A 54,821-nucleotide genomic window follows, 5' to 3' on the forward strand; every position below is an offset into this window, starting at 1 on the left:
AGGATCTGGAACGTCGAGGCGTCGGGGTGGGCGAGCATGTCGGACTCGTAGACGCGGGCGAAGCCCTCGATGGCCGACCCGTCGAAGCCGATGCCCTCGTCGAAGGCGTTCTCGAGCTCGGCGGGCGCCACGCTCACGCTCTTGAGGAAGCCCAGCACGTCGGTGAACCACAGCCGCACGAACCGGACGTCGCGCTCCTCGAGCGCCCGGAGCACGAAGTCCTCTTGCTTGCCCATGGCACCACCCTAGGGGGCGCCGGCGGCCGTTCCGTCCGGTGGCTGAGGTGTGGTCGGTGCTAGCGTCGCGAGACCAGTCGCCCGCTCGGGCCCGCCCCCCACGGGAAGGGACACTGCACGATGAGCCACCACGACGAGTCCTCCGGCACCTCCGCCCCCACACCACCGGACAGCTTCCTGCTCCGCCACCTCGGCGAGGAGGCACGGCGCCTGGCCCGGACGGCCCGGGCCCCGGAGGCGACCACCGCCGGCGCCGACCCGGACGTCCTCGCGGCGCTGGGTGCGGCCGTCGACGAGCTCGCGCCGACGCTGCTCGCCGCCAGCCACGACCTGTCGGAGCATCCCGAGGTCTCCTTCGAGGAGCACCGGTCGGCGGCCGTGCTCGCCGACCTCGTCGAGGGGCGCGGGATCGACGTGGTCCGCCAGGCGCACGGGCTTCCCACCGCGCTGCGCGCCGAGGTCGGCGACCCCGACGGCCCCACCATCGCGGTGCTCTCGGAGTACGACGCCCTGCCGGGCATCGGGCACGGCTGCGGCCACAACGTCATCGCCACCGCCGGGCTGGGGGCGTTCCTGGCACTGGCTGCCGTCGCCGACCGCCTGGCGGGTCGCGTCGTGTGGCTCGGCACCCCCGCGGAGGAGGGCGGCGGTGGCAAGGAGCTCATGGCGGCCGACGGGGCGTTCGAGGGCGTGGACGCGGCGCTCATGGTGCATCCGTTCACCTACGACATCGCCGACCCGCTCTTCCTCGGCCGCCGGCAGCTCCGCGCCACCTTCACCGGCATCACCTCGCACGCCTCGGCGCAGCCGTTCATGGGCCGCAACGCCCTCGACGCGGTCAACCTCATGTACACCGGCGTCGGGCTCCACCGTCAGCAGATGCCGCCGACGGACCGCGTGCACGGCGTCGTCACCGCCGGCGGGGAGCGACCCAACGTCATCCCCGAGCACGCCGAGATGCTGTTCTACCTGCGCAGCGAGCACCCCGAGGGGCTCGCCGTCCTCAGCGACCGGCTCGCCGACATCGCCCGCGGCGCGGCCCTCATGACCGGGTGCGGCGTGGAGCTGTCCTGGGACGAGGCACCGGCCTACCTGCCCGTCCGCGGCAACGGCCCCCTCGCCGCGGCGTGGACGACCCGCTACGGCGAGCGGGGGCGCACCGTGCTGCCGCCGGACGTGGTGCCGCGCATGTTCGCCGGCTCGACCGACTTCGGCAACGTCTCCTACCGGCTGCCGGGGGTCCACGCGATGGTCCGGATCACCGACGCCGACCTGTCGCTCCACACCCGGGAGTTCGCCGACGCCGCGGTGAGCGAGGAGGCCGACCGGGTGGTGCTCGACTCGGCCTGGTCGCTGGCGGCGGTCTGCGCCGACTGGCTCAGCGACGCCGAGCTGCGGCAGGCGGCCGCCGACGACTTCGCGGCCGCCGGCGGCGCCGTCGACGTCGCGTCCTACTTCGGGGAGGGCTGAGCGATGACCGCCACCGACGCGACGCCGTCGCGCACCGACCGGGCCCTGGCCGCCGTCGAGCGCGTCGGCAACCGGCTCCCCGACCCGTTCCTGCTGTTCCTCGGCCTGTTCCTCGTCGTCGGCGTGATCTCCACGGTGCTGCAGCTGCTCGGCACCGCGGTGACCATCCCCGGGTCGGACGAGGAGACGGCCGTCCGCGGCCTCTTCACCGGCGAGGGGCTGTCCTGGCTGACGGTCAACCTCGGCGCCAACTTCATCGGCTTCCCGCCGCTGGTGACCGTCGTGACGATCCTGCTCGCCGTCACCGTCGCCGAGCGCACCGGCCTGCTCGGCGCGGCGATCCGTGCCAGCCTCGGATCGGCGCCGCGCTGGCTGCTGCCGTACGCCGTCGGGTTCGTCGGGGTGAACGCGTCGGTGATGGCCGACGCCGCCTTCATCGTGGTGCCGCCCCTGGCGGCGATGGTCTTCAAGGCAGCCGGGCGGCATCCGCTCGCGGGCCTGGTCGGAGGCTTCGCCGCCGTCGGTGCCGGCTACTCCACCTCGATGCTGGTCACCAGCCTGGACGCGCTGTTCGCCGGGATCACCAGCTCCGTGACCACCGGCCTGCCCGAGGCCGGGGCGGCGGTCACCCCGGTCTCCAACCTCTGGTTCAACATGGCGTCGTCGGTCGTGCTGGCGCTGGTCGCGGGCCTGGTGATCGACCGCCTCGTCGAGCCGCGCCTGGTCCGCGAGGACGCGCCGGTCGACATGGTCGAGCAGGACGACGCCGCCGCCACCCTCGACGGCGGCGCCGGTGACGACGAGCACGTCGCCCCCGCGCTGCGGGCGGCGCCCGTGGACCTCTCCCCCGACCTGGAGCCGGCGGAGCGTCGCGGGCTGCGCGTGGCGGGCCTGGTGTTCCTCGCGCTCGCCGTCGTGATCCTGGCGGCGGTGCTGCCGGGCGGGTCGCCGTGGCGCAACGAGGACGGGGCGTTCCTCCCGGAGTCCCCGCTGCTGGACTCCACGGTGTTCGTCGTGTTCGTGATGTTCCTCGGGCCCGCCCTGGCGTACGGCTTCGTGAGCGGGTCGCTGCGCGAGGCCGCCGACGTGCCGAAGGTGATGGGCCTGGGCATCAAGGACATGGCCGCCTTCATCGTGCTGGCGTTCATGCTCGGGCAGTTCATCGCGCTCTTCAACTGGAGCAACGTCGGCTCCGCGCTGGCCGTCGCGGGCGCCGACGGCCTCGAGTCGATCGGCCTCACCGGCTACCCCGCCATCATCGGGTTCATCCTGCTCGCGTCGTTGCTCAACCTGTTCATCGTCAGCGGCTCATCGATGTGGACGCTGATGGGCGCGGTCTTCGTGCCGCTGTTCGCGCTCCTGGGCTACGAGCCGGGGTTCGTGCAGGCGGCGTTCCGGGTGGGCGACTCGGCCACCCAGGTGATCACGCCGATGAACCCCTACATCTGGATCTTCCTCGTCATGCTCAAGCGCTACGAGCCCGACGCGGGGCTCGGCACCGTCATCTCGCGGATGATCCCGTTCGTGGTGCCCTTCTGGATCTCCTGGGTGGCCGTGCTCACCGTCTTCTACCTGACGGGCGCCGACGTCGGGCCGGGGGTCGGGATCCGGATCTGAACGCCCCGGTCGCGGCCCCCAGCGTCCCGCCGCCGATCCCCGGCCCGGTCAGGCGCGGCGTCAGCGGCAGATGTTGACGTCCTGGGAGCCGAGGACGCCGTCCCAGACCTCGCGCATCGGCCCGAGCCAGCTCTCGGTCGTCGGCACGAACGCGATGCTGCCGTTGACCTTCTTCCTCACGCCGTCCACGCGCACCTTCTCGACGACGAGGGGGACGGTGACCTCGCGGCGGCGCACCCCCTCCCAGCAGGCCGAGGCACGCTTCTTCGTCACCGCCTCCTCGAGCGTGACCGGGTCACCGACCCGCTCGCCGTTGTAGCGCCACGCGACGGTGGTGAGGTAGCCGGTGTGGCCCTCCCACGGCGCCACGACGGTCACCGACATGCCCCACGTGCGCCTGGTGGCCACGTCGAAGGTGACCGTGCCGCCCCGCACCTCCTTGGTCCTGGACTGCCAGACGTGGACCACGTCGGCATCGAGCGTGCCGCGTGCGTTGACGAGCTGGACCTCGCAGCCCTCGCAGTCCTCGACCGCGAAGGTCAGCGCCGTGCGGGACTGGGCGCCGCGCTCGTCGGGCTGGGCCCCGACGGGGGTGGCCTGGGCCACCGCGGCGGGGGCGGCGAGCGAGCCGGCGAGCAGCGCGGCGCCGAAGGCGGTGCCGAGGGTGGTGCCGAGGGTGGTCATGCGGTTGGTCATCTGTCTCTCCCGTGAAGTGGTCGTCGAGGGTGGACGCGCCGCGACAGCGGGAGGTTGCATCTTCCTCAGTCGTCGGCGAGCGTGTTGCGCTCGAGCTCGGCGAGGGTGGGTCGGCCCCGGTTGCAGAAGACCTCGAGGTCCACGGAGTTGCGGCCGTCGCTGAAGACCGCGTCCACGTCGTCGTCCGGGCCCTTCTCCCAGCTCACGACCCGCCACCCGGCCGCCTCGTCGGGTCGTACACCGACGCCGTACGCCCACGTGTCCCGGCACTGCACCACGAATGCGCCCCACTCACCGGAGATCTCCTCGCGCACCCGTGGCCCGTCGGGTGACGGGACCGAGGCGGGGTCGACGGCGGTGTCGCGCACCACCTCGTCGCCGACGGGGCCGCGGTCGCGGATCGTCGCCCCGACGGTGGACACGGCGAAGACGCCGACCAGCACGGCCACGGCCGTGGTGGCGGCCCACAGCCCGACGAGCAGCATCCGACGCCTCACCGGACCATCGTGCCGCCTGCCGGGTGAGGACGAGGCCAGGCGGTGGTTAAGGCGCGGCTAAGGCCGGGGGCGGCCGGCGTCCGGGACGGTACGGTCTCGGCGTGGCCGAGGTGCTGATTATCGAGGACGACGACCGGATCAGGCCGTTGCTGGTGCGCGGCCTGCGCGAGTGCGGCCACACCGTGACCTCGGCACCGAACGGGATGGGCGGCCTCCAGCTCGCCGTCGACTCCTCGCCCGACCTGGTCGTCCTCGACCTGGGCCTCCCCGACGTCGACGGCACGCAGGTCCTCTCGATGCTGCGGGCCGTGAGCCAGGTGCCGGTCATCATCGCCAGCGCCCGCGCGGACGACCCGTCGCTCGTGGGCGCGCTCGACGCCGGCGCCGACGACTACGTCGTCAAGCCCTTCACGAGCGCCCAGCTCGACGCGCGCATCCGGGCGGTGCTGCGGCGCGTCGACGCCGGCCGCCAGCGGCCCAGCACGGTGACCGTCGGCGGGCTGGCGGTCGACCTCGCCGGCCGGCGGGTCCACCTCGACGGTCGCGAGGTCGAGCTCACCCCGCGGGAGTTCGACCTCCTCGCCCATCTCGCCGAGCGACCGGGCGAGGTGGTCACCAAGCGCGACCTGCTGGTCGAGGTCTGGCGGCAGCCGTGGGGCGGCTCCGACAAGACGGTGGACGTCCACCTCTCCTGGCTGCGCCGCAAGCTCGGCGAGACCGCCGCCGCGCCCCGCTACCTGACCACGGTCCGCGGCGTCGGCGTACGCCTCGCGGCTCCCGAGCCGACCCCGGAGCCGGCACCCGAGCCGGCCCACGGGCCGGCCCACGGGCCGGCCGCCGAGGACGGCTGAGGTGCGCCGCAGCCTCCTGCTCACCGCGGCGGCGGCGGTCTCGATGGTCCTGCTCGCCATGCTGGTGCCGATGGCCATCCTGGTCCGCAGCTACGCCCTGGAGGACCGGCTGGCGCGGGCCGCGCTCGAGGTGCAGGCGGTCGAGACCGTGGTGTCCGGGCAGGACAAGGGCGTCGTCGGGCAGTACGTCGACCGGCTCAACGACGCCGCCGAGCACACCCGGGTCACCGTGCTCTACCCCGACGGGACCGGGGTCGGGCCCGACCCCGGCGAGGACGAGCGGGTCCTCGACGCGCGCAACACCGGACGCGCCCGCGTCGACGACGTGGCCGGCGGTTCGCAGGTCCTCGTGCCGGTCTCCCGTGGCGGCAACTCGGCCCTCCCGTCGCTGACGCCGGTGATCCGGGTCGTCGTGGACGAGCCGGGGATCACCTCTGCGGTGGGCGTCGCGTGGGGCCTGCTCGGGCTGCTCGCGCTGACCCTGCTCGCCGGCTCCCTGGTCGTCGTCGACCGCTTGGGCCGGTCGTTCGTCCAGCCCATCCGCCGGCTCGCCGAGCACACCCAGACGCTCGGGCGCACCGGCACGGTCGCGCCGGTGGCGGCGGTGTCCGGACCGCGCGAGGTGCAGGAGCTCGCCGGCGCCGTCGACCGCCTCGTCGGCCGGATCCAGCTCCTGCTCGCGCGCGAGCGGGAGCACGTCGCCGACCTCTCCCACCGCCTCCGCACCCCGGTGACCGCGCTGCGGCTGCGGGTGGAGGCCGTGACCGACCCCGACCTGCGCGAGCGGCTCGGCGGCGACCTCGACGCCCTCCAGGCGACGGTCGACGAGATCGTGCGCGAGGCACGGCGCTCGGAGCGCGAGGGCCTCGACCCGCGCACCGACGCGGTCGCGGTCATCGCCGAGCGCGTCCGTCACTGGGAGCCGCTCGCCGAGGACCAGGGCCGGCCCTACGAGCTCGCCCTGGCCACGCACGGTCCGCTGCTGCGCACCAGCCGTGCCGACCTCGAGGCCCTGGTCGACGTGCTGCTGGACAACGTCTTCTCGCACACCTCCGACGACGCCGCCGTACGCGTGAGCCTGACCGCCACCGACGACCGCGTCGAGCTGGTCGTCGACGACGCCGGGCCCGGCCTGCCCGACGGCCTGGACCCCACCGGCCGGGGTGAGAGCGGAGCCGGGTCCACCGGCCTCGGCCTCGCGATCGCGGCGCGAACGGCCGCGGACTCGGGCGGGAGCCTCACGACGGGCACCTCCGAGATGGGGGGAGCCCGGGTCGCCGTCACGTTGAGGACGGCCTGACCCGGGCTCCAGCCGGTCGGCGGGCCGCCGACCGGGCGTGCGTCAGCGCACAGCGACCTTCGTGGAGCAGGTCCTGCCGCCCGCCGGCGTCACGGACAGCCGGAAGGTGTCGGAGCCCGCGGTGTCGCGACGGAACGTGTCGAGGTCGAGCTCGCCCTCGCCGTCGGCGCGCAGCACCCGCGACGTCGCGACCCTGCCGTCGTGCCGGATGGTCACCCGCCACTCGCTGCCGACCCGGGCGCCGTCGACGTCGGCGTCGACCTCGAAGCCGCCTCGCTCACGGTCGACGCCGAGCTCGTACGTCGCCCCGGCGCAGGTGCCCCGCCGCTCGGCGTCGGCACTCGCCGGTCCGGCGGCCAGGACGGTGGTGCCCGCCGCGGCGGTGGCGACGAGGGCGGTGGTGGCGATCAGCTTCTTCATGGGTGTCTCCTCTGTTCGGTCGGGTGCGGGTCAGGAGCCGAGGGTGGCCGTGCACGGCTTGCCCCCGGCGGGGCCGAAGGTGACGGTGTACGTCGCGTCGCCGGGGTTGCCGGAGCTGTAGGCGTCGACGTCGATCTCGCCGTCCTCGTCGGTGGTGCGGCTGCCGTCGAGCAGCGACGCCTCGCCGCGGAGCAGCTCCACCTGCCACTCCTCGCCCGGACCGGAGGACTGCAGCTCCGCACTCACCTCGGTGCCGTCGTCCTCCGCCTCGGCGCTGAGCTCCCAGGTCGCGCCGCCGCACGTGCCGCGCTCGCTGGTCTGGTCCTCGACGACGTTGCCGACGGCCCACCAGGCTCCGGCTCCGACGATGACCGCCGCGGCGACGCCCCCTCCGATGACTGCCTTGTGCACGATTCCTCCTCCTCGTCCGACGCCGTGGTGGCGTCACGACAGGAAGGCTCGTCGAGGCGCGGCTAACCGCGCTCCAGCCCGCCGCTAAGGGCAGGCAAAGTCGTCCGGAGCGGTGCGTGAGGCAGGTTCTGCGCCTCGAAAAGGTGCCTCACGCACCGCCCCGCCCCCAACCACCCGAGCAGCGGTGAGTCACGCAGGTTCCGCGCCCCGAAAAGCTGCCTCACGCACCGCCCCGCCCCCAACCACCCGAGCAGCGGTGAGTCACGCAGGTTCCGCGCCCCGAGAAGCTGCCTCACGCACCGCCCCGCGCCCGCCCACCCGAGCAGCGGTGCGTCACGCAGGTTCTGCGCCCCGAAAAGCTGCCTCACGCACCGCCCCGCACCCGCCCGCACCCGCCCGCGCCCCGAAGAGCTGCCTCACGCACCGCCCCGCCCCGCCCCCCCGACGAGCGGTGACTGACGCAGGTTCCGCGCCCCGAGAAGCTGCCTCACGCACCGCCCCGGCGGGTCAGGACGCCGGGACGTCCCGCTCGATCTCGGCCAGCCACGCCGTGCCCTTGGCGTCGCTGGGCATCCGCCAGTCGCCACGCGGGCTCATCGTGCCGCTCGGGCTGACCTTGGGCCCGTTGGGCAGGGCCGAGCGCTTGAACTGGTTGGCGAAGAAGCGGCGGACGAACACCTGCAGCCAGGTGCGCACCTCCTCGAGCGTGTACGCCACGCGCGCGTCCTCGGGGAAGCCGGGCGGCCACTCCCCCGACTCGACGTCCTTCCACGCGTGCCAGGCCAGGAACGCGATCTTGCGCGGCCGGAAGCCGTGCCGCACCACCAGCGCCAGCGTGAAGTCCTGCAGGTTGTAGGGACCCACTGTGTCCTGGGTCGCCTGCGGCTTCTTGCCCTCCTCGATGGGCACCAGCTCGGGGGTGATCTCCTGCTGCAGGATCTCCCTGAGGAGGTCGTTGGCCTCCTCGAGCTCGCCGTGGCTGATGACCCAGCGGATCAGGTGCTGCACAAGCGTCTTGGGGACCCCGGCGTTGACGGTGTAGTGCGACATCTGGTCGCCGACGCCGTACGTGCACCACCCGAGCGCCAGCTCCGACAGGTCACCGGTGCCGACGACGATGCCGCCGCGCTGGTTGGCCAGCCGGAAGAGGTAGTCGTAGCGCAGCCCGGCCTGCACGTTCTCGAAGGTGACGTCGTAGACCTTCTCCCCGCGCGAGTAGGGGTGCCCCATGTCCGCGAGCATCTGCTCGGCCGCCGGGCGGATGTCGATCTCCTCGAAGGTGACGCCGAGCGCCTGCGACAGCCGGGTGGCGTACGACTTGGTGGTCGACCCGGTCGCGAAGCCGGGCATCGTGAACGCCAGCACGTCGCTGCGCGGACGGCCCAGCCGGTCCATCGCCTTGCACGCCACGATCAGCGCGTGGGTGGAGTCGAGGCCGCCGCTGACGCCTATCACGGCCTTCGGCGTGCCGATCGACGACAGGCGTCGCTCGAGGCCGGAGACCTGGATGTTGTAGGCCTCGTAGCAGTCGAGCTCGAGCCGCTCGGCGTCGTCGGGGACGAACGGGTAGCGGTCCACCTTGCGCAGCAGGCCGATGTCGCCGGCGGGCGGCTCGAGCTCCCACTCCACCGTGCGGAACCGCTGGACGCGCTCGGCGTGGGTGCGGCGGTTGTCGTCGAAGGTGACCTGCCGCATCCGCTCCTGGCGGATCAGGTCGAGGTCGACGTCGACCACGGTGCGCCGCGGCCCGTCGGGGAACCGCTCGCTCTCCCCCAGCAGCGACCCGCACTCGTAGACCATGGTCTGGCCGTCCCAGCTCAGGTCGGTCGTCGACTCCCCCTGGCCGGCCGCGGCATAGACGTACGCCGCCGCGCACCGCGAGCTCGCACTGCGGACCAGCAGCCGACGGTCCTCCGCGCGGGCGATCGTGATCGGCGACCCGCTGAGGTTGACGAGCAGGGTCGCGCCCGCGAGCGCGGCCTCCGCGCTCGGCGGCACCGGCACCCACAGGTCCTCGCAGACCTCGACGTGCATGTCGAGCCCCGGGACGTCGAGGCACCGGAAGATCAGGTCCGGTCCGAACCGGACGTCCTGCCCGGCGAGGGTCACCCACTCGAGCTCGCGGTCGTCGCCCGGTGCGAACCACCGGCGCTCGTAGAACTCGCGGTAGTTGGGCAGGTAGGACTTCGGGGCGACGCCCAGGATCGACCCGCGGTGCACGACGACCGCGCAGTTGAAGACCCGGTTGTCCTGTACCACCGGCGCGCCGACGACCAGCATCGTCATCAGGTCGGCGCTCGCTGCGACGATCTCGGCGATCGCGTCCTCCACGCCCGCGAGCAGGGTGTCCTGGAGGAACAGGTCGTCGGCCGAGTAGCCCGTCAGGCCCAGCTCGGGGAACACCGCGACAGCGACGTGGTCGTCGTGGCAGGCCCGCGCCTGCTCGATGACGGCCGCCGCGTTCGCGGCCGGGTCGGCGAGGTGCACCGGCAGCGTGCAGGCCGCGATGCGGGCGAATCCCTGGGCATAGGCGGAGTAGAAGTCCACGGCGTCACTCTAGGGACCGCGGCACCGCCACGTGTGCCTCCCTCCGGGCGGTCGGTCGGGCACGGGGCCGGGCTCGACCGCGAGCTCGCGCATCCTCGGGTCGCCCACGACGACCGGTCCGCGAGCGGCGGAAAAGGTGGGGACGAGCTGCCGTGGCGCGTCCTACGGTGCGGTCATGGCCCTCGACATCAGCCCCTGCTCCACCGACGAGGACCTCGAGGCCTGGCGCCGGGTGCGGATCGCGGTGGTCCCCTACGAGCGCACGCAGTCCGTCGCGGAGCTGCGGGCCGCCGACACCCCCGAGCGACTGCTGGTCCTCGCTCGCGAGGACGGCGTGGTCGTCGGATCGGGGATGGCCAACCGGTCCGACCTGTCCGGATCGGGCAGCGTCGCCCCGCGCGTCCTGCCCGAGCACCGGCGCCGCGGCGTCGGCACCGCGATCCTGCAGCGCCTGGTCCAGCACGTGGAGGGCCTCGGCTACCCGATGCTGCGTGCCGGCGCGGACGACGAGGGATCCCTGGCGTTCGGGCGGCGTGCCGGTTTCGCCGAGGTCAACCGGGAGGTGGAGCAGACGTTCCGCATCGAGGGGCCGGTCGAGGTGTCCCCGGTGCCGGACGGCATCGAGGTGGTCACGGCCGAGGAACGCCCCGGCCTGTGGGAGGCGGCCTACGAGCGCTTCGGGCGCGAGGCGCTGGCCGGCTTCGCCGTCGACACGCCGCTCGACGTCACGCCGCAGGGCTGGGTGCAGTCGTGGCGCGTCGACCCGACGTTCCTCGCCCTCCACGACGGCGAGGTCGTCGGGTGCGCCGGCCTCGGGCTCGACCCCGACCAGCCGGACCGCGCGGAGAACGGTCTCACCGCCGTGCGCGGCGACTGGCGTGGCCGCGGCCTCGCCGTGCACCTCAAGCAGGTCGCCCTCGCCTGGGCCGCCGACCACGGGGTCCACGAGGTCTACACGTGGACCCAGGACGGCAACGCCGCCATGCGCGCCCTCAACACCCGGCTGGGCTACGCGACGACGAGGGTCGGTGTCCAGCTGGCCCGCTCCGTCCACCCGGGCTGAGGCACCCTTTCGGGCACTGTCACCCGACGTCCGACGCGCCGTAGCGTCAAAGGGTGCGCCCCACCCCTCGCACCACCCCGCGCCCCCTGTCCACCGCTCCTGCCCCTCGGCGCGCCGCGCTCGCCGTGTCCCTCGCCGCGCTGGCCGGGAGCCTGCTCGCCGGCCTGCCGACCTCGGCGGCCCAACCCGAGCCGGCGACCAGCGCCGCTCCCGGCGCGACGGCCGCGCCGGCCGACCGGTCGGCCGCGCAGGCGCCCGTCCTGCGGGTGCGCACGGTCGCCCGCCGCCTCGCGCACCCGTGGGACGTCCAGCAGGCGCCGGGCGGGCGGCTCGTCGTCTCCGAGCGCGACCGCGCCCGCCTCAGCGTCGTACGCAAGGGGAAGCGGCGCACGCTCGCCGACCTGAGCCGGTCGGTCTGGGTGTCCGGCGAGACCGGCCTGCTGTCCCTCGCGGTCGACCCGGGGTCGCGCACGCTGTGGGCCTGCTACGGCGCCACCCGCAGAGGTCGCCACGAGGTGCGGGTGACGCGCTGGCGGGTCGACCCCGCCTGGCGCCGCCTGTCCCACCGCGCCGTGGTGCTCGGCGGGATCCCCGCGACCTCCGGCCGCCACGGCGGCTGCCGCCTGCTGCTCGACCGCGACAGCGACGCGCTGCTCATCGGCACCGGTGACGCCGCCGTCGGGACCCATCCGCGCGACCTCGACTCGCTCGGCGGCAAGGTGCTGCGCGTGCACCGCCGCACCGGCGCGGCGATGCCCGACAACCCCTTCGCCGGCGCCAGTGGCAAGCGGCGGTTCGTGTGGACCTACGGCCACCGCAACGTGCAGGGGCTCGCCCAGCGCGCCGACGGGTCGGTGTGGTCGGTCGAGCACGGCAGCTACCGCGACGACGAGGTCAACCGTCTCGTGCCGGGCGGCGACTACGGCTGGAACCCGGTGCCCGGCTACGACGAGTCCGTCCCGATGACCGACCACTCCCTGCCCGGCGAGCAGCAGGCGGCCGCCTGGTCCTCCGGGAGGCCGACGATCGCGACGTCCGGCGCCGCGTGGGTGAGCGGCGCGCAGTGGGGCAGCCTCGACGGCACCCTCGCCGTGGCGGCGCTCAAGGGCTCGCGCGTGGTCTTCATGCGCTTCGACCGCGACGGTGTGCTCCGGGACGTGGTCCGGCCGCGGCGGCTCACCGGCCTGGGCCGGCTGCGCTCGGTCACCAGCGCACGCAACGGCGACCTGCTCGTGACGACTGACAACGGCGCCCGCGACCGGGTCCTGCGGGTGTCCCCGCGCTGACGCCATCCGTGCAAGGACACCCCCGAATCTGGGGTTGCCCGGTGGGCGCCGTGCGCCGCTAGCGTCGATGACGTGCGCCTCCACCTTCGGACGACCCTGCTGCCCGTTGCCCTCGGCACCTCGCTCGCGCTGGCCCTGCCCGCGTGCAACGCCTCGGCCGGTCCCGATCCCCAGGCACGGACAGCGAGCTCGTCCCCGAAGGTCGGAGAACCGGCGGACGGGCGGTCCTCCGGGCGGTCCTCCGAGCGGTCTTCTGCGGCTCGAGGGCTGCGCGTGCGCGTCGTCGCGCGCGGCCTGGAGCACCCGTGGGACGTCCAGCAGGCGCCCGGCGGACGGCTCGTCGTCTCCGAGCGCGACCGCGCCCGCATCAGCGTGGTCCGCAAGGGAAAGCGTCGCACCCTCGTGGACCTGTCCGGGCAGGTCCGGGTGGAGGGCGAGACCGGCCTGATGTCGCTCGCGGTGGACCGCAGGCGTCGGGTGGTATGGGCCTGCCACGGCGCTGCGGCGGGCAACGCGTACGACGTTCGGGTGACCCGCCTGCGGGTCGACTCCCGGTGGCGCCGGGTCACGGGATCGCGGACGCTCATCGCCGGGTTCCCCGCCACCAGCGGCCGGCACGGCGGCTGCCGACTCCTCCTCGACCGCGTCGGGCCGGCGCTGCTCATCGGCACGGGCGACGCCGCCGTCGGCACCGTCCCGCAGGACCTCGACTCCCTGGGTGGCAAGGTGCTGCGGATACACCGGGACTCCGGTGCTGCCCTGCCGGGCAACCCATGGGCCTCCGCGGCGACTGCCCGCCGGTTCGTCCTGACCTACGGCCACCGCAACGTCCAGGGCCTGGCGCAGCGCCGGGACGGGTCGTTGTGGTCGGTGGAGCACGGCCCGTCGGAGGACGACGAGGTCAACCGTCTCGTGGCCGGCGGCAACTACGGCTGGAACCCCGTGCCGGGATATGAGTCCTCAGTGCCGATGACCGACCACTCGCTGCCCGGGACCCAGGTCGACGCCCGGTGGTCCACCGGCTCCCCGACCAAGGCGATCGCCGGGGCGGCATGGGTGCGCGGCCGGCAGTGGGGCGCCCTCGACGGCACGCTCGCCGTCGCTGCCCTCAAGGACGAAGAGCTGCTCTTCCTGCGCTTCGACGCGGATGGTCGCTTCATCTCCGTCCGGATTCCGGAGGAGCTGACGGGGTTCGGGCGGCTCCGCTCGGTCACGTCCGCACGCAACGGCGACCTGCTTCTCACGACCGACGAGGGCGACGACGACGAGGTGCTCCGCGTCTCCCCGCGCTGACGTCGCGCTGGCCGACCCGCTCCCGACCGCGCGCGGTGAGCCCCGCACGGACCGTCCGCGCACGGCGCGTGACCGGCGACACACGGTCCTACCGGCGGGTTCGCCACTAGCCTGAGACGCGGTCCGTGGACTCCACCGGGGAGCCGCGAGATGACGAGGAGCACCGCATGTCCCACGAGTCCGCCCCGCCCGAGGAGACCGCCCCCTACGGCACCGGCGCCGCACCCACCACGCCGGCCGCCACGCCGGCCGCCGCGCCTGTGAAGCGGGTGCGCACCCACCACCTGCGCGAGATGAAGGAGCGCGGCGAGCGCATCACCATGCTCACGGCGTACGACATGTACACCGCCGCCACCTTCGACGAGGCAGGCATCGACCTCCTGCTCGTCGGCGACTCCGCCTCGAACAACGTCTTCGGCAACGAGACCTCGTTGCCGGTGACGGTCGACGAGCTGCTCCCCCTGACCCGCGCGGTGGCGCGCTCGGTGACGCGGGCGATGGTCGTGGGCGACCTGCCCTTCGGCAGCTACCAGGCCTCCCCGGAGCAGGGCTACCTGACCGCCGTCCGCTTCATGAAGGAGGCCGGCGCGCACTGCGTGAAGCTCGAGGGCGGCGCCGAGATGGCCCCCGTGATCCGCAGGTGCACCCAGGGCGGCATCCCCGTCATGGCGCACATCGGCTTCACCCCGCAGTCCGAGCACACCCTCGGCGGCTACCGCGTGCAGGGCCGCGGCGACGCGAGCGACCGGGTCCTCGCCGACGCCCACGCGGTGCAGGAGGCCGGCGCGTTCGCCGTCGTGATGGAGATGGTCCCCGGCGACGTGGCCGCGCGGATCAGCAAGGAGCTCACGATCCCCACCATCGGCATCGGCGCCGGGGCCGGCTGCGACGGCCAGGTGCTCGTGTGGCAGGACGCCTTCGGCCTGCGCACGGGCAGGATGGCGCGCTTCGTCAAGCAGTACGCCGACGTGCACGGCGTGCTCCTCGAGGCCGCGAAGGCCTACGCCGACGACGTGCGCGGCGGCACCTTCCCCGGTCCAGAGCACACGTTCTGAGGGCCTGCGGCTGCGGTCACGACCAGCCGAGGTAGCGGGCGCCGCCCACCACCGTCGCGAACCAGACCACCGCCACGACCACCGGCAGCAACGCCACCGTGCGGGGACGGCGTACGAACCAGGCGACCGCCAGGGCCAGGGCGACCAGCCACACGAGCGCGAGCCCGGCGAACGCCCACCGCGGAGCGGCGACCGCGACGCTGGTCGCGCCGATCAGGAAGGCGACGCACGCCAGGCCGACGAGCCCGGCGACGGGCCACGGCGAGATCGGGGTGCGCCGGGCCGGCGGTCGAGCGGGGGCGCTCAGCGGCCCGGGGTCCCGTCCGCGCCGTCCGAGCCGTCGTCGTTCCACCTCGGGTCGTTGTCCCAGGCCTCGTTGCGCTCGGCGACCTTGTCGAGCGCGCGGGACGCCTCCGCCGGGCTGGCGTAGGGGCCGAGGCGGTCGGCGTTCTTGCAGCCGTCGCGTCCCTCGACCGTGTGGTGGGTCAGGCAGAACCAGTATTCGTCCTCGCTCATGCCGCGAAACTACACTCGCGCACGTGCCCGCCGTAGCCCCTGCCGTGATCTCCCCCCGGCGGGCCGTCCCGTCGCACATCGCCCGTCCCGAGTACGTCGACCGGCCCGCCCCGCAGCGCTTCACCGGCGAGGAGGTCAAGGACGCCGAGACCATCGAGCGGATGCGGGTCGCCGGCCGGCTCGCCGCCCAGGCGCGCGAGCTCGTCGGGTCGCACGTGGCGCCCGGGGTGACCACCGACGAGCTCGACCGCATCGGCCACGAGTTCCTCTGCGACCACGGCGCCTACCCATCCACCCTCGGCTACCGGGGCTTCCCGAAGTCGCTGTGCTCCAGCGTCAACGAGGTCGTCTGCCACGGCATCCCGGACTCGCGCGTCGTCGAGGACGGCGACATCGTCAACATCGACATCACGGCCTACATCGGCGGGGTGCACGGCGACACCAACGCCACCTTCCTCGCCGGCGACGTCGACGAGGAGTCGCGCCTGCTCGTCGAGCGGACCCGTGAGTCGCTCGACCGCGCGATCAGGGCCGTGAAGCCGGGGCGCCGCGTCAACGTGATCGGCCGGGTCATCGAGGCCTACGCCAAGCGCTTCGGCTACGGCGTGGTCCGCGACTTCACCGGTCACGGCATCGGCACCGCGTTCCACTCCGGGTTGATCATCCCCCACTACGACGACCCGCGGTACGACGACGAGATCCGCGTCGGGATGACCTTCACCATCGAGCCGATGCTCAACCTCGGCACGCCCGACTACGACATGTGGGACGACGGGTGGACCGTCGTGACCCGCGACCGCCGCCGGTCCGCGCAGTTCGAGCACACCCTCCTCGTGACCGAGGATGGCGCCGAGGTCCTCACCCACCCCTAGACTCGTCCGCGAGTGGGTCGGCCGGGCGGCCGCGGTCCGCCGCCTCCGGGCGGTGGGTCGAGGAAGGTCCGGGCTCCACAGGGCAGGGTGGTGGCCAACAGCCACCCGGGGCAACCCGCGGGATCAGTGCCACAGAGAACAGACCGCCTCCCCTCCACGTCCGCGTGGCGGGGCGGCAAGGGTGAAACGGTGGTGCAAGAGACCACCAGTGCGCCGGGCGACCGGCGCAGCTAGGCAAACCCCACCCGGAGCAAGATCAGACAGGATGCGTCCGAGGGCGGCCCGCCCGAGCATCCGGGTAGATTGCACCAGGCGGCCGGCAACGGTCGTCGCAGATGGATGGTCGCCCCTGCGCAAGCAGGACAGAACCCGGCCTACAGGCCGGCCCACTCCCAAGACCCTATTGACCTGCGGAAACGCGTCGGTCAGCCCTCGTCAGTCCGCACAGAGTCCGCAGGACGCTGTGTCCATATGCGGTGGGCGATCCGCCAACCGTCCCCTGCGTGATGATCGAGCCGCTGCCGATCCGCATCTATGGATTCCGGATTAAGCGGGCGCACATCTCCCGACCTCAGGTGGACGGCGTGCCACTGGCGGTGCTCGTCGTAATGGGCCAGTCCATGCACGATTGGGTGTCGAACCGTTTCGAGCAGTGCCTGGGCCTGGTTGATCCACTTGGTCGCCTCACGTCTCAGATCCTCGTCAGCGAGCTCGCCGACGGTCTTTCGCGCTGCAGCCAGAGCTGCTCCTGGGCGTCCAGCCAGTCTCATGGCGTCCTCGAGGCCGCGTGCCGACATGCTGGCGGCAACGATCTCGACCCAGACCGACTCGACGGCGATGCCACCGATGGCAGCCAAGACGTCATCCGGCACGTTCATCGGACGACCTCCAGTGTCGAGCTTGCACCGAGTACTGCGTCGACAGCGTCCCGGGTGCGATCGTCGGAGTCGGGCCACAGGTGGCTGTAGGTGTCGAGCGTCTCGGCGGCAGAGGCGTGCCCCAGCCGGGCCTGCACCGTCTTCACCGACTCGCCGTGCCGGATCAGCAGCGACGCGTAGTAGTGCCGCAGCGCGTGCAACCCTTGCCCAACCGGGATGCCCGCCGCGCGCGCCGGCGTACGCCACTGGTGCCCGAACGCCTGACGGCTGATCGGCAGCCCGCCGAGGGTGAACAGCAGCCCGTCAGGTCCGGCGTCGTGAGCCGCGAGGTGGTCCTGCAGAGCCTCAAGCACGACGTTCGGCAGCGGGACGGTCCGGTAGCTCGCCTCGGTCTTCGGCGGGCCCCAGACAGGCGTAGCGCCGTCGACGCCGACGAGCTGGCGGTCAATGGTCACCTCGCGCTTAAGGAAGTGCACGCGGTCGGAGGTGAGGCCACGAAGCTCGCCGCCGCGCACTCCGGTCCCGGCCGCGAACGTCACCAGGGCGCGGAGCTCGTCGGGCATCGCCGCGGTGAGCGCCTCCACCTGATCCGTCGTGATCGGGACGACGCGGGTCCGTTCGCGCTTCGGGAGCCTCGTGCCCTCGCAAGGGTTGGCGGGGATCCGGCGGTCGCGCACCGCGGCCTTGAACACGGACGAGACAATCGAGTGCACAACACCGACCGTTGACGGGGCTAGCGGCTTGCGGTCCGCGCCCCCGACGCAGAGGCGCTTGACCCACGCCTGCACCTCGCTCGGCAGTATGGCGGACAGCGGCCGGTCGCCGAGCGTCGGATAGGCGTGGCGCCGGAGCATCATCTCAACGTGCGCCTGGCTCGAGGGTCGGTGCACTTGAGCCTCACGCCACTGCTCCGCGTAGGCGCGGAAAGTCATCCGGCCGGCGTTGGGGTCGACGTACTGACCCGTGACGACAGAGGCTGCCACCTCGTCGAGCCATCGCTGCGCGTCCGTCTTGCGGTCGAAGTGCTTCGCGTGCTCGCGGCCATTGTTGTCGCGGTAGCGGGCGCGCCACTTGCCGTTTTCACGCTTCTTGATGCTGGCCATGGCTATCAGCCTTTCTTCTTGCCTGGAGTCGTTTTGGGTAGCAGGCCGGCCGCGCGAGCCTGCTGGATTCGACGCGCAGCAGTGCGACGGGAGTAGCCGAAGCGCAACTGCACCGCCTCGGTCGGGCGATGATTGATGGCCTCCCTGTAGATGCGGGCGACGTCCTCGAGCTCGGCCTCCGATGGCCCGCGCCTGGTCGCTCGCGCCTCGGTCAGCAGGTTGTTCACCTGCCAGAACTCCCGCTCGCTCTTGGGGCCTGGCCTCGGGTCGCCCTCATCGGGGTCCGTCGCGTGGGCAAACTGTGTGAACGCGTTCAGCGCCAGCCCTTCTAACTGCCATGCCGCGAAGTCGGCTGTCCGCACGGCGCGACCCTTCGCGCTGGCCGTCATCCGGAAGTCGACCACTTCTGGCACCGCATCGCGCACCTCGAACTTGATCCGCACGTCGGGGGCGCCCTTCTGGCCCTCTGCCAGCAACTCAACCGCCACTGGGAACGCGTGAGTCTCCCTTCCTTCCCAGACCACGTAGTCCGCGAGTGGGGTGAGCGACCTCCAGCGCAACAAGTACTCCGCCATTCCCTGTCTCCTTGCCAGAAGTTGGGTGCTGTGTGGCAAGGACAACCTTGCCACCAACTTGGCACAGTTGTCCATAGCAGCCCGCAACGTCACTTAGCGAGAGGAGCGGAAGATGGTTGACCGAATCGTTGGAGTACCCGAGATCGCGGCCATGACCGGCAAGCCCGTGGACACCATCAGGTGGTACCGCCACCGACAGACCGCTGGCTACGACGAAGGCCCCCGCATGTTCAAGCTGGGCCGGAATGTCGTTGCCAAGGAGTCCGATGTGTTGGCGTGGATCGACAGCCAGTACATAGCTGCCGGCCACCTCGCAGGAGCGCGGTGATGCTGCGTGCGAGACTCCGAGGACACCCCCCGCTGCCGCCAGTGCGGCCACCTCATCACCGCTGAGGAGTCGATCAGCAGCGGCCTGGGCCGCGACTGCCGCAAGCGTCTGCGCGTCGCTCTCCGTGGCGCCAAGCCTGAAGTGATTGCCGCCTTCGCAGTCGCCCTAGGGGCAGCGTGAGTACGCGCGTGCTCCAGGTCGCGCACGTCACGCCGAGCTGCGACCTGTGGCGAGGCTTCGGTGCCTATGAGTTGCTCCGCGAGATCGCTGGCCGAGCACCGCTGTTCTCATCACGCACCCGCGCTTGGACGTGCGGGCCGTGGCGGACGGCCGATGCGATCGCCCTTTGGGAGTCGCGAGGAGGCCTCGTCGAGATCGTCGATGAGGTGCACCTGCTGAGGCTCGCAGGCCATGAGGTCGACCGACTCAAGGCCGCTCACGCTGAGTCGCGGGGGGAGCTAATCTGATGGCCCCCGAGACGCTCGAGCAGATCGCCCACCGCTTCGTCATCGACATGCTCCTGCAGGCGCAGGAGTCCTACTGGCTTCGGCGCGCTGAGGACTTCGCCAAGGTCGGCACTCCGCACGCGGACGAGATCGCCCAAGCCTGTCGCAACAAGGCCATTCTCTGCCGTGAAGAGAGCACTGACGAGTGGGCGGAGCTGCTCGCCGTCGAGCTGGGTGATGTGGCGTGACGTGGACGAAGCTGTCAGACGACTTCAGCGATGAGTGCCACACGCTGAGCGACGCGGCCTTCCGCACCCACGTCGAGGCGTTGATCTGGGTCATGCGGCGCGAGACGGGCGGCCACATCGAAGCGCGCGACCTCAAGAGGTTTGCGGAGTCTCCCCACGTCGATCTGGCGGTGACCGAGCTCGTCTCCTGCGGCTGGTGGAGCGTCGAAGCCCAGGGCTACCGCATCCGGCACCACATGGAGCACCAGCCAGAACCAGACCTGATCGCGAAGCGGAGAGAACTGACCGCCGAGCGAGTCAAGAAGCACAGAAGGAAGAAGGCGGGACTCGACCAGGAATCCGCCTCTGTAAGTGCTTCCCGTCCCGACCCGTCCCGACCCGTCCCGGGTAACCCATCTAGTAACGCCGTTACGCCGGGCTGGCCCGAAGTCATGGAGGCCCGCTGATGACTGACCCCTACCTCGACATCCCCCGGCCATCTCGCGGCCAGGTCGCCGGCGCTGGCTGGCCGACTCACAAGCGCCGAGCGAAGAACTCGCGCGCCCGACTGCTCAAGCGCCGCCGCGACACTCGCCGCGGCCTGACACCGAAGGACGACCGATGACCTCCACTGCCCAGGCGCCCACCATGCCCGACAGCGTGCACGAAGGCGCCCAGGACCTCATCCGCTCGCTAGCCGCCGTCGCAGGCGATGAGACGGCGATCTACGCGCTTCTCACCGCCAAAATCCGCGGCACCGACCACGAGAGCGCACTCGGGGGCCTCGCCGCCGCACTGGTCGTGATGTTCACCGAGTGCATCACCACACCGACCAGCCCTGGGGAGTTCACCGAGGTCGACCTCCCGGACGGTGACGCCTCTGATCTCGACGACGAGTTCGACGAGGAGTTCGACGAGGAGTTCGGCGATGAGTGACGACGCGTTTCGCGAGCTCGCGCGCCGCCTGCTCGGGAAGCCCGACGCCGATTCGCCGCCTGCCGAGGAGCCGCTTAGCGGCAACTACTCGCCGCGCGGAGGCTTCGCACCGCCCCGCCTTCACGACCCGATGCGCGAATTCATCCGCGACCTGTTCACCACCAACGACTGACCCTTAGGAGATTCCCATGTCTGACCTCGCAACGCGCACCGCCGCCCCCCTCGTCACCGCCGCGTCGCGCAAGCTCGGCATCGACCTGCCCGCCGACCTCGCGACCGCCCTCGCCGAGGCCGACCGCGTCCGCTCCGGCCGCCACCTCCACCACGAAACGCCGGACGTCGCCGCGGCCGTCGCCGACGCGATCCTCGCCAACAAGGACCCGCTGAGCTCAAAGGACGTGCATCGCGCAGCTCTGGCCGCCACCCTGCTCGACCTAAACATCGACAACCGCCTCGACGGACACGCCACCAAGCTGGCGGCCGCGGCCCTGCGCGAGCACGCCGACGCGGTGATCGATACCTGGCGGCCCGTCGTCGAGCGCATCAACGCAGCCCTCCAGCGGTTCCGCGAGCACGTCCCCGCCGGCGACCCCCGCGCGGACGGACTTCCCACCGGCCTGCCGGCCAAGGCGCTGACGCCATGGGGCGAAGCGCGGGAGGCCCTCGACAAGCTCGACACCATCGCGCAGGGCTGGATCGCTCTCGCCAACGTCGGTGCCCCCTACGCCGGAGGCATGAACGTCACACGCCCGCTGATCGTCGCCGACCTCAACCTCGAGCAGCTCGACAGCCTCGGCACGAACCCGAAGTGCCCCGACGTCACACGCCTCGACGTCCCGCTCGAGCTCGCCAGCACCGCCGCATATGCCGAGCGCGTGGCCCGCATCCAGCGCGAGAAGACTCAGCGGCAGGCGTACGAAGCCGCTGCACCCGAGCGTGCCCGCGAGCAGCGGCGCGAGCAGGTTCGCGCGTCCTCGCGATTCGCGGCGCTGATCCCGTGAGCGCCGTCCACCCGCACATGGAGGGGCGGGGACCCCTTCCACCCCCCTGCCGGCAGGACTGCGGGACTAGGTCAGCGTCTCCCTCTGCCGAAAACCACTGGCTCGGAAGGAGCTTGACATGACCGCTAGAACGACGACAAAGCCCCTACGAAGCGTCGACAAGACCGCCGCGTCCGGCGACCGCCGGGAGCTGCTCGTGGCGCTTAGGGACAAGTTGTGGGCGGCGTTCCACGACGAGCGCACCCAGCCGCGAGATCTGTCGCCGCTCACCCTGCGGCTCAAGGAGATCCAGGCTGAGATTGAGGCCATCGACCTCCGGGACGAGCAGTCGAGGGACATGCCCGTCGAGGACGGCATCTTCGATCCGAGCGCCGTCTGATGCCACGACGCAATAACCGACCTCGACGCAAACACCTCACCTACCCCGCCCGGCGTCCCGTCACGGTCAGCCAGAGACGACGACAGCTACGAGGCCATCGCCCGGCGTCTTGTCCTCTCTGGCGCCTGCTCGCCGCTGATGCTCGAGAGCCCCGCACGCGTCGCCGGCCAACTGGCAGCGGAACGTGCGTCCCACCGACAGAAGGAGAACGACCAGTGACCGACCCGGACATCAAAGAGGCCATCCGGCTTCGCGACACCGACCCCGACGCCTACGACCGGCTCTCCCCGTCGACGCACATGAGCGTCGGCTACTACGAGGCAGCGAAGGCCGCTGCCGGACAGGAGCAGTGACCATGCCGACCAAGACCGCAGAACTGACCACCCTTTCAGCCGACGACCTGGCCGCCGAACTCGCGCGGCGTGCGGCCGAGGAGCAGCAGCGACAGCAGGAGCAGGCCGAGCGCCTCGACAACGCTCGCCAAGCGTGGGACGCCGCGACGGTCGACGCCTACCGCGGCACTGACCAGCGGCTACTCGCCGAAGCTGAGCAGGCACGCGCCTCCTTTTCAGCTGCTGTTCGAGGCGGCGACCTGACCACCGCGCTCGCAGCCTGGACCGAGGAGCGACGCATCCGCTTCACCCGCACCAGCCTGCGCGACATCACCCGGCAGTCGGCCCTCGCCATCGGTGCCTCGACCGCAGGGCTCGAGGCTGACATCCGGTACGTCGACCCGGACTTCCTCGCGCGACTTGAGGTAGAGGCCGACGACATCGCCCGCGAGGCCGGCTACGCAGCCGTCGGCGACCTGATCGGCGAGCGCCCGACCGAGGTCGCCTGATGACTAACCGTGCCGACGTCAACGTCACCTCGTCGGGGCTCGCCATGGCGCCCGGCCGGGGATCGAAGGTCGCGAGCGAGGTCCCTTTTCTCCCGCCTTGACCGGCCTGCGTCGGCACGGCGCCCCAGGGGAGGTGACCGAGCCACCCAAGCGGCAGGACCGCGGGTGAGGCTCCTCGCATGTGTGAAGGGTTCAGAAGTCCTTAGTGCACACCGATCTGCGACCGCAGGCTTTGCCACTCTCAGTGGCGTGCGCCAAGGCTACTTACGGGGCTGGCGGCGTCGCTCGAATCGCGCTCAGTTGAAGTCTCGCGTGACCGATTGACTCAGTGCCGTGCGGTGAAACACGAGGGTCGCCTCAAATGACGGAATCGCAAGCCCGGGTGCGCTCCACTCCTGCGGACGGCACAACGCAGTGACCCTGACAGGCTGAGCGACCTCAGTCGTTTGGGCGACAGTGTTAGACGGCGCAGCCACCATGGCGGAAGCGTTGTAACTGTAGGCACCCGCGATGAATTGGCCGCTCGGAACTTCGGCTGTGACGTGAGCTTCGAAACACGTTGAGAAATTCCCTTGGATGTCGAAGTCGACAGCCCGAACAGCACTGAAGGGCGGGATAGTGGCGCTAGAAGTGAACACCGTTACCGGCTCGTTAGTGCCTGCTCGACCGTCCGCCTCGAACGTCATGCGCAGCCGCAAAACCTCGTCTGGCCCAGCGGTGCCGGCGGGTCCAGCCGGCCCTGCTGGCCCTTGCGGCCCGGCGGGTCCCTGGGGTCCAGCCGGTCCGGGCACTCCGGCGGTGAGCAGCCCGCCTGCGATGTCTGCGGTCGTTATCGACCCGTCCTTCACATCTTTGGAAGTGATCGTGCCGTTCTTCAGGTCTTTGCCCAACAGCGAGTTGTCGGCCACATCTTTGGAGTCGATCAGCCGCTGCGCCACAGCTCCGGTTCCCGCTGAAACTACAAGAGCCGCAGCCAAACAGATTGCTGCGAAGGGCGCGCCCGCTCGTTTCGACATTGAGTTCTCCTTTGGGGTGAGGTCGTCGCCAAGCGTGTCAGTCAGAACGCCCGCAACGCAGTGAAAACGAGAAAGCGACCCTTAGTCGACTAGGGCGACCGCGGCCGCCCGAGCCAACGCGAGGCACGTCACCAGCAGTTGCTCCACAAGCCCCGGGAGTTGCTGCGGGCGTTCGCAATGGCGCGGACGTACTGGCCGTCCCGGGCGACCGGCTTGCCGCCGAACACATACCGCTTGGTGTAGCCGTTCCACGCCTGTCGGTACGACAAATCCTTGAAGCCTCCGCGGCGTGCGACATACCGCAGCAGCCGGCCGTATCGGTCCTTGGCGGCCTGGGTGCGGTCGGACACCATGTCGACAGTTGAGCCGACGGGCGCGAGCCGCCTCAGATTGTCCGTAGCTTCGCCGGCGCCGCAGCGGCCACGCTCCGGGGTGTTGATACCGAGCATCCGGACGTCGACGATGCCGCCCCTGCGCAGTCGCACCTTGAGGGTGTCGCCGTCGACGACGCGAACGACGTTGCCGGCCTCCCTGTAGATGGCGGGGCCGGGGTTGGCCGGTGGCGGGGTGTTGCGGACGCCGCAAGGGCAAGGCAGCGTCTCACAGGCGCGGCCGTCGCCGTCGTCGTCGAGGCGGTGCGGGTCCCCGGCGCCAGCGTTGACGAAGAAGGTCTGTGCAGCCGACTGGTTCTGGAAGTCCGAGCAGTCGCGGTCAATGACGGCGTTTGAGGGCGCTTGAACCCAGCCGACCAGGCCAAGGGTGGCTAGAAGCAGAGCAAGTGCTCGCGCGGTACGCCTAGTCATGGGGACTCCTATTGTCGGGTCATGTTGACGCCGCCACGGTGCCACCGCTGGCCGGTCCTTGAACATAGAACCAGCTGTTCATGCTACGAACGGATGAAAACAAACTAAGCCGGCAGGCGCCACCGGAACGCTACTTTGCAGTTGTGGATGAGATCACGAGGATGCTTGAGGCCAAGCGGGCAAGGGTGGAGGCCAATTGGGAGGCCCTGCGCGCCCAATCCGAGGAGGCCTTTCGACGCGCCGAGGGCTGGGATGCGGAGACGCTCGACGCGATAGCCGCTGACGCTCGAGAGGCCTGGGAGGCCGGTGAGCTGTTTTACCTGCCGATCATCAACGCTACCGCGCGACCGGACCAAGGCGTGCGACGAGCACGTGGGGCGGAGAAAGCACTCGCGGTCATCACGCAGCAGGGCTGGCGATTGCACACGTGGGACTGGGCAGAGTCCGGTCAGCTTGGGACGGCGACCGCACGGCCGGTGTTCACGAGGCCGCAAGTGTAGCTTGCGCGATGCGCCCACTGAGCTGCATGGCGGAGGCATTTCCGTAGCGGCTCTCGAGTCGGACGGCCGGCATCGCGAGGATGTGGGTCGACCACGGGACCCTGCCGCAGCTTGGACAACTCCAGGACAACCTCATGAATGTCCGTCAAGAAGGCTCGAACGCGAGCCGACGACGCCTCGTCCGAACTAGCCTCCGATCATGAGGAAAACTCTTCGCGCCATCGGGCTGAGCCTCGGCCTCGTCCTTCCGGTCACGGCGCTTCCGCTCGGGTTCCCTAGCTACGCCAATGCCACAGCAGCGATCGAACCCGACATCGACGATGTACAGATCGCGCGCAACCTGTACGACCCTCGGCTCTTCGTCGGCAACTACAGCGAGATGGTCGTTCGCGTCGACTTCACGGACCCGGTGTACGGGCAGCAGAGCGTGACGCTGGCCCCGGGCCAGGATAACGAAGCAGCTCCGATGTGCGCGGTCCCAGTGAAGCAGAATCCGACGCCGGACGCGGTGATCACGTTTGGCGTTGACACAGCCAGCCCGGTCGTCCGTCGCAAAGGGTACGGCGAGGGCGGTATCCCGGGACGGGATCTTGAATTCTTGCGCGCTTTGGTCGTTGACAGCAGGACCCTGATGGCGAAAGCGCGCGTCGCAGTTCGCGATGCACGCGTGATGCTGATGCGAGCCAAAGCCAGTGGTCGCAGAGTCTGGATCAGGCGCACAACACTTCGTCTCGCAAAGGCAAGAACGCGGTTCGCCGAGGCGAAATCTCGGCACATGTTTGCGCTTGAGGACCTCACCCGGCTCGAAGAGGGCTTGGCGTACTGCAACGCCCGGCGGGTCAACTAGCCTGACGCTTCCGCTCATCGGCAGATCCGCGTAACCCGACTACCCTGCCTCGCATGTCCGGCTGGGTGACGCAGCGCGAGGCTGCCGAATTGCTTGGCGTCCACATCAGCGCAGTACCGAAGATGGTCCGTCGCGGCGACCTGACGCCGCGGCGTAGCCGGCCGTCCTTGGCGCGAACGCAGGTGCTGGAGCTCGCAGCTCGGCGCGCGGCGACGGCAGAGGAGCGTGAACGGCGGCGCGCGAATCCGACGCCTATAGGTACGAGGCCGCAACCTCCTGACAGTGAGCATGAGTGGCTGCCTGCAGCCGCCGCCGCGGCCGTGCTCGGGTGTACCGAGATCGCGTTGGGAGGGAGAGCGACCCGTGGCCAGGTGCCGTACGCAGTCCACGATGGGCGGCGGTGGTTCCGGCTCGACCATCTCGAGCTGTTGGTGCGTGCCAGAGCCGCCCAAGACCGTAGGCAACGCCTCCGTTGGAGGAAGCGTCACTCGTGACGGTGCTACCGACAAGGCGCTGGACCGGCGCGACGCCGATCAGGGGCGTTGCGCGTCGGGCTCGCTCGGGCGCACACTAAAAGGTCAGTATCAAGGCCAGGGAGCAAGCGCCATGAGCATGATGCGGAGAGTTGGGTGCCACTTGGGATGGCACGCTTGGGAACCGCTAGTTGGGGACGTCGGAGGCGCCCACCACGAGTGCCTCTACTGCGGCAAGGTCAAGAAGGTCGACATCGGGCGACCGCCCGATGCTCACGACCGTTCAGACATTCACACGTGACCGCCCTGCGATGCTCTGCGCTGGGTAGCACCTCTAAGGTTCCCCCTCGCGCCACGATGCTCTCGGCTTCCTAGCCAGGTTGAGGGTTAGGCCTCATCGGGTGCGGATTCACCCGGTGGGGCCGGCTTCACTTCTACGTGCCGCGACCGACGTCTGCGGTCGCTCTGGACAGTCCTCTCAGTCCGCAGACAGTCCGCAAGACCTCCAAGAACACTCGGCAGTCGTCAACGACTCATTGGGTCAAACTCGCAGGTAGAACCGCACTTGCCACCACTCGTCAACCATCACCACTTAGGCGGGGCCCGTTCCCGGCCTACAGGCCGGCCCACTCCTCACCATCCCCTCCGACCTGAGGGGTGTGCACCTGGTGCGCCGGACCGAGGTCCTTGTCCGACGAGTCAGGCAGGCGACAGCATCGCGGCGCTGACCCACATCTCCACGATCCCCCAGCCGACACCGGGCTCCTGGGCGGCCACCGCGATCCGACCGTCGTAGTGACCACCGGTGTTGCGCCACCCGAGCAGCAACGCCGGCTGCCGTCCGTGCGGGCCGTCGTACCAGCAGTGGCGGACAGGCGGAGCGGTCTCGACCGGCTCCGGAACCGAGTCCGCCCCCGGGAACCAACCCGCTGGCCGCTGCCCGTGGAGGTCCGAGGTGCCGTGGCCCTGGCGCGCTCGGGTGTTCGCGACCCGCTGCGCCAGCGTCTCGTGCCCGCCGGGTGTCATGCCGCCCGCCATGGGACAACTCTAGAACATGTGTTCGACTGAGGCCCCGCAGGCGGTGACCGTCACGGCCGCGTCCGGCGCGTCGGACGACCGCGACCCGCGTCGTGGCCGGGCACCTGTCGTACGGGCCGGGCCGCGCACGACTTCGGGTCGTCCGGCGCGCCTGTGGACGGACGATGCGCCGACTCAGCGGTCGAGGGCAGTCTGGCGCAGTGGATCCCGTGACGGCCCTCGAGCGCCTCGGCGGCGTCGCCCGAGCCGAGGAGCTGTTGCGCCTCACCACCCGCCGCACGCTGCGCCGGGCTGTCCACGACGGCCGCGTCGACCGCTGCGCCCTCGGTCGGTACGCCCTCCCCACCGCCGCCGCGGCACAGCGGGCGGCGACTGCACTGACCGCCGTGGTGTGCCTGCGCAGCGCCGCTGCTCACCACGGGTGGGAGCTCAAGCTGCAGCCGCCCGCTCCCGAGCTGGTGGTGCGGCGCGGGCGCAAGCTCGCTCCCGGACAGCGCACAGGAGTCACCATCCGGTGGGCGAACCTGGCTGACGACCAGGTGAGGGACTGCGTCACGAGTCCCGTGCGCACGGTCGTCGACTGTGCGCGCGTCCTGCCGTTCGACGAGGCACTCGCCGTCGCCGACTCGGCGCTGCGGTCCGGGGTCCTCTGCCGCGACGACCTCGAGGGCCTGGACGTGCGCGGTGCGGGCGCCGCTGCCGTGCGCCGGGTGCTGCGGCAGGCCGACGGCCGCGCGGCCAACCCGTTCGAGTCCGTCCTCCGGGCACTGTGCCTCGAGAGCGGGCTCGACGTGGAGCCCCAAGCCATCATCGACCTCGGCACCGGGACGGTCCGCCCGGACCTCGTCTGCCGCCCGCTGCGCGTGGCCCTCGAGGCCGACTCCTGGACCTTCCACGCCTCGCGGAGCGCCCATCGCCGGGACTGCGCGCGCTACAACCTGCTCGTGCTGCGCGACTGGCGGGTGCTGCGCTTCACGTGGGAGCAGGTCATGCACGACCAGCCGTACGTCCGGTGGGTGCTGTCGGAGCTCACCCGGCGCGTCGAACGACCGGAAGTCAGCGACACGCTCCCGCGCTCCGCGTGAGCGGTGTCGACCCACGTCCTTCTGGTCGTCCGGCGCGCCGCAGCACGTACGCCGCTCACCCCAGCCGGAACTCCACCTTCCGCGTCCGGGGGTCGGCGTGCACCAGCTCGACGGTGACCTCCTCGCCGAGCGGCAGCGCGGACGAGCCGGTGACCGGGGCCTCGATCGCCGGGTCCTGAATCGTGATCTCGCCCTTCGTGCCGTCCTTCTCGTCGACGTCGACGACGACCGCGGTGAAGCGCTCCCCCACGCGGTCGTGCAGCAGCTCGGCCTCGCAGAGGTCGATGATGGCGTTCTCGTACTGGTTCGCGCGGCGCCCGGAGCGCGTCATGGTCTCCGGCAGCTCGGTCATCGCGGCCAGCACCCAGTCCGGCACCTCCGTGCCCGCGCAGAGCGCGACGCAGATCTCGAGGGCGTAGCGGTCGGCGAGCCGGCGCAGCGGTGCGGTGACGTGGGCGTACTCCGAGGCGAGCGCCGAGTGCTGCGCCTGCTCGGGCAGCTCGCCGTTGAACGTCACGTAGCCGGCGCCGCGCAGCAGCCGGGTGCACGCGACGATCATCGCGGCGTGTGTCGGCCTCGACGGGTCGAGGGTACGCACGAAGTCGGGGTAGAGCTGCTCGGCGGGCCAGTCGATGCCGAGCGCCCGCGCCGTGCGGTGCAGGCGCTGCACGTCGCGCGGGTCGGCCGGGGGCAGGGTGCGGAGCACGCCGACGCGGGCGTAGACCATGAGCGAGGCGGCGGCCATGCCGGTGAGCAGCGAGATCTGCGCGTTCCAGGTCTCGACCGGGAGCAGCTCGCGGAACTCCAGCTCCCAGTGGCCGTCCCCGGTCTCGACCAGCTCCTGCTCGGGCAGCGGCAGCGACACGCCGCCGCGCGCGGCCTCGCGTGCGAGCCGCAGCTCGCCGACCTCCCGGAGCAGCCCGATCAGCTCGCTCTCGGTTCCCGCGTCGACCTCGGCCTGGACGTCACCGTAGGAGAGCTTGGCGCGCGAGCGCACCAGCGCCCGCTCGACCGTGACGTCGGTCCCCTCGCCCGTGGCGTCGACCCGGATCGTCCACAGCAGGGCGGGGCGCACCTCGTCGGGCAGCAGCGAGGCCGCCCCCTCGCTCAGCACCTTCGGGTGCAGGGGCACCTTCGAGTCCGCGCCGTAGAGGGTCTCTCCGCGCCGGTTGGCCTCGACGTCCACCGGGTCGCCCGCGGTGACGAAAGCCGCGACGTCGGCGATCGCGTAGTGGACCACGTAGCCGTCGCCCGACCGCGAGATGTGCATCGCTTGGTCGAGGTCGCGGGAGGACTCGGGGTCGATCGTGACGAGCTCGATGTCGGTGCGGTCGAGGTCGGGCAGCCTGGGCTCGGCCGCCGCCCGGGCGGCGGCCCGCTCCACCGACTCGGGGAACGTCGGCGACACGTCGAGCTCCTGCTGGATCGCGGCGATCCCGTCGCGCATCTCCTGTGCGTTCACGCTGTCACCCGTCGACCGGACCTTCACCACGCGGTTGCTCGGCATACGGCGACCCTAGCCACACCACCGGACTCCGCGCTCCCTACGCTTGCCCGCGTGCTGATCCTCCTGCCGCCCAGCGAAGGCAAGTCGGCCCCGCGTCGCGGCAGGTCGCTGGACCTCGCCTCGCTGTCGTCGCCGGCGCTGACCCCCACCCGGACCGCCCTCGTGCAGGCGCTCACCGAGCTGTGCCGCGACGACCCCGAGAAGGCGGTCGCGGTGCTTGGCCTGGGTCCTGCGCAGCACGACCTCGTGCAGCGCAACGCGGTGCTCGGGTCGGCGCCCACCGCCCGCGCCGACGCGATCTACACCGGCGTGCTCTACGACGCGCTCGGGTTCGCGACCCTCTCCCCCGCCGCGCGCCGCCGGGCGAGCGCGCGGCTCGCGGTGACGAGCTCGCTCTTCGGCATCGTGCGTCCCGGCGACCGGATCCCGGCCTACCGGCTCTCGGGTGACGCGGTGCTGCCGGGTGTGGGCTCCGTCGCCGGCGCCTGGCGCGAGGTCCTCGGCGGCGCGCTCGCCGACGCGCTGCGCGGCGGCCTGCTCGTCGACCTCCGCTCGAGCACGTACGCCGCCTTCTGGAGGCCGGTGGGTGACGTCGGTCGCCGCACCGCCACCGTGCGCGTGCTCCACGAGTCGGGCGGCAGGCGGACGGTGGTGAGCCACTTCAACAAGGCGACGAAGGGCCGCATCGTGCGGGCGCTGCTCGAGGACGGGGCCGACCCCCGCACGCCCGCGGCGCTCGCCGACACCCTCACCCGCCTGGGGTGGACCGTCGAGGTGGGCGAGCCCACGCCCAAGGGGACGCAGCTCGACGTCGTCGTGGCCGAGGTCTGAGCAGCGGCGCTCCTGCGGTCGAGGAGGGTGGCGGGCCGGCCGTGCCGGGAGCACACTGGACGGATGATCCGGACCGAGCCGATCGACAAGTGGGTGCGGGGCCGTGTCGGCGGCCGGGTCGTCGTCGAGACGCGCGAGCCGCTGCTGGTTTGGCAGGGAGGCTTCCCGCCCGTCTACGCGTTCCGCCGTGACGAGGTCGCGGACGGCCTGCTGCAGCCGTCGGACGGGGACGCGTACGACGGCTTCTTCTTCCACGGCCCGCACGCCCCGGTCGAGCGCTGGTACGACGTGGTGCTGGGCGAGCAGGTGCTGCGCTGCGCCGCGTGGAGCCTCGACGACGACGCCGTGCGCGACCGCGTGGTGCTCACCTGGGAACCCGGGCGGTTGCAGTGGACGGAGGAGGACGAGGACGTCACCGGCCACCCACGCGACCCGCACAAGCGTGTGGAGGCGCTGGCCAGCTCGCGCCACGTGGAGGTCGCGATCGGCGGCGTCACCGTCGCGAGCAGCGACCGCCCGGTCCTGCTCCTGGAGACGGACCTGCCGACCCGCTACTACCTGCCGCGCGAGGACGTGCGGCTCGACCTCCTCGAGCCCACGGAGAACACCTCCGTCTGTCCCTACAAGGGGTGGGCCGAGGACTACTGGACCTGGCCGGGGCCGCCCGCGGTGGCCAACGTCGCCTGGTCGTACTCCTCGCCGTCCCCGGCGGTCGGCGCGATCGCCGGCCGGGTGGCGTTCTACGACGAGCTGGTCGACGTCAGCGTCGACGGGGTCCCGCGGCAGCGGCCTGAGTCGCCCTTCTCGACGCCGGCCCAGCGGCCGGGCGCCGACGGCTGAGCCGCAGGACAGCCCGCCCGAGCCACGTCAGCGGGGAGGGATCACATCGGTCGCCTCGAGCGGGTCCATCCCGCAGAGCGCCAGCAGGTCGGCGATGATGGAGCGCACCTGCGCCAGGATGACCTCGGCGGACAGGTCGTCGCTGTGCTCGACCGTGGCGGTGGCCCGCCCGAGTGCGACGAGGTCGTCGATCACCGCGACCGCCATCCGGTCGGCCACCAGCTCGTCGGCGACCCGGTCGGTCAGGCCGGCCAGGTCGCGCAGGAGCGCGGCGTACGACGCCGGGACGGGCTCCCGGCGGTAGCAGGCCACCGCCACCCGGCGCACGACCACGCGGGTGTTGCGCAGCGCGACGTCGAGCGGCTCCACGAGCTCGGCGAGCTGCCGCTGGTGCTCGCCGTGCCGCCTGCGGAACGGCGAGGAGCTCACCACGGACAGGCCCTCCGCCGAGGCGGCGCGGAGCTCGTCAATGAGGGCGTCGGTCGACCGGGCGTCGCGCAGCACGGCCAGGGCGGCGTCCGCGTCGCCGTCGCCCAGCCGGTCGGCCGACGAGCGCAGCAGCTCGGCGATCTTGCGCACCACCACCGCCGCCTGGTCGCGCGGCTTGCGCAGCGCCGCTCGCGGCACCACCGTCGCGGCGACCAGGGCGACGGCACCGCCGACGATGGCGTCGGTCCACCGCAGGAACGCATCGCCCGGCGCCGGCGCGAGCGCTGCCACGACGATCCCCTGCACGGCCGCCTGGATGACCAGCAGCTGCCCGGCGTCGAGCAGCAGCGCGATCGACATGCCGGCGGCCACGATCAGCGCGATCTGGGGCCCGCCGGAGCCGATGAGGTGCGTGGTCACGTCGCCCAGGAACACCCCCAGCGCGACGCCGACGGTCACCTCGGCGACCCGGCGCTGGCGCTGGCCGTAGGACATCCCGAGCGAGACGACCGCGGCGATCGGCGCGAAGAACGGCAGCCGGTGCCCGAGCACGTCGGCGGCCAGCCACCACGCGACACCGGCCGCGACCGCGCACTGGCCGATCACCCAGCCCTTGGCCCGCAGCCGGGCGACGCGGGCGCGCACGGACGTACGACCGCGGGCTGCGACCAGCTCCGCGTCGATGAAGCGCATGGGGGTGCGGCTCTCAGAGTCCCGACTCGTCGGTGCGCACCAGGATGCGCTGGCACTCCTCGCACCGGATGACCTCGTCGGCGTCGGCCGAGCGGATCCGGGCCAGCTCGGAGGCGTCGAGCGTCATATTGCAGCCGCCGCACTGGCGCGCACGAAGCAGCGCGGCCCCGATGCCCTTCTGCTCGCGCAGCCGCTCGTAGAGCCCCATCAGGTCCGCGGGCATGCCCTCGACGGCCGGCCCGCGGGCCCCGGCGACCTCCTGCAGCGTGGTGTCGATGGCGGCGCGCCTCTCGTCGCGGGCGGCCACGAGCTCGGCGAGCCGGGCGTCGATGTCGTCGGCGCGGATCGCGAGGCCGTCCAGGACCTGCTGGGCCTCCTCCAGCCTCTCCATCACCTCCAGCTCGGCGTCCTCGAGGGTGCCGATCCGGCGCTCGAGCGAGACCAGCTCGTGCTGCATGCGCTCGAGGTCCTTGGGGTTGGTGATCTGGCCGGAGTCCATCCGCGTGCGGTCCCGCTCGCGGCGCGCCCTGACCTGCTCGACCTCGCGGTCGGCCTTGGCCTGCTCCGCCGTCAGGTCGTCGACGACGATCCGCGCGTCGCGCACCTGGTCGGTGAGCTCGGTGCGCTCGGCCTCGAGCGCGCTGATCTCGGCCAGCTCGGGCAGGTGCGCGCGCTGGTGTCGCAGCTGCGCGGCCCGCGCGTCGAGCTCGGCGACGTCGAGGAGCTTGAGCTGGTGGGAGGGGTCGGCCTTCAACGGCTCTCCTGCTGGTTCAGGGGCGGAACGTCCACGGGTCGGTGCACCGCGTGCTGACCCGGGTGACGACCCTATCGCCCGTCGCCTCGCGGAGCCGAGCCTCGACCACCGGCAGCCAGGTCCACTCCGCGGCCCAGTGCGCCACGTCGACGAGCGCCGGCCCCCCGTGCTCGAGGAACTCGCCCGCGCGGTGGTGGCGCAGGTCGCTGGTGACGAAGGCGTCCACGTCGCTGCCGGCCAGCTCGTCGAGCAGGAAGTCGCCCGCGCCCCCGCACACCGCCACCCGCCGCACCGGCCGGTCCCGGTCGCCGGCGACCCGGACGCCGTGGGCGGTGGCGGGCAGCGCCGCCGCGACCCGTGCCGCGAAGCCCTCCAGGGTGGTGGCCTCCACCGTGCCGATGCGGCCGGTGCCGGTCCGCTCGAGTCCCGGGTCGGCGAGCGGGAGCACGTCGAAGGCCGGCTCCTCGTAGGGATGGGCGGCGAGCAGCGCCCGGACGACGGCCGTACGCCGCGCGCGGGGCGCCACGACCTCGATCCGCGCCTCGTCCACCACCTCGAGCCGGCCGACGCAGCCGATCGCCGGGTCGGCGCCGTCGAGCGGGCGGAAGCGGCCCTCGCCGGTCACGGTGAAGGACGCCGCGTCGTAGTCGCCGATGCGGCCCGCGCCGGCCTCCTGCAGGGCGGCGCGCACGACGTCCGCGTCGGCGGTGGGGACGAAGGTGACCACCTTGTCGAGCGGCGCGGCGGGCGCCGGCCTGATGGGGGCGAGGTCGGTCAGCCCGAGCGCGAGCGCCAGCGACTCCGAGACGCCGGACACGGCCTGGTCGGCGTTGGTGTGCGCGGCGAGCAGCGCGCACCCGCCCTGCGTCAGTGCGTGCAGGGTGCGGCCCTTCGGGGTCGTCGCCGCGACCGAGCTGACCGGCCGCAGGAAGAGCGGGTGGTGCACCACGAGCAGGTCGGCCCCCCACTCGACGGCCTCCCGGGCGACCTCGACCGTGGGGTCCACTGCGAACATCACGCGCCCGACCTCCGCCGCCGGGTCGCCCGCCACCAGCCCGACCGCGTCCCAGGAGTCGGCGGTCCCCGGCGGGTACCAGGCGTGGAGCAGGTCGACGACGTCCGCGAGGGAGGGCATGCGGCCGATTATCGCCGCCGCCCTAGTTGACCTGCCGCGTCCGGCCCTCCCAGTAGGGCTGGCGCAGCTTGAACTTCTGCAGCTTGCCGGTGGCGGTGCGCGCCAGCTCGTCACGGAACTCGACCGACGTCGGCGCCTTGTAGCCCGCCGCCCTGTCCTTGCACCACGCGATCAGGTCCGCCTCGGTGGCCTGCTCACCCTCGGCGAGCACGACCAGCGCCTTGATGGTCTCGCCCCACCTCTCGCTCGGCACGCCGATGACCGCGACCTCCGCCACGGCCGGGTGGGAGAACAGCACGTCCTCGACCTCGATGGAGGAGACGTTCTCCCCTCCGGTGATGATGACGTCCTTCTTCCGGTCGCTGATGCTGAGGTAGCCGTCCTCGCCGATCACGCCGCCGTCGCCGGTGTGGAACCAGCCGTCGACGAGCGCCTTCCCGGTCTCGTCCGGGCGCTCCCAGTAGCCCTCGAGGATCACGTTCGAACGGGCCAGCACCTCACCCTCGTCGTCGGTGCGCAGGCGTACGCCGATCGCCGGGGCGCCGGCCCGCACCAGCCTGGCCGCGCGCTCCTCGGCGGGCAGGTCGTCCCACTCGGCACGGCTGCGGTTGACCGTCAGCAGCGGCGAGGTCTCGGTGAGGCCGTAGATCTGCACGAACTCCCAGCCAAGCTCCTCCTCGACCCGCACGACCGTCCTCGTGGGCGGCGGCGCGCCCGCCATGATGATCCGGACCCGGTCACGGCCGGGGATCTCGCCCTCCCACGACTGCGCCGCCTCCAGCACGGCGGCGGCGACCGCGGGAGCCGCGCACATCACCGTCACCCCGTGCTGCTCGACCCGCCGCAGGATCTCGGCCCCGTCGACCTTGCGCAGGACCACCTGCGGCACGCCGAGACCGGTCATCGTGAACGGCATGCCCCAGCCGTTGGCGTGGAACATCGGCAGCGTGTGGAGGTAGACGTCGCGGTCGCTGACGCCGGCGTGCAGCCCGAAGGTGACGGCGTTGGTCCACAGGTTGCGGTGCGTGAGCTGGACCCCCTTCGGACGCGCGGTCGTCCCGGACGTGTAGTTGATCGTCGCGGTGGCGTTCTCGTCGGGCTGCCACGCGCGCGGCTCGGCGCCGGGCGCGGCGAACATCGACTCGTCGTCGCCGAGCACGAAGGTGTGCTCCACGTCGATGCCGCGCAGCGAGTCGACCAGCTCGGGGTCGACGTAGAGCACCCGCGCCCCCGAGTGCGACACGATGTAGGAGACCTCGTCGGGCCGCAGCCGGAAGTTGATCGGCACCAGGACCCGGCCCGACCCGCAGACGCCGAAGAACGAGGTGAGCAGCCGCGCGGAGTTGTGGCTGATGATCGCCACCCGGTCGCCGACCTCCATGCCGAGCTCGTCGAGCCGGGCGGCCTGCCTGCGGGAGAGGTCGTACGCCTCGGCGTAGGTCAGGGTGCCCAGCGACCCGGCCGGCTGGTCGGGCTCGTCGATGAAGCCGGGCCGCTCGCCGTAGACGGCCGCTGCGCGCTCGATGAAGTCGGTGACGCTGAACGGGACGATCATGGGTTCACTGTGGCATGCGTCACCCGGCGCGGCGAGGTGCCGACGGCGTCGTGCGGCGGACGGCGCGTGGGCGTCGGCGAGCGGACCCTAAGAAGCTTCTCATCCGCCTCTCACGCGGTCGCCACGATGCTCGACGAGCCTGCCGCCCATGGGTCCGGTGTCCAAGGTGCTCCTGCTCCTGGCGGTCGTGGTGCCGGTGACGGCGTACGTCGCCGGCTCCCTCGCGTCCCCCGGTCCGCCCGCGCCGGCCGACCACAGCCCGGTCATCCTCCAGGACCGCCCGGGCGGGTCCCCCACCACGCCGGCTCCCGAGGCGCCCCCGCAGGGCACGTCCCGGCCGCCGACGTCCCCCGCATCCCCGGCGCCGCCCACGACGACACCCCGGCCGCCCACGTCGAGCCCGTCCGACGGCGAGGAGCGGTCCGGCCGCGGGGAGCGCGACGACGGCGACGGGGAGCGCGAGCGCGACGGCGGCAAGGCCCGGGTGGTCACGCCCCAGCCGACGCCGGTCGGGGAGGATGACGAGGACGAGTGGGACGACGACGGGCCTGATGATGACGAGACCGACGACGATCGGGACGACGACGGGGACGACTGACGGTGCCCGCCGCCGCTTCGCCCGCGTCTCGGTCCGCACGCGGATCACGGTCGTCATCGCCGTCCTCACCGCTGCTGCCATGACCGGCGCCGGACTGCTCGTGTACGCCCTCGAGTCCGCCCGCATCGAACGGGCCGTGAACGCGCAGATCGACCAGGAGATCAACGAGTTCCGCAGGCTGAGCATCGACCCGCTGACCGGCGAGCCGTTCGACGACGTCGGCCGCGTGCTCAACGTGTTCCTCACCCGCAACGTGCCCGACGACGACGAGATGCTCGTGGGCTACGTGCGCGGCGAGATCCCCGAGCGCACGGTCAACCGCTACGGCCAGGAGGTCCTCGACGAGCCGGCCTACCAGGACGCCCTGGCCGACCTCGCCGAGGTGGGGGGCACTCGGGTCATCGAGTCGCCCACCTTCGGCGAGACGTGGGTGACCGTCGTCCCGGTGACCAACACCCAGGGCGAGGGGGCGTTGGTCATCGTCAACTTCCTCCGCGACGAGCACGAGGAGCTCGTGCGGACCCTGCGCACCTACACCCTCATCGCGCTGCTGTCCCTCGGCCTCATCACCACGATCGCCGGGTTCCAGTCCGGCCGGCTGCTGGCGCCGTTGCGCACCCTCGAGGAGACGGCGCGCGAGATCACCGCCACCGACCTCTCGCGGCGCATCCCCGAGCGGGGCAACGACGACATCACAGCCCTGACCCGCACCATCAACGGGATGCTCGAGCGGCTCGACGCCGGGTTCGCCGCCCAGCGGCAGTTCCTCGACGACGCGGGGCACGAGCTCAAGACCCCGCTCACGGTGCTCCGCGGCCACCTCGAGCTGCTGGACCACGGCGACGCCGAGGAGCTCGCGCAGACCCGCGACCTGCTGCTCGACGAGACCGACCGCATGTCCCGGCTGGTCGGCGACCTGATCCTGCTCGCCAAGAGCCGCCGCCCCGACTTCCTCGTCCTCGGCGAGGTCGAGCTGACCCCGTTGACCCAGTCCGTGCTCGCGAAGGCCACGGCGCTCGGGGACCGCCGCTGGCGGCTGGACGCCATGGCGAGGGGACGCGCCGTGCTCGACGAGCAGCGCGTCACCCAGGCCCTGCTGCAGCTGGCCGACAACGCGGTGAAGCACACCGACCCGGGGGCCGAGATCGGCATCGGCTCCGCGGTGCAGGACGGGACCGTGCGCCTGTGGGTGCGCGACACCGGTGACGGCATCCCCCCGGAGGACCGCGACGCCGTGCTGGAGCGCTTCGGCCGCAGCCACGTGCGGGCCGGCGACGACGGCTTCGGGCTCGGCCTGAGCATCGTGTCCGCCATCGCCGAGGCGCACGGCGGCGAGGTGCGCATCCGGGACGGCGAGCCGCGCGGCGCGCTCGTCGAGATCCGCCTGCCCCAGCGGACCATGACGCGATGACCACATCAGGTGGACGCATCCGGCGAGGAGAGGAAACGACATGGCCCAGATCCTGATCGTGGAGGACGAGGAGCGGATCGCCTCCTTCGTGGCCAAGGGCCTGCGCGCCGAGGGCCACCAGCCGACGATCGCCGGCGACGGCCCGCGCGGGCTCGACGAGGCGATGTCGGGCCGCTTCGACCTCATGGTGCTCGACATCGGGCTGCCCGGCATGGACGGCTTCGAGGTCCTCGACCAGCTCCGCTCCCAGGGCAGCCGCATGCCGGTCATCGTGCTGACCGCCCGCGACTCCGTCACCGACACCGTGACGGCCCTCGACAGCGGCGCCGACGACTACATGGCCAAGCCGTTCCGCTTCGCCGAGCTGATGGCCCGGATCCGGCTGCGGCTGCGGGCGCTCGCCCCGCCGGACGCGCCGGCGGGCGGCGGGGACGACCTCGTCGTCGGCGGCCTGCGCCTGGACCGGCGCACGCGGCGCATCTCGGGGCCGCGGGGCGAGTCCGAGCTCTCCGCCCGCGAGTTCGCCCTGGCGGAGATCTTCCTGCTCAACCCGGGCCAGGTGCTGACCCGGGAGCAGCTGCTCGACCTGGTGTGGGGCTACGACTTCGACCCGGGATCGAACGTCGTCGACGTGTACGTCGGCTACCTGCGCAAGAAGCTCGGCGCCGGCGCGATCGCGACGGTGCGGGGCGTCGGCTACCGGCTGGACGCCTGACCGGGCGGTCCGAGCGTCCGACCGCGAGCGCTACCCGCGGATCCTGAAGCCGGCCAGCGAGCCGCGCGGGAGCCCGGCCAGGACGGGCTCCAGGGCCTCGGCCACCTCGTGCGGCAGCGGCCGGTCGTCGGGGTCCGGGCGCAGGCAGCCGTGGACGACCTCGGCGACCACGGCGGGCACGTCGTCGGGCAGCGCGGCGGGCTCGGCGACCAGCTGCGGGAAGCGGTCGCGCACGTCGCGCGCGTCGGGGTCGCCGTGCTGGAAGGGCCGCCGCCCGGCGACCGCGTGGAACAGCGTCGCGCCCAGCCCCCAGACGTCGGAGGCGAAGGACGGCACGCGCTCCCCCGGCCCGGTCGGGTCGCACTGCTCGGGCGCCATGTAGGCGTCGGTCCCGATGGGGTGGCGCAACCGGCGGGCGTCCTCCTCCGGGCGTGCCACGGAGAGGTCGATCAGTCGCGCGGGCGCGCCCATGATGACGTTGCTCGGCTTGATGTCGAGGTGGGTCCACCCGATGTGGCGCAGGTAGTGCAGCGCCGCCGCGACGTCGATCGCGAGGGGCAGGTACTGCTGCTCCTGCAGGCGGCCGTAGCGACGGATCAGGCTCGACAGGCGCGGCCCGTCGATGTGCTCGAGGACCACGTGCGGCCGGTCGCCGTCCTGGCCGTCGCGCAGTCCGCGGACGACCACGGGGTGGTTCACGGTGGCGAGGGCGAGGACCTCCCGGCGCAGGCCGCGCCGGGAGGACTCGTCCTCCACCTGCGAGGGACGCAGGACCTTGACGACGACCGGCGACCAGGTGACCTCGTCGAAGCACAGCCAGGCCTCGTAGGCCGCTCCCCCGCCGAGTCGGCGCAGGGCGCTCAGCCCGGGCGCCAGGAGCTCACCCTCGGCGAGGTCCCAGCCGTCGTCCCGCTTGCCCATGTCGGTGTCCCTCCCGCTCCGCGTCCCACCGCTCCGCGCTCAGCGACGCGTGTCGTTGCGGCTGCGGTCGTTGGTGGCGTTGGCCGTCTTGTCACGGGTCTTGTCGCCGCCGTCGCGCGTCCAGTCGCGGGTCCTGTCGCCGCGGCTGTTGTCGCGGTCGCGGCTGACCGCGCTGACCCTGCTGTTGGTCGAGTCGTTCGTGTCGCGGCTCTGACCGGTGTACGACGGGCTGTTGGTCCGCGTGTCGTCGTCGTCGTCGAAGGTGTCGTCATCGTCGTCGTCGGAGACCAGCACCAGCGAGGGCGCGTCGTCCTCGCGCTTGGTGGCCTCGTCGGGCGTCGAGGAGACGAACGGGGACGACATGGCGACGACGCCGACGGCGGTGAGGCCGGCGACGCCGAGCAGCAGGGTGGGAAGGATCTTCCGCATGGTGGTTCCTCTCGTCGGGGGCCGTGCGGCCCGGTTGAGAGGGACTCTGCCGACGTGGCGTGAGCCGACCGTGAGGCCTCCGTGAGAGGCCTCTCATGGAATGCCAGGAGCGCGGTGCGTCGGGACGGTTTCGAACCGCCGACCGCTCGGGTGTAAACCGAGTGCTCTACCGCTGAGCTACCGACGCGCGCGGCACAGACTACGGGACCACCCGCGTCGTGCGGACCGGGGCGGCCATTGCCGCTGCCGGGCGGGGCGACCCGTGGGAGAAATGAGTTGAGCCGCTGGCGTCTCGGGTCACCAGCGGCTCAACAAGAAGAAGATTACACCACCGCGCAACGGCGTCCGGAGAATCCGGAAATTGCCGCTTTCCGGTCTAGACCAGGTGCGACTCGAGGGCCGCGTGCAGCTGGCGCAGGTGCTCGTCCAGGTCGCGTCCGTCGGGGTTGGCGTTGTGGACGGCCCAGCGCAGCCGGCCCTCGCGGTCGACGACGTACGACGACCGCCGTGCGGCGCCCTTCGTCGTGTCGAACACCTCGTAGGCCTGCGAGACGGCGCCGTGCGGCCACCAGTCCGAGAGCAGGGGGAAGTTCAGGCCCTCGGTCTCGGCGAAGCTGCGCAGCGAGTAGACCGAGTCGCAGGACACGGCCAGCACCTCGGAGTCGAAGGTCAGGAACTCGTCGAGCCGGTCGCGCACGCCCGAGAGCTCACCGGTGCACACGCCGGTGAAGGCGAACGGGAAGAACATCAGCACGACCGCCTTGCGCCCGCGGAAGTCGCCCAGCCGCACGTCCTGCCCGAACTGGTCGCGGAGCGCGAAGTCCGGCGCCTCGTCGCCGATGCGCAGTCCGTTGCCCGTCACGCTGTTTCCTCGCCGTCGCTGTCGTCTCGTGCCCGGCCGTGCGACCGGTCCTGCCACTCGGCGAGCTCCCGCTTGAGGACCTTGCCGGTGGCGTTGCGCGGCAGCTCGTCGAGGAAGACGACCTCGCGCGGCACCTTGAACCTCGCCAGGTTGGCCCTGACGTGCTCGCGCAGCTCGTCCGCCGACACGCTGCCGCTGCGCACCACGAAGGCGCGCAGGCGCTGACCATAGTCGTCGTCGTCCACGCCGACCGCAGCGACCTCCTCGACGTGCGGGTGCGCGACCAGGCAGTCCTCCACCTCCTGCGGGAAGACGTTCTCGCCGCCGGAGACGATCATGTCGTCGTCGCGCCCGGCGACGTGCAGGCGACCGGTGTCGTCGAACCAGCCGATGTCGCCCGACGACATCAGCCCGTCCACGACCTCCTTGGACCCCCCGCTGGTGTAGCCCTCGAACAGGAGGCCGTTGCCGACGAAGATCCGCCCGGTCTCCCCGGCGGGGACCTCCCGACCGGCCTCGTCGAGGATCTTCACGACGGTCCCGTGCGGCGGCCTGCCGGCGGACGTCGGGTCGGCGCGCAGGTCCTCCGGCGTCGCGATGGACGCGTAGGCCACCTCGGTCGAGCCGTAGATGTTGTAGAGGTTGTCGCCGAAGCGGTCCATCCACTCCTGCGCCAGCGTGGCCGGCAGCGCCGAGCCCGAGGACGCCACGACCCGGACGCGCGAGAGGTCGGTCCCGGCCAGCTCGTCGGGACCCAGCGCCAGGATCCGCTGCAGCATCACCGGGATGACGACCATCGACTGGCAGCGCTCGTCCTGCACGGTGCGCAGCGCGGCGGCGGGGTCGAAGCTGCGGCGCAGCACCACCGTCGAGCCGAGCAGCATCGCCAGGGCGAGGTGCGCGAACCCCCACGTGTGGAACAGCGGCGCCGCGATGTGCGTGCGCCACCCGGCCCGCAGGGGCATCCGGGACAGCAGCGAGACCGCCGCGTCGATGCCGGCCTCGTTGCGCGGCGCCCCCTTGGGCGTGCCGGTCGTGCCGGAGGTGAGGATGACGATCCGGGAGTGGCGCCGCGGCGGCGTCAGGTCGCTCTCGTCGTACGCCGTCACCAGCTGCTCGAGGGTCTCGGTGCCGCCGTCGCCCGAGCCGGCCCCGCCGTCGGTCCAGGCCAGCAGCCGGCGCTCGACGTCGGCGCCCGCGAGCAGGCCGGTGAACTCCTCGTCGTGGATCACCATGCTCGGCGCCTCGCGCTCGAGCACGTCGACCAGCTGGGGCCCGGCGAACGCGGTGTTGAGGTAGAGGATGTCGGCTCCGAGCCGCGCGACCGCGATCGAGGCGTCGATGAAGCCGCGGTGGTTGCGGCACATCACCGCGACCGAGTCACCCTCCGCGACGCCACGCTCGGCGAGCGCGCGTGCCAGCGAGTTCGCGCGGCGGTGCAGCTCGCCCCACGTCAGCTCGCCGAGCTCGTCGACGACGCCCACCCGGTGGGGCGCGCGGGCCGCGAGCGTCGCGAAGCCGCCCGCCGGTCCGGTGCCCCAGCGCAGCACCGTGCGGCCCACGTCGAACAGGGTGCGGGGGCCGTAGGGCCGGATCACGCCCGCGCGGCCGAGGACGCGGACGGTCGTCGCGGCGCCGGACGCCCGCGCCCCGAGGGTCGACCGGACGCCGCGAGGGCTCACGCGGGAGTCTTCGGGGCGACCAGGCGGGTGGCCTGCCAGTCCTTGCTCACCGCCGCCGTGGTCGTCTGCGAGAGCCCGGCGATCGGCGCGGCCTCGGCGATGTCCGCCGGGTCGACCGTGCCCGGCCGGCCCACCTTGGGCGTCAGCAGCCAGATCGAGCCGCCGCCCACGAGGTCGGTCAGCGCGTCGACGAGACCGTCGACGAGGTCACCGTCGTCGTCGCGCCACCACAGCACGACGGCGTCGACCACGTTGCCGTAGTCGCCGTCGACCATGTCGGCGTCGATGCGGTCCTCGATCGCGACGCGGAGCTCGTCGTCGGTGTCGTTGTCCCAGCCGAGTTCCTGGACGACCATGCCGGGCTTGAGCCCGAGCCGGTCCCCCACGCCTGTCACCGGGGCGGAGTCGCCCACCGTCGAGCTCACGCAGTGCCTCCAATGTCCGGGTACGCCTGCCGGGTGTCCGGGTCAGGCATGGTGCGCACAGTCCACAGGAACAACCGCAGGCGCCGCAACCCCGTCCGCCTCCGCTCCCGACGGGTGGGCACCCCGCCGTGCGCGGGGGCACGCTGCATGGGACTACCCGTGGGTAGATTTCGTGGCGGGAGGACGCGTGACACGATGAGCGTGTGAGTGACGCCGAGAAGTCCACCAAGAGCCCCGTCGCGTCGGTGATCCACGAGGGACTCCCCACGCAGCTGCCCGACATCGACCCCGACGAGACCCAGGAGTGGCTCGCGTCCTTCGACGCGATGCTCGACGACCGGGGCCGCGACCGGGCGCGCTACGTGATGCTGCGCCTGCTGGAGCGGGCCCGCGAGAAGCAGGTCGGCGTCCCGGCGCTGCGCTCCACCGACTACATCAACACGATCCCGCCGGAGCGGGAGCCGTGGTTCCCCGGCGACGAGGAGGTCGAGCGCCGCATCCGCGCGTTCATCCGGTGGAACGCAGCGGTGATGGTGTCCTCGGCCAACCGCAAGGGCCTCGAGGTCGGCGGCCACATCGCGACCTACCAGTCCTCCGCCAGCCTCTACGAGGTCGGCTTCAACCACTTCTTCCGCGGCAAGGACCACGAGGGCGGTGGCGACCAGATCTACATCCAGGGCCACGGCTCGCCGGGGGTGTACGCCCGCGCCTTCCTCGAGGGCCGGCTCAGCGAGGAGCAGCTCTACCGCTTCCGCCAGGAGGTCCAGCACGGCAAGGGCGCCGGCCTGCCGTCGTACCCCCACCCCCGTCTGATGCCCGACTTCTGGGAGTTCCCGACGGTGTCGATGGGCCTCACCGCCATCGGCTCGATCTACCAGGCCCGGTTCAACCGCTACCTCGACAACCGCGGCATCAAGGACACCACGCAGCAGCGGGTGTGGGCCTTCATGGGCGACGGCGAGATGGCCGAGCCCGAGTCGCTCGGCGCCATCCGGGTCGCGGCCCGCGAGGAGCTCGACAACCTCACCTGGGTCATCAACTGCAACCTCCAGCAGCTCGACGGCCCCGTCACCGGCAACGGCAAGATCATCCAGGAGCTCGAGGCCAACTTCCGCGGCGCCGGCTGGAACGTCATCAAGGTCGTCTGGGGCCGCGAGTGGGACGCCCTCCTCGCCCGCGACGTCGACGGGGTGCTGGTCAACCAGATGAACTCCACGCCCGACGGCCAGTTCCAGACCTACTCCACCGAGGACGGCGCCTACGTCCGCGAGCACTTCTTCGGCGGCGACCCGCGCCTGCGCAAGATGGTCGAGCACATGTCGGACGCGCAGATCGAGAAGCTGCCGCGCGGCGGCCACGACTACCGCAAGGTGTACGCCGCCTTCGACGCCGCGAGCAAGCACACCGGCCAGCCGACGGTGATCCTCGCCCACACCATCAAGGGATGGACGATCGACGCCCTCGAGGGCAAGAACGCCACCCACCAGATGAAGAAGCTGACCCTCGCGGACCTCAAGAAGTTCCGCGACCGGCTCTACCTGCCGATCAGCGACCGCGACCTCGAGGAGTCCTACGAGTCCACCGGCGGCGCGCCGTTCTTCCACCCCGGCGCCGAGGCCCCGGAGATCGAGTACATGCTCGAGCGCCGCAAGGCCCTCGGTGGCTCGATCCCCCGCCGCGTCAACCGGGCCACCGCGCTGAAGCTGCCGGGTGACGAGCTGTACGCCGAGCTCAAGCAGGGCTCGGGCAAGAACAAGTTCGCCTCGACGATGGCCGTCGTCCGGCTGCTGCGCGACTGGATGAAGGACCCGGAGATCGGTGACCGCCTGGTGCCGATCGCGCCCGACGAGTACCGCACGTTCGGCATGGACTCGATGTTCCCGAGCGCCAAGGTCTACAACCCGGGCGGCCAGCAGTACGAGTCCGTCGACCGCAAGATGCTGCTCTCCTACAAGGAGTCGGCGCAGGGCCAGATGCTCCACGAGGGCATCTCCGAGGCGGGCGCGATGGCGTCGGCCACCGCCGCCGGGTCGTCGTACTCCACGCACGGCGAGCACATGATCCCGTTCTACATCTTCTACTCGATGTTCGGCTTCCAGCGCACCGGCGACTCGATCTGGGCGATGGCCGACCAGCTCGCGCGCGGCTTCCTCATCGGTGCGACCGCGGGTCGCACGACCCTGACGGGCGAGGGCCTCCAGCACGCCGACGGCCACTCCCCGCTGCTGGCCTCGACCAACCCGGCGGTCGTCCACTACGACCCGGCGTTCGCCTACGAGATCGCCCACATCATGCAGGACGGCCTCGAGCGGATGTACGGCTCCGGCGGGCCTGACGGCCAGGGCGAGGACGTCATCTACTACCTCACCGTCTACAACGAGCCCGTCTCGATGCCGGCCGAGCCGGCCGACGTCGACCGCGAGGGCATCCTCCGGGGCATCCACCGGGTCTCGACTGCCGAGGGCGATGGCCCGCGGGTCCAGCTGCTCGCCTCCGGCGTCGGCTACCCGTGGATCCACGACGCGGCCCGGATGCTCGCCGAGGACTGGGGCGTGCAGTCCGACCTCTGGTCGGTCACGTCGTGGAACGAGCTGGCCCGCGACGCCGTCGCCGCCGAGGAGTGGAACCTCCTGCACCCCGGCGAGGAGCGGCGCACGGCCTACGTCAGCGACAAGCTGGCCGGCGTGCGGGGTCCGGTCGTCGCGGTGTCGGACTACATGCGGGCCGTCCCGCTGCAGATCGCGCGCTGGGTGCCCGGCGACTACCGCGTCCTGGGCGCCGACGGGTTCGGCTTCGCCGACACCCGCCCCGCCGCCCGGCGCTTCTTCCACATCGACGCCGTCAGCGTCGTCGTCCAGGCCCTCCAGGCCCTGGCCGACGCGGGCGAGATCGCGGTGGAGAAGGTCGTCGAGGCCGCGCAGCGCTACAAGATCGACGACCCCACCGCGACGAGGGACATCAAGCAGGAGGGCGGGGACGCCTGAGGTCGCTCGACCTCGCGTCCCCTCCCCCGACGGCCGCGGGCCGGGGAGTCCTCAGCCCGCCTCGGGCACCGGCTGCAGCGGGCGCTCCCCGGCCTCGGCCTCGACGGGCTCGGTGGCGGCGCCCTGCAGCAGCAGGCGCCGCCACCGCTCGGGGTCGTGCCGGCTCGGCTCGGTCGTCCGGATGAAGTCCCGCACGATCTTGGCGAACCGCTCGGGGTGGTCCTTGTGCGGGAAGTGCCCGGCGTTGGGGACGACCTCGATCCGCGCGCCGGGCGCGAGCTCACGGGTGTTGTCGGCGTGCGAGGCGGGGATCACCCGGTCGTCCGCGCCCCACACGACGCAGATCGGCATCGCCTCGGTCAGGTAGGCGCGGTCGGCCATCGTGATGACCTGGCCCTTCCAGTCCACCACCGCCCGCACGACGTGGCGGATCGCCGCCCGCGCGTGGCGGTCGCGGAACGAGTCGTACACGTCGGCCGCCTCACCGAGGTCGCGCAGCCCTCGCACCCCGCTGCGCGCGAGGAGCCGCATGGTGGTGCCGGCCAGGTGGCGCACGCCCGGAGCGGCCAGCACACCCATGGCGTGCTGCCAGCCCGGCGTCGTGTTCGCGCGGATGGCGGGTGAGACCTCCGGCCCGAGGCCGCCGGAGCCCACGAGCACCAGCCGCTCGGTGAGCCCGGGGAACTGGTAGGCGAACTGCATCGCCACCCCGCCACCGAAGCTGTGCCCGACCACCGTCGCGGAGTCGACACCCAGCACCGTCAGCAGGTCGCGCACCCCGTTGGCGTAGCCCGCGACGCTGTAGTCGCCCCGCGGCTTGTCCGAGGCGCCGTGGCCGAGCAGGTCGGGGGCGATCACGGTGTGGGTCCGGGCGAGCGAGTCGATGACGGCGTCCCACGTGGTGTGGTCGCAGCCGAGGCCGTGCAGCAGCAGGACGACCGGACCCGAGCCGGCCCGGACGTACGCGCGCCGGTGCCCGTGCACGACGACGTGCTCCAGGTGCGGCGTGGCAGTGCGGCGCACGAGACCTCCGATCGGGACGGCTGCCGGGTCCGACCGGCGTGGCGCCCGTACCCGGCGAGCGAGCCTGCGATGCGCCGCGGAGCGGAGCGGGGCGACGCCGCCGCGCTTCGTGGGAACCCCACTACGGGTGGGATCCCACTACAGTCGTGCCATGCCCGCCTCGAGACGCCGCGCCGCCGAGGCGCTGCGCAACTCGACGGGAGCGCTGAGCACGGCGGCCACGGCCCGGATGTCGAGCGACCTCCCCTGGTTCGACGACCTCAGCGCGGAGGACCGCTCGTGGGTCGGCCTCATCGTGCAGGCCGGCATCCGGGGCTTCGTGGACTGGTTCGACCGCGAGGTCGAGGCCTCGGCGCACGACCCGCTCGACGTCGTGGTCTTCGGCGCCGCGCCGCGCGAGCTGACGGGCGTGATCTCGTTGCAGCAGACCGTCGAGCTGGTGCGGCTCAGCATCCGCGTGGTCGAGACCACCATCGACGCGCTCCTCGACCCCGAGGACGCCGGCGAGGTGCACGACGCCGTGCTCCGCTACGCCCGTGAGGTCGCGTTCGCGACCGCCGCGGTGTACGCCCGCGCCGCGGAGTCGCGCGGAGCCTGGGACGCCCGGCTCGAGGCCCTCGTGGTCGACGCCGTCGTACGTGCGGAGGCGGACGAGACCGTGCTCTCGCGCGCCAGCGCGCTCGGCTGGGGCGCCCACGGGGACGTCGCCGTCGTGCTGGGCGCGGTGCCTCCCCACCGTGCCGAGCTCGACGTGTTCGAGTCCGTGCGCCGCTCGGCGCGCGCCGGCGACATGGACGCCCTGTGCGCCACGCAGGGCGACCGGCTGGTGGTGGTGCTCGGCGGGGTGAGCGACCCGCTGAAGGCCGCCACCCGGCTGCTCGACCACTTCGGCGAGGGCCCCGTGGTGGTCGGCCCGGTGACCGCCGACCTCGCCCACGCCAGCGCCTCGGCGCGGGCGGCGCTGTCCGCACACCGCGCGGCCAGCGGCTGGCCCGACGCGCCGCGGCCGGTGGCCAGCCGGGACCTGCTCCCCGAGCGCGCGCTGGCCGGCGACGGCCACGCCCGGCGCCACCTCGTCGAGGAGGTCTACCTCCCGCTCATGGCCGCCCGGGGCACCCTGATCGAGACGCTCGGCGCCTGGTTCGAGCACGGCTCCTCGATCGAGGCGACGGCCCGCGCCCTGTTCGTGCACCCCAACACGGTGCGCTACCGGCTGCGACAGATCTCCGACGCCACCGGCTGGTCGCCGACCCGACCGCGGGAGGCCTTCGCCCTGCAGCTGGCGCTCATCCTGGGACGACAGTCGGGCCGCACGCATTTGTAGGGAACCTCCAACGTTCCGGGGGTGAGTTTCGTCGGCGCCGGACCCGCGACGAGCTGCCCAGACCCGGCACAGTGGTGGTGTGCTCGTCATCGTCGCTCCCGGTCAAGGGGCCCAGACCCCCGGTTTCCTCTCGCCCTGGCTGGAGGACCCCACCTTCGCGGCCCGCTTCGACTGGCTGGCCACCGTCGCCGGGATCGACCTGGCGCACTACGGCACCGAGGCCGACGCCGAGACGATCCGCGACACCAAGATCGCCCAGCCGCTGCTGGTCGCCACCGGCCTGATCGCCGCCCTCGACCTCTTCCCGCACCCCGCCGACGCGTTCGCGCGGATCGGCGCCGTCGCCGGCCACAGCGTCGGCGAGCTCACCGCGGCCGCGGGCGCCCGTGCCATCACCGCCGAGCAGGCGATGGTCCTCGTCCGCGAGCGCGGGAACGCGATGGCCGACGCCGCGGCGACCACGGCCACCGGCATGACGGCCGTGCTCGGCGGCGACCGCGAGGAGGTCCTCGCCTCCATCGAGCGCCACGGACTGACGCCCGCCAACGACAACGGCCCGGGGCAGGTCGTCGCCGCCGGCACGATGGAGCAGCTCGCCGCCTTCGCCGAGGAGCCCCCGGCGAAGGCCCGGCTGATGCCGCTCAGCGTGGCCGGCGCGTTCCACACGAGCCACATGGCGCCGGCCGTCGACCGCCTCGCGGGACTCGCCCGGTCGGTCTCGACCCACGACCCCCGCACCCCGGTCATCTCCAACCGCGACGGGCAGGTCGTCCACGACGGGCGCGAGGTGCTGCGCCGGATCGTCGGCCAGATCGCCAACCCGGTGCGCTGGGACCTCTGCATGGAGACCATGGCCGACCTCGGCGTGACCGGCATCCTCGAGATGCCGCCCGCCGGCACCCTCACCGGCATCGCGAAGCGGGCGCTCAAGGGCGTGGAGACCTTCGCCCTCAAGACACCCGACCAGCTCGACGCGGCACGGGAGTTCTGCGACAAGCACGGCGAGGCGTCGATGATCGAGACCACGCCGACGTGGCGCATGGTCGTCTCGCCCGCCAAGGGCACCTTCCACATCTCCGCCGAGGCCGCTCAGCTGCACCTGCTCGCCCCGGGTGCCACGATCGGTGCCGTCGCCAGCCTCCGCGACCGCACGGAGATCACCGCCCCGCACGGCGGCTCGGTGGTCGAGTGGCTCGTCGAGGACGGCGACCTCGTCGCGCCCGGCCAGCCGCTGCTGCGCCTGCACCCCGAGGCGTCCCTCTGATGGCCACGATCAACGCCCCCGCCGGCGCGGCGCACGCCCGCATCCTGGGACTCGGCGTCTACCGGCCGTCCCGCCTGGTCCCGAACTCCGAGGTGGTCGACGCGATCGACTCCAGCGACGAGTGGATCCAGCAACGCTCGGGCATCAGGACACGGCGCTTCGCCTCGCCCGAGGAGACCGTGCAGATGATGAGCGTGGCCGCCTCCCGGCAGGCCCTCGAACGCGCCGGCGTCACGGCCGCGCAGGTCGACTGCGTCGTGGTCGCGACGGTCAGCCACCTGCTGCAGACGCCCGCCATCGCCCCGGCGATCGCCACCGAGCTCGGGACCGACCACGCCGCCGCGTTCGACATCTCCGCCGCCTGCGCCGGCTTCTGCCACGCGGTCGCACTCGGCTCCGACATGGTGCGCGGCGGCAGCGCCCGCCACGTCCTGGTCATCGGCGTCGAACGGCTCTCCGACATCACCGACATGACCGACCGCGGCACCGCCTTCATCTTCGCCGACGGGGCCGGTGCGGCCGTGATCGGCCCGAGCGACGTCCCGGGTGTCGGGCCGGTGGTCTGGGGCTCGGACGGGGAGCAGTACGACCTCATCCGCCAGCGCGAGGACTGGCGCGACGTCGTCGGCAGCGACCAGGAGCCCGGGTCCGGCGTGATGCCGCACCTCACCATGCAGGGCAACCCCGTGTTCCGCTGGGCCTCCTTCACGATGGCGAAGGTGGCGCAGCAGGCGCTCGACGCCGCCGGCGTCAGCGCCGAGGAGCTCGACGTCTTCGTGCCCCACCAGGCCAACATGCGCATCATCGACGCGATGGCCCGGTCGATGAAGCTCCCCGAGCACGTCCGCATCGGCCGTGACATCGCCGACCAGGGCAACACCTCGGCCGCCTCCATCCCGCTCGCGCTCGACCGGATGATGCTCGAGGGCGACGCCCGCAGCGGCGACACCGCGCTGCTCATCGCCTTCGGCGCCGGCCTGGCGTACGCCGCCCAGGTCGTCACCGTCCCCTGACCCCTGCACCACCCACAACAAGAAGGGAAGGCCCATGGCCACCACCGAAGAAATCCGCGCCGACCTCGCCGACATCGTCAACGAGGTCGCCGGCGTCGACGCCGACGACGTCCAGCTGGACAAGTCCTTCGTGGACGACCTCGACGTCGACTCGCTCTCCATGGTCGAGGTCGTCGTGGCCGCGGAGGAGAAGTTCGGCGTGACCATCCCCGACGACGAGGTCAAGAACCTCAAGACCGTCGGCGACGCCGTCGCCTACATCGAGCGCGCCCAGGGCTGACACCCCGGCACGTCGCGGGGGCCGGCGTCGACGCCGGCCCCCGCGCCCCGGGCCGCTCCTCCACCCCTGCGAACCACCCACCGCCGCGAGAAACGGAAACCCATCTGATGCCCTCGACCCGCGTAGTCGTCACCGGCCTCGGCACCACGTCCCCCGTGGGAGGTGACGTCGCCTCCACGTGGCAGGCCCTGCTGTCGGGGACCTCCGGCATCGCGCACCTCACCGACGAGTGGGTCGAGCAGCTGCCCGTGCGCATCGGCGGCCGGGTGGCCGTCGAGCCCTCCGAGGTCCTCGAGCGGGTCAAGGCACGCCGGCTCGACCGGTCCAGCCAGTTCGCCATGGTCGCCGCCGACCAGGCCTGGGCCGACGCCGGCCTCGACGGCGCCGGCCTGGAGCCCGAGCGCCTCGGCGTGGCCGTCGCCTCCGGCATCGGCGGCGTCACCACGCTCCTCGAGAACTACGACGCCCTCCTGCAGAAGGGGGCGCGGCGGGTCTCGCCGCTCGCGGTGCCGATGCTCATGCCCAACGCCCCGGCCGCGAACGTCAGCCTCAAGTACGGCGCCCGCGCGGCCGTCCACGCCCCCACCTCGGCCTGCGCCTCGGGCAACGAGGCCATCGCGATGGCCGTCGACCTGATCCGGCTCGGCCGCGCCGACGTGGTGATCGCCGGTGGCACCGAAGCCGCGATCCACCCGCTGCCCATGGCGGCGTTCGCCAACATGATGGCGCTGTCGAAGAACGCAGCCGACCCCACCACCGTCTCCCGTCCCTGGGACACCGCCCGCGACGGCTTCGTCCTGGGCGAGGGCGGCGCCGTGCTGGTCCTCGAGTCCGAGGAGCACGCGCGTGCCCGCGGCGCGAAGGCGTACGCCGAGGTCCGCGGCGCCGGCATCAGCAACGACGCCCACGACATCGCCCAGCCCGACCCCGAGGGCCGCGGCGGCACACGCGCCATCGCGATGGCCCTCCGCGAGGGCGACGTCGACCCGGCGTCGGTCGTCCACGTCAACGCCCACGCCACCTCCACGCCGAAGGGCGACATCGCCGAGGGCCTGATGCTGCACGCCGTCCTCGGCCAGCACGTCGACCGGTGCGTGGTGACCAGCACGAAGTCCATGACCGGCCACCTGCTCGGCGGGGCCGGGGCGCTCGAGGCCGTGGCCACGGTCATGGCCCTGCACGACCGGGTCAGCCCGCCGACCATCAACCTCGACGACCTGGACCCGGAGGTCGAGCTGGACATCCCCACCTCCAGGCGCGACCTCCCGCAGGGCGACATCGTCGCGCTCAACAACTCGTTCGGGTTCGGCGGGGCCAACGTCGCGGTCGCCTTCGGGAGCCTCTGATGACCACCACCACGGCCACCGCCGGCAAGCCCGCCAAGCTCCCGCGCGAGCAGGACCCGCGCAACCCGGTGCACCGGCTCACGGCACTCCTCGACGAGGGCACCCTCGAGCTCATCACGCCCGACGACGAGTCCGGGATGCTCGCCGCCGTCGGCCGGGTCGACGGCACGTCGGTCGTCGCCTTCTGCAGCGACGCGACCGTCATGGGCGGCGCGATGGGCGACGTCGGCTGCCGCGTCGTGGTCGACGCCTACCACCGCGCGATCACCGACGGGGTGCCGATCATCGGCCTCTGGCACTCCGGGGGCGCCCGGCTCGCCGAGGGCGTGCTGTCCCTCCACGCCGTCGGCCGCATCTTCCAGGTCATGACGCAGGCCTCCGGGGTCATCCCGCAGGTGTCCGTGGTCCTCGGTCCGGCCGCGGGCGGCGCCGCCTACGGCCCGGCGCTCACCGACGTCGTGATCCTCGGTCCGGAGGGCCGGATCTTCGTGACCGGACCCGACGTGGTCCGCTCCGTGACCGGTGAGGACGTCGACATGCTCCGCCTCGGTGGTCCGGAGCCGCACGGGCGCCGCTCGGGCGTGGTGCACATCCTCACCGAGTCCGAGCGCGAGGCGCTCGACAAGGCGCGCACGGTCGCCTCGCTGCTCGGGGCCCAGGGCAGCCTGGCCGCCGACTCCGTCGAGGACCGCGACCTCGGCGCCCTCCTTCCCGAGTCGAAGAAGCGCGCCTACGACGTGCACCCCCTCGTCGAGGGCCTGCTCGACGAGGGCACCATGCAGGAGCTCCACGCCCGCTGGGCGCCCAACATCGTCACCGCCCTCGGCCGCTTCGGCGGCCGGACGGTCGGTGTCGTCGCCAACAACCCGCTGCGCCTGGGCGGCTGCCTCGACTCGCTGTCCGCGGAGAAGGCCTCCCGCTTCGTGCGGATGTGCGACGCCTTCGGCGTCCCCATCGTCGTGCTGGTCGACGTGCCCGGCTACCTCCCCGGCGTCGGGCAGGAGTGGGACGGGGTGGTGCGCAGGGGCGCCAAGCTGCTGCACGCCTTCGGCGAGTGCGTGGTCCCCCGCGTCACGCTGGTGACCCGCAAGACCTACGGCGGCGCCTACATCGCGATGAATGCCCGCTCGCTCGGAGCCACCCGCGTGCTCGCGTGGCCGGGCGCCGAGGTCGCCGTCATGGGCGCCGTGGCGGCCATCCGCATCCTGCACCGCCGCAAGCTCGCCGAGGTCTCGCCCGAGATCCGCCCGCAGGTCGAGGCCGAGCTGGCCGCCGAGCACGAGCGCATCGCCGGCGGCGTGGACAAGGCCGTCGAGATCGGGGTCGTCGACGAGGTGGTCGAGCCGACCCGCACCCGCAGCGCCATCGCCCAGGCGATGCGCCACGAGATCGACACGGCCGGCGTACGCCGGGGGCGCCACGGCAACATCCCTCTCTGAACCGGCGGCGGGCCGGCACGTAACGTACGTCACATCCCGGTCGTTGACCCTCCGAACCCCTCGGAGGTGCCATGTTGTCGACCCTGCTCGCCTCGGCGGTCGTCACCGCGGGCGGCGTGCTGCCGGTCCCGCTGCCGCCGCTGCCGACGGACCCGGTGCCGCCGCCCACGGCCGAGGTCCAGCAGGTCGAGGTCTCCGGGACGCTGAGCGCAGCGGACGGCCGCCTGAGGCGGGGGTGCAAGGACTACCGCTACGCCTACGCGGTCGTGTCGGAGTCGGAGGACTGGACGTTCGACATCACGCTGCAGGACCGCTTCGACAGGGGCGTCAACTCGCAGTCGCTCCTCGGCCCCTACGACGACGAGGCGGGCGTGCTCACCTACCGGCTCTGCCGGCGGGCCACGTCGCCGGGGCGCTTCAGGCTGACGGGTCGGCTGACCGCCTACGAGGGGACGTCGAAGGAGACGTCCGTGACGGTGACCGAGAGCTTCCGGTTGCGTAGGCGGAACCGCTGAAGGTCAGACCACCTGGTGCAGCCACCGCACCGGTGCGCCCTCACCGGCGTGCCGGAAGGTCTCGAGCTCGTCGTCCCACGGCTTGCCGAGGAGGTTGTCGATCTCGACCAGGAGCGTCGTGTCGCCCAGGGCGGCCTTCACCACGGCTGCCTTCAGCCGGTCCTCGGGGATCAGGATGTCGCCGTGCGGGCCGGTGATGGCGTGGAAGATGCCCAGGTCGGGCGTGCACGAGAACCGGGT

61 protein-coding genes, 1 tRNA gene and 1 other RNA gene (2 of these 63 running past the window's edge) are annotated in these 54,821 nt (G+C 72.2%); 36 read left to right on the forward strand and 27 right to left on the reverse strand.

What is annotated here, in order from left to right; genetic code table 11:
* On the reverse strand, positions 1-236 hold the beginning of the coding sequence (locus tag J3P32_RS17220) for a glutamine synthetase family protein (RefSeq protein ID WP_210441463.1). Its footprint begins 1,111 nt before the window's first position; only the first 236 of its 1,347 coding nucleotides appear in the window; its start codon is at positions 234-236; its stop codon lies beyond the left edge, outside the window.
* Positions 237-356: 120 nt separating this feature from the next.
* On the opposite strand from J3P32_RS17220, the gene J3P32_RS17225 reads away from it, so the two are divergent.
* Both J3P32_RS17225 and J3P32_RS17230 read left to right on the forward strand, forming a co-directional pair.
* A complete protein-coding gene (locus J3P32_RS17225) occupies positions 357-1,706 on the forward strand; it encodes a M20 family metallopeptidase (protein WP_210441465.1) in 1,350 nt (449 codons plus the stop codon).
* A gap of 3 nt (positions 1,707-1,709) precedes the next feature.
* Positions 1,710-3,323 (forward strand): AbgT family transporter, encoded by a 1,614-nt coding sequence (locus J3P32_RS17230; protein ID WP_210441467.1) that lies wholly within the window; start codon positions 1,710-1,712, stop codon positions 3,321-3,323.
* 60 nt (positions 3,324-3,383) lie between these two features.
* Here the strand turns inward: J3P32_RS17230 and J3P32_RS17235 are convergent, their stop codons facing one another.
* Together J3P32_RS17235 and J3P32_RS17240 are read right to left on the reverse strand one after the other, a co-directional pair.
* Positions 3,384-4,019, reverse strand: a complete 636-nt coding sequence (locus tag J3P32_RS17235; RefSeq protein WP_210441469.1) for a hypothetical protein — start codon at positions 4,017-4,019, stop codon at positions 3,384-3,386.
* A 65-nt stretch (positions 4,020-4,084) separates the two neighbouring features.
* A complete protein-coding gene (locus J3P32_RS17240; protein WP_210441471.1) occupies positions 4,085-4,516 on the reverse strand; it encodes a hypothetical protein in 432 nt (143 codons plus the stop codon).
* A 101-nt stretch (positions 4,517-4,617) separates the two neighbouring features.
* Between J3P32_RS17240 and J3P32_RS17245 the strand changes: the two genes are divergently transcribed.
* Together J3P32_RS17245 and J3P32_RS17250 are read left to right on the forward strand one after the other, a co-directional pair.
* Positions 4,618-5,367 carry a response regulator transcription factor gene (locus tag J3P32_RS17245; RefSeq protein ID WP_210441473.1) on the forward strand — a complete coding sequence of 250 codons (750 nt, stop codon included), beginning with the start codon at positions 4,618-4,620 and terminating at the stop codon, positions 5,365-5,367.
* A 1-nt stretch (position 5,368) separates the two neighbouring features.
* On the forward strand, positions 5,369-6,667 hold the full coding sequence (locus J3P32_RS17250; RefSeq protein ID WP_210441475.1) for a sensor histidine kinase: 1,299 nt from the start codon (positions 5,369-5,371) through the stop codon (positions 6,665-6,667).
* A gap of 42 nt (positions 6,668-6,709) precedes the next feature.
* Here the strand turns inward: J3P32_RS17250 and J3P32_RS17255 are convergent, their stop codons facing one another.
* The 3 genes from J3P32_RS17255 to J3P32_RS17265 form a co-directional block, all read right to left on the reverse strand.
* Entirely contained in the window at positions 6,710-7,087 is a 378-nt protein-coding gene (locus J3P32_RS17255) for a hypothetical protein (protein WP_210441476.1), read from the reverse strand.
* A gap of 30 nt (positions 7,088-7,117) precedes the next feature.
* Positions 7,118-7,498 carry a hypothetical protein gene (locus J3P32_RS17260; RefSeq protein ID WP_210441478.1) on the reverse strand — a complete coding sequence of 127 codons (381 nt, stop codon included), beginning with the start codon at positions 7,496-7,498 and terminating at the stop codon, positions 7,118-7,120.
* Positions 7,499-8,005: 507 nt separating this feature from the next.
* Complete coding sequence (locus J3P32_RS17265) at positions 8,006-10,045, reverse strand: NAD(+) synthase (RefSeq protein WP_210441480.1); 2,040 nt, start codon at positions 10,043-10,045, stop codon at positions 8,006-8,008.
* A 175-nt stretch (positions 10,046-10,220) separates the two neighbouring features.
* On the opposite strand from J3P32_RS17265, the gene J3P32_RS17270 reads away from it, so the two are divergent.
* The 4 genes from J3P32_RS17270 (at position 10,221) to panB (ending at position 14,742) form a co-directional block, all read left to right on the forward strand.
* Positions 10,221-11,108, forward strand: a complete 888-nt coding sequence (locus J3P32_RS17270) for a GNAT family N-acetyltransferase (protein ID WP_210441482.1) — start codon at positions 10,221-10,223, stop codon at positions 11,106-11,108.
* 53 nt (positions 11,109-11,161) lie between these two features.
* The gene (locus tag J3P32_RS17275) at positions 11,162-12,394 is read left to right on the forward strand and encodes a PQQ-dependent sugar dehydrogenase (RefSeq protein WP_210441484.1); all 1,233 of its coding nucleotides are present in this window, start codon (positions 11,162-11,164) and stop codon (positions 12,392-12,394) included.
* 273 nt (positions 12,395-12,667) lie between these two features.
* Positions 12,668-13,687: a PQQ-dependent sugar dehydrogenase gene (locus tag J3P32_RS17280; protein ID WP_210441486.1), complete on the forward strand. Its 1,020-nt coding sequence runs from the start codon at positions 12,668-12,670 to the stop codon at positions 13,685-13,687.
* A gap of 167 nt (positions 13,688-13,854) precedes the next feature.
* The gene (gene panB / locus J3P32_RS17285; RefSeq protein ID WP_210441488.1) at positions 13,855-14,742 is read left to right on the forward strand and encodes a 3-methyl-2-oxobutanoate hydroxymethyltransferase; all 888 of its coding nucleotides are present in this window, start codon (positions 13,855-13,857) and stop codon (positions 14,740-14,742) included.
* A 16-nt stretch (positions 14,743-14,758) separates the two neighbouring features.
* Here the strand turns inward: panB and J3P32_RS17290 are convergent, their stop codons facing one another.
* Both J3P32_RS17290 and J3P32_RS17295 read right to left on the reverse strand, forming a co-directional pair.
* Positions 14,759-15,094 (reverse strand): hypothetical protein, encoded by a 336-nt coding sequence (locus tag J3P32_RS17290; protein ID WP_210441490.1) that lies wholly within the window; start codon positions 15,092-15,094, stop codon positions 14,759-14,761.
* Positions 15,046-15,258 (reverse strand): hypothetical protein, encoded by a 213-nt coding sequence (locus tag J3P32_RS17295; RefSeq protein WP_210441493.1) that lies wholly within the window; start codon positions 15,256-15,258, stop codon positions 15,046-15,048. Before J3P32_RS17295 ends, J3P32_RS17290 begins: the two co-directional genes overlap by 49 nt.
* A gap of 23 nt (positions 15,259-15,281) precedes the next feature.
* Here J3P32_RS17295 and map point away from each other — a divergent pair, with 23 nt between their 5' ends.
* Complete coding sequence (map, locus tag J3P32_RS17300; RefSeq protein WP_210441495.1) at positions 15,282-16,130, forward strand: type I methionyl aminopeptidase; 849 nt, start codon at positions 15,282-15,284, stop codon at positions 16,128-16,130.
* Between the two features lie 13 nt (positions 16,131-16,143).
* Positions 16,144-16,523, forward strand: an RNA gene (rnpB, locus tag J3P32_RS17305) — RNase P RNA component class A.
* Positions 16,524-16,555: 32 nt separating this feature from the next.
* Here rnpB and J3P32_RS17310 read toward each other — a convergent pair.
* Genes J3P32_RS17310 through J3P32_RS17320 form a run of 3 tightly spaced genes read right to left on the reverse strand, consistent with a single transcriptional unit; the run spans position 16,556 to position 18,686 of the window.
* Positions 16,556-17,008, reverse strand: coding sequence for a hypothetical protein (locus J3P32_RS17310; RefSeq protein WP_210441497.1), 453 nt, complete (start codon positions 17,006-17,008; stop codon positions 16,556-16,558).
* Positions 17,005-18,111: a tyrosine-type recombinase/integrase gene (locus J3P32_RS17315; RefSeq protein WP_210441499.1), complete on the reverse strand. Its 1,107-nt coding sequence runs from the start codon at positions 18,109-18,111 to the stop codon at positions 17,005-17,007. Before J3P32_RS17315 ends, J3P32_RS17310 begins: the two co-directional genes overlap by 4 nt.
* 5 nt (positions 18,112-18,116) lie before the next feature.
* Positions 18,117-18,686 carry a hypothetical protein gene (locus J3P32_RS17320; protein WP_210441500.1) on the reverse strand — a complete coding sequence of 190 codons (570 nt, stop codon included), beginning with the start codon at positions 18,684-18,686 and terminating at the stop codon, positions 18,117-18,119.
* Between the two features lie 112 nt (positions 18,687-18,798).
* Here J3P32_RS17320 and J3P32_RS17325 point away from each other — a divergent pair, with 112 nt between their 5' ends.
* From J3P32_RS17325 to J3P32_RS17365, 10 genes are all read left to right on the forward strand, one after another.
* Positions 18,799-19,014, forward strand: coding sequence for a helix-turn-helix transcriptional regulator (locus tag J3P32_RS17325; protein WP_210441503.1), 216 nt, complete (start codon positions 18,799-18,801; stop codon positions 19,012-19,014).
* A 6-nt stretch (positions 19,015-19,020) separates the two neighbouring features.
* Complete coding sequence (locus tag J3P32_RS18670; RefSeq protein WP_374222536.1) at positions 19,021-19,194, forward strand: DUF6011 domain-containing protein; 174 nt, start codon at positions 19,021-19,023, stop codon at positions 19,192-19,194.
* Positions 19,195-19,480: 286 nt separating this feature from the next.
* A complete protein-coding gene (locus tag J3P32_RS17330) occupies positions 19,481-19,708 on the forward strand; it encodes a hypothetical protein (RefSeq protein WP_210441505.1) in 228 nt (75 codons plus the stop codon).
* Positions 19,705-20,154, forward strand: coding sequence for a hypothetical protein (locus J3P32_RS17335; protein WP_210441507.1), 450 nt, complete (start codon positions 19,705-19,707; stop codon positions 20,152-20,154). Before J3P32_RS17330 ends, J3P32_RS17335 begins: the two co-directional genes overlap by 4 nt.
* Positions 20,155-20,335: 181 nt before the next feature.
* Entirely contained in the window at positions 20,336-20,623 is a 288-nt protein-coding gene (locus J3P32_RS17340; RefSeq protein ID WP_210441509.1) for a hypothetical protein, read from the forward strand.
* Positions 20,616-20,795 (forward strand): hypothetical protein, encoded by a 180-nt coding sequence (locus J3P32_RS17345; protein ID WP_210441511.1) that lies wholly within the window; start codon positions 20,616-20,618, stop codon positions 20,793-20,795. Before J3P32_RS17340 ends, J3P32_RS17345 begins: the two co-directional genes overlap by 8 nt.
* A 16-nt stretch (positions 20,796-20,811) precedes the next feature.
* Positions 20,812-21,624 (forward strand): hypothetical protein, encoded by an 813-nt coding sequence (locus J3P32_RS17350; RefSeq protein WP_210441513.1) that lies wholly within the window; start codon positions 20,812-20,814, stop codon positions 21,622-21,624.
* A gap of 118 nt (positions 21,625-21,742) precedes the next feature.
* Entirely contained in the window at positions 21,743-22,003 is a 261-nt protein-coding gene (locus tag J3P32_RS17355) for a hypothetical protein (protein ID WP_210441515.1), read from the forward strand.
* 215 nt (positions 22,004-22,218) lie between these two features.
* Complete coding sequence (locus tag J3P32_RS17360; RefSeq protein ID WP_210441517.1) at positions 22,219-22,356, forward strand: hypothetical protein; 138 nt, start codon at positions 22,219-22,221, stop codon at positions 22,354-22,356.
* A gap of 2 nt (positions 22,357-22,358) precedes the next feature.
* Positions 22,359-22,844, forward strand: coding sequence for a hypothetical protein (locus J3P32_RS17365; protein WP_210441519.1), 486 nt, complete (start codon positions 22,359-22,361; stop codon positions 22,842-22,844).
* A gap of 296 nt (positions 22,845-23,140) precedes the next feature.
* Here the strand turns inward: J3P32_RS17365 and J3P32_RS17370 are convergent, their stop codons facing one another.
* Positions 23,141-23,860, reverse strand: coding sequence for a hypothetical protein (locus tag J3P32_RS17370; protein WP_210441521.1), 720 nt, complete (start codon positions 23,858-23,860; stop codon positions 23,141-23,143).
* Between the two features lie 128 nt (positions 23,861-23,988).
* Positions 23,989-24,663: a thermonuclease family protein gene (locus tag J3P32_RS17375; protein WP_210441523.1), complete on the reverse strand. Its 675-nt coding sequence runs from the start codon at positions 24,661-24,663 to the stop codon at positions 23,989-23,991.
* Between the two features lie 143 nt (positions 24,664-24,806).
* Between J3P32_RS17375 and J3P32_RS17380 the strand changes: the two genes are divergently transcribed.
* Together J3P32_RS17380 and J3P32_RS17385 are read left to right on the forward strand one after the other, a co-directional pair.
* Complete coding sequence (locus tag J3P32_RS17380) at positions 24,807-25,163, forward strand: hypothetical protein (protein ID WP_210441525.1); 357 nt, start codon at positions 24,807-24,809, stop codon at positions 25,161-25,163.
* 199 nt (positions 25,164-25,362) lie between these two features.
* The gene (locus J3P32_RS17385) at positions 25,363-26,010 is read left to right on the forward strand and encodes a hypothetical protein (protein ID WP_210441527.1); all 648 of its coding nucleotides are present in this window, start codon (positions 25,363-25,365) and stop codon (positions 26,008-26,010) included.
* Positions 26,011-27,182: 1,172 nt separating this feature from the next.
* On the opposite strand, the gene J3P32_RS17390 is transcribed toward J3P32_RS17385, so the two are convergent.
* Positions 27,183-27,521, reverse strand: coding sequence for a hypothetical protein (locus J3P32_RS17390; RefSeq protein ID WP_210441529.1), 339 nt, complete (start codon positions 27,519-27,521; stop codon positions 27,183-27,185).
* Positions 27,522-27,721: 200 nt separating this feature from the next.
* On the opposite strand from J3P32_RS17390, the gene J3P32_RS17395 reads away from it, so the two are divergent.
* Positions 27,722-28,606, forward strand: a complete 885-nt coding sequence (locus J3P32_RS17395; RefSeq protein WP_210441531.1) for a PDDEXK family nuclease — start codon at positions 27,722-27,724, stop codon at positions 28,604-28,606.
* Between the two features lie 55 nt (positions 28,607-28,661).
* On the opposite strand, the gene J3P32_RS17400 is transcribed toward J3P32_RS17395, so the two are convergent.
* Positions 28,662-30,113 carry an RNB domain-containing ribonuclease gene (locus J3P32_RS17400; protein ID WP_210441533.1) on the reverse strand — a complete coding sequence of 484 codons (1,452 nt, stop codon included), beginning with the start codon at positions 30,111-30,113 and terminating at the stop codon, positions 28,662-28,664.
* Between the two features lie 51 nt (positions 30,114-30,164).
* On the opposite strand from J3P32_RS17400, the gene yaaA reads away from it, so the two are divergent.
* Complete coding sequence (gene yaaA / locus J3P32_RS17405; RefSeq protein WP_210441535.1) at positions 30,165-30,944, forward strand: peroxide stress protein YaaA; 780 nt, start codon at positions 30,165-30,167, stop codon at positions 30,942-30,944.
* A gap of 63 nt (positions 30,945-31,007) precedes the next feature.
* On the forward strand, positions 31,008-31,784 hold the full coding sequence (locus J3P32_RS17410) for a DUF427 domain-containing protein (RefSeq protein ID WP_210441537.1): 777 nt from the start codon (positions 31,008-31,010) through the stop codon (positions 31,782-31,784).
* A 27-nt stretch (positions 31,785-31,811) separates the two neighbouring features.
* Here the strand turns inward: J3P32_RS17410 and J3P32_RS17415 are convergent, their stop codons facing one another.
* Genes J3P32_RS17415 through J3P32_RS17430 form a run of 4 tightly spaced genes read right to left on the reverse strand, consistent with a single transcriptional unit; the run spans position 31,812 to position 36,350 of the window.
* Entirely contained in the window at positions 31,812-32,906 is a 1,095-nt protein-coding gene (locus tag J3P32_RS17415) for an FUSC family protein (RefSeq protein ID WP_210441539.1), read from the reverse strand.
* Between the two features lie 13 nt (positions 32,907-32,919).
* Entirely contained in the window at positions 32,920-33,660 is a 741-nt protein-coding gene (locus tag J3P32_RS17420; RefSeq protein WP_210441541.1) for a zinc ribbon domain-containing protein, read from the reverse strand.
* Between the two features lie 16 nt (positions 33,661-33,676).
* Positions 33,677-34,795: a Nif3-like dinuclear metal center hexameric protein gene (locus tag J3P32_RS17425; protein ID WP_210441543.1), complete on the reverse strand. Its 1,119-nt coding sequence runs from the start codon at positions 34,793-34,795 to the stop codon at positions 33,677-33,679.
* Between the two features lie 22 nt (positions 34,796-34,817).
* The gene (locus tag J3P32_RS17430; protein ID WP_210441545.1) at positions 34,818-36,350 is read right to left on the reverse strand and encodes an AMP-binding protein; all 1,533 of its coding nucleotides are present in this window, start codon (positions 36,348-36,350) and stop codon (positions 34,818-34,820) included.
* Positions 36,351-36,498: 148 nt separating this feature from the next.
* On the opposite strand from J3P32_RS17430, the gene J3P32_RS17435 reads away from it, so the two are divergent.
* The 3 genes from J3P32_RS17435 to J3P32_RS17445 are packed head-to-tail and all read left to right on the forward strand — an operon-like array spanning position 36,499 to position 39,074.
* A complete protein-coding gene (locus tag J3P32_RS17435) occupies positions 36,499-36,948 on the forward strand; it encodes a hypothetical protein (protein ID WP_210441547.1) in 450 nt (149 codons plus the stop codon).
* The gene (locus tag J3P32_RS17440; protein WP_210441549.1) at positions 36,902-38,359 is read left to right on the forward strand and encodes a sensor histidine kinase; all 1,458 of its coding nucleotides are present in this window, start codon (positions 36,902-36,904) and stop codon (positions 38,357-38,359) included. The genes J3P32_RS17435 and J3P32_RS17440 overlap by 47 nt, the downstream gene beginning before the upstream one ends.
* A gap of 40 nt (positions 38,360-38,399) precedes the next feature.
* A complete protein-coding gene (locus tag J3P32_RS17445) occupies positions 38,400-39,074 on the forward strand; it encodes a response regulator transcription factor (protein ID WP_210441551.1) in 675 nt (224 codons plus the stop codon).
* 30 nt (positions 39,075-39,104) lie between these two features.
* Here J3P32_RS17445 and J3P32_RS17450 read toward each other — a convergent pair whose 3' ends face one another.
* The 6 genes from J3P32_RS17450 to J3P32_RS17475 form a co-directional block, all read right to left on the reverse strand.
* Entirely contained in the window at positions 39,105-39,995 is an 891-nt protein-coding gene (locus tag J3P32_RS17450; protein ID WP_210441553.1) for a serine/threonine-protein kinase, read from the reverse strand.
* Between the two features lie 39 nt (positions 39,996-40,034).
* On the reverse strand, positions 40,035-40,424 hold the full coding sequence (locus J3P32_RS17455) for a hypothetical protein (RefSeq protein ID WP_210441554.1): 390 nt from the start codon (positions 40,422-40,424) through the stop codon (positions 40,035-40,037).
* A 115-nt stretch (positions 40,425-40,539) separates the two neighbouring features.
* Positions 40,540-40,611, reverse strand: a tRNA-Val gene (locus J3P32_RS17460).
* 189 nt (positions 40,612-40,800) lie between these two features.
* Positions 40,801-41,286, reverse strand: coding sequence for a peroxiredoxin (locus J3P32_RS17465; RefSeq protein WP_210441555.1), 486 nt, complete (start codon positions 41,284-41,286; stop codon positions 40,801-40,803).
* Positions 41,283-42,968 (reverse strand): AMP-binding protein, encoded by a 1,686-nt coding sequence (locus tag J3P32_RS17470; protein WP_210441556.1) that lies wholly within the window; start codon positions 42,966-42,968, stop codon positions 41,283-41,285. Before J3P32_RS17470 ends, J3P32_RS17465 begins: the two co-directional genes overlap by 4 nt.
* The gene (locus tag J3P32_RS17475) at positions 42,965-43,393 is read right to left on the reverse strand and encodes a DUF3052 domain-containing protein (RefSeq protein ID WP_210441557.1); all 429 of its coding nucleotides are present in this window, start codon (positions 43,391-43,393) and stop codon (positions 42,965-42,967) included. Before J3P32_RS17475 ends, J3P32_RS17470 begins: the two co-directional genes overlap by 4 nt.
* A gap of 203 nt (positions 43,394-43,596) precedes the next feature.
* On the opposite strand from J3P32_RS17475, the gene aceE reads away from it, so the two are divergent.
* Entirely contained in the window at positions 43,597-46,377 is a 2,781-nt protein-coding gene (aceE, locus tag J3P32_RS17480; RefSeq protein ID WP_210441558.1) for a pyruvate dehydrogenase (acetyl-transferring), homodimeric type, read from the forward strand.
* Positions 46,378-46,428: 51 nt separating this feature from the next.
* Here the strand turns inward: aceE and J3P32_RS17485 are convergent, their stop codons facing one another.
* A complete protein-coding gene (locus J3P32_RS17485; RefSeq protein WP_307861750.1) occupies positions 46,429-47,400 on the reverse strand; it encodes an alpha/beta fold hydrolase in 972 nt (323 codons plus the stop codon).
* Between the two features lie 151 nt (positions 47,401-47,551).
* Between J3P32_RS17485 and J3P32_RS17490 the strand changes: the two genes are divergently transcribed.
* The 7 genes from J3P32_RS17490 (at position 47,552) to J3P32_RS17520 (ending at position 54,581) form a co-directional block, all read left to right on the forward strand.
* Complete coding sequence (locus tag J3P32_RS17490) at positions 47,552-48,724, forward strand: PucR family transcriptional regulator (protein WP_210441559.1); 1,173 nt, start codon at positions 47,552-47,554, stop codon at positions 48,722-48,724.
* Between the two features lie 79 nt (positions 48,725-48,803).
* Complete coding sequence (locus J3P32_RS17495; RefSeq protein WP_210441561.1) at positions 48,804-49,988, forward strand: acyltransferase domain-containing protein; 1,185 nt, start codon at positions 48,804-48,806, stop codon at positions 49,986-49,988.
* Entirely contained in the window at positions 49,988-51,001 is a 1,014-nt protein-coding gene (locus tag J3P32_RS17500; protein ID WP_210441563.1) for a beta-ketoacyl-ACP synthase III, read from the forward strand. The genes J3P32_RS17495 and J3P32_RS17500 overlap by 1 nt, the downstream gene beginning before the upstream one ends.
* A 34-nt stretch (positions 51,002-51,035) precedes the next feature.
* On the forward strand, positions 51,036-51,281 hold the full coding sequence (locus J3P32_RS17505) for an acyl carrier protein (RefSeq protein WP_129456799.1): 246 nt from the start codon (positions 51,036-51,038) through the stop codon (positions 51,279-51,281).
* A 107-nt stretch (positions 51,282-51,388) separates the two neighbouring features.
* Positions 51,389-52,627, forward strand: coding sequence for a beta-ketoacyl-ACP synthase II (gene fabF / locus J3P32_RS17510; protein WP_210441565.1), 1,239 nt, complete (start codon positions 51,389-51,391; stop codon positions 52,625-52,627).
* Positions 52,627-54,066: an acyl-CoA carboxylase subunit beta gene (locus J3P32_RS17515; protein ID WP_210441567.1), complete on the forward strand. Its 1,440-nt coding sequence runs from the start codon at positions 52,627-52,629 to the stop codon at positions 54,064-54,066. Before fabF ends, J3P32_RS17515 begins: the two co-directional genes overlap by 1 nt.
* A gap of 71 nt (positions 54,067-54,137) precedes the next feature.
* Positions 54,138-54,581: a hypothetical protein gene (locus tag J3P32_RS17520; protein WP_210441568.1), complete on the forward strand. Its 444-nt coding sequence runs from the start codon at positions 54,138-54,140 to the stop codon at positions 54,579-54,581.
* A 3-nt stretch (positions 54,582-54,584) separates the two neighbouring features.
* On the opposite strand, the gene J3P32_RS17525 is transcribed toward J3P32_RS17520, so the two are convergent.
* A protein-coding gene (locus J3P32_RS17525) for a DUF3145 domain-containing protein (RefSeq protein WP_307861751.1) crosses the window boundary here: on the reverse strand, positions 54,585-54,821 show its 3' end. It continues 291 nt past the right edge of the window; 237 of the gene's 528 nt are visible here — the last part of the coding sequence; the start codon falls outside the window, past its right edge; it ends in the stop codon at positions 54,585-54,587.

It is taken from the genome of Nocardioides xinjiangensis (assembly GCF_017916385.1).
In the GTDB taxonomy this organism is placed as follows: domain Bacteria; phylum Actinomycetota; class Actinomycetes; order Propionibacteriales; family Nocardioidaceae; genus Nocardioides; species Nocardioides xinjiangensis.

Coding starts and splice junctions, on each gene's coding strand:
- J3P32_RS17225 (WP_210441465.1), top strand. CDS start 357: ATGAGCCACCACGACGAGTCCTCCGGCACCTCCGCCCCCACACCACCG.
- J3P32_RS17230 (WP_210441467.1), top strand. CDS start 1,710: ATGACCGCCACCGACGCGACGCCGTCGCGCACCGACCGGGCCCTGGCC.
- J3P32_RS17235 (WP_210441469.1), bottom strand. CDS start 4,019: ATGACCAACCGCATGACCACCCTCGGCACCACCCTCGGCACCGCCTTC.
- J3P32_RS17255 (WP_210441476.1), bottom strand. CDS start 7,087: ATGAAGAAGCTGATCGCCACCACCGCCCTCGTCGCCACCGCCGCGGCG.
- J3P32_RS17270 (WP_210441482.1), top strand. CDS start 10,221: ATGGCCCTCGACATCAGCCCCTGCTCCACCGACGAGGACCTCGAGGCC.
- panB (WP_210441488.1), top strand. CDS start 13,855: ATGTCCCACGAGTCCGCCCCGCCCGAGGAGACCGCCCCCTACGGCACC.
- J3P32_RS17295 (WP_210441493.1), bottom strand. CDS start 15,258: ATGAGCGAGGACGAATACTGGTTCTGCCTGACCCACCACACGGTCGAG.
- J3P32_RS17310 (WP_210441497.1), bottom strand. CDS start 17,008: ATGAACGTGCCGGATGACGTCTTGGCTGCCATCGGTGGCATCGCCGTC.
- J3P32_RS17315 (WP_210441499.1), bottom strand. CDS start 18,111: ATGGCCAGCATCAAGAAGCGTGAAAACGGCAAGTGGCGCGCCCGCTAC.
- J3P32_RS17320 (WP_210441500.1), bottom strand. CDS start 18,686: ATGGCGGAGTACTTGTTGCGCTGGAGGTCGCTCACCCCACTCGCGGAC.
- J3P32_RS17325 (WP_210441503.1), top strand. CDS start 18,799: ATGGTTGACCGAATCGTTGGAGTACCCGAGATCGCGGCCATGACCGGC.
- J3P32_RS17330 (WP_210441505.1), top strand. CDS start 19,481: ATGGCCCCCGAGACGCTCGAGCAGATCGCCCACCGCTTCGTCATCGAC.
- J3P32_RS17340 (WP_210441509.1), top strand. CDS start 20,336: ATGCCCGACAGCGTGCACGAAGGCGCCCAGGACCTCATCCGCTCGCTA.
- J3P32_RS17345 (WP_210441511.1), top strand. CDS start 20,616: ATGAGTGACGACGCGTTTCGCGAGCTCGCGCGCCGCCTGCTCGGGAAG.
- J3P32_RS17350 (WP_210441513.1), top strand. CDS start 20,812: ATGTCTGACCTCGCAACGCGCACCGCCGCCCCCCTCGTCACCGCCGCG.
- J3P32_RS17355 (WP_210441515.1), top strand. CDS start 21,743: ATGACCGCTAGAACGACGACAAAGCCCCTACGAAGCGTCGACAAGACC.
- J3P32_RS17365 (WP_210441519.1), top strand. CDS start 22,359: ATGCCGACCAAGACCGCAGAACTGACCACCCTTTCAGCCGACGACCTG.
- J3P32_RS17370 (WP_210441521.1), bottom strand. CDS start 23,860: ATGTCGAAACGAGCGGGCGCGCCCTTCGCAGCAATCTGTTTGGCTGCG.
- J3P32_RS17375 (WP_210441523.1), bottom strand. CDS start 24,663: ATGACTAGGCGTACCGCGCGAGCACTTGCTCTGCTTCTAGCCACCCTT.
- J3P32_RS17385 (WP_210441527.1), top strand. CDS start 25,363: ATGAGGAAAACTCTTCGCGCCATCGGGCTGAGCCTCGGCCTCGTCCTT.
- J3P32_RS17390 (WP_210441529.1), bottom strand. CDS start 27,521: ATGGCGGGCGGCATGACACCCGGCGGGCACGAGACGCTGGCGCAGCGG.
- J3P32_RS17400 (WP_210441533.1), bottom strand. CDS start 30,113: ATGCCGAGCAACCGCGTGGTGAAGGTCCGGTCGACGGGTGACAGCGTG.
- J3P32_RS17410 (WP_210441537.1), top strand. CDS start 31,008: ATGATCCGGACCGAGCCGATCGACAAGTGGGTGCGGGGCCGTGTCGGC.
- J3P32_RS17415 (WP_210441539.1), bottom strand. CDS start 32,906: ATGCGCTTCATCGACGCGGAGCTGGTCGCAGCCCGCGGTCGTACGTCC.
- J3P32_RS17425 (WP_210441543.1), bottom strand. CDS start 34,795: ATGCCCTCCCTCGCGGACGTCGTCGACCTGCTCCACGCCTGGTACCCG.
- J3P32_RS17430 (WP_210441545.1), bottom strand. CDS start 36,350: ATGATCGTCCCGTTCAGCGTCACCGACTTCATCGAGCGCGCAGCGGCC.
- J3P32_RS17435 (WP_210441547.1), top strand. CDS start 36,499: ATGGGTCCGGTGTCCAAGGTGCTCCTGCTCCTGGCGGTCGTGGTGCCG.
- J3P32_RS17440 (WP_210441549.1), top strand. CDS start 36,902: ATGATGACGAGACCGACGACGATCGGGACGACGACGGGGACGACTGAC.
- J3P32_RS17445 (WP_210441551.1), top strand. CDS start 38,400: ATGGCCCAGATCCTGATCGTGGAGGACGAGGAGCGGATCGCCTCCTTC.
- J3P32_RS17450 (WP_210441553.1), bottom strand. CDS start 39,995: ATGGGCAAGCGGGACGACGGCTGGGACCTCGCCGAGGGTGAGCTCCTG.
- J3P32_RS17455 (WP_210441554.1), bottom strand. CDS start 40,424: ATGCGGAAGATCCTTCCCACCCTGCTGCTCGGCGTCGCCGGCCTCACC.
- J3P32_RS17490 (WP_210441559.1), top strand. CDS start 47,552: ATGCCCGCCTCGAGACGCCGCGCCGCCGAGGCGCTGCGCAACTCGACG.
- J3P32_RS17500 (WP_210441563.1), top strand. CDS start 49,988: ATGGCCACGATCAACGCCCCCGCCGGCGCGGCGCACGCCCGCATCCTG.
- J3P32_RS17505 (WP_129456799.1), top strand. CDS start 51,036: ATGGCCACCACCGAAGAAATCCGCGCCGACCTCGCCGACATCGTCAAC.
- fabF (WP_210441565.1), top strand. CDS start 51,389: ATGCCCTCGACCCGCGTAGTCGTCACCGGCCTCGGCACCACGTCCCCC.
- J3P32_RS17515 (WP_210441567.1), top strand. CDS start 52,627: ATGACCACCACCACGGCCACCGCCGGCAAGCCCGCCAAGCTCCCGCGC.
- J3P32_RS17520 (WP_210441568.1), top strand. CDS start 54,138: ATGTTGTCGACCCTGCTCGCCTCGGCGGTCGTCACCGCGGGCGGCGTG.